The 55252-nt window shown below is 60.1% G+C and carries 65 protein-coding genes and 5 tRNA genes (1 of these 70 only partly in view); 67 read left to right on the top strand and 3 right to left on the bottom strand.

The window, feature by feature from the left end:
- Together glgC and KP001_RS20500 are read right to left on the bottom strand one after the other, a co-directional pair.
- Positions 1-131: the beginning of a glucose-1-phosphate adenylyltransferase gene (gene glgC / locus KP001_RS20495; RefSeq protein ID WP_217287364.1), read on the bottom strand. 1111 nt of this gene lie to the left of the window's left edge; the window shows 131 of its 1242 coding nt (coding positions 1-131); its start codon is at positions 129-131; the stop codon falls past the left edge of the window.
- A 49-nt stretch (positions 132-180) separates the two neighbouring features.
- Complete coding sequence (locus tag KP001_RS20500) at positions 181-1440, bottom strand: ChaN family lipoprotein (protein WP_217287365.1); 1260 nt, start codon at positions 1438-1440, stop codon at positions 181-183.
- A gap of 428 nt (positions 1441-1868) precedes the next feature.
- Here KP001_RS20500 and leuB point away from each other — a divergent pair, with 428 nt between their 5' ends.
- The 9 genes from leuB (at position 1869) to KP001_RS20545 (ending at position 10689) form a co-directional block, all read left to right on the top strand.
- A complete protein-coding gene (gene leuB, locus KP001_RS20505; protein WP_217287366.1) occupies positions 1869-2957 on the top strand; it encodes a 3-isopropylmalate dehydrogenase in 1089 nt (362 codons plus the stop codon).
- Positions 2958-3029: 72 nt separating this feature from the next.
- A complete protein-coding gene (gene asd / locus KP001_RS20510; RefSeq protein WP_217287367.1) occupies positions 3030-4127 on the top strand; it encodes an aspartate-semialdehyde dehydrogenase in 1098 nt (365 codons plus the stop codon).
- A gap of 139 nt (positions 4128-4266) precedes the next feature.
- The gene (locus tag KP001_RS20515; protein WP_217287368.1) at positions 4267-5286 is read left to right on the top strand and encodes an aspartate-semialdehyde dehydrogenase; all 1020 of its coding nucleotides are present in this window, start codon (positions 4267-4269) and stop codon (positions 5284-5286) included.
- 142 nt (positions 5287-5428) lie between these two features.
- Positions 5429-6181 carry a tRNA pseudouridine(38-40) synthase TruA gene (truA, locus tag KP001_RS20520; RefSeq protein WP_217287369.1) on the top strand — a complete coding sequence of 251 codons (753 nt, stop codon included), beginning with the start codon at positions 5429-5431 and terminating at the stop codon, positions 6179-6181.
- A gap of 123 nt (positions 6182-6304) precedes the next feature.
- Positions 6305-6733 (top strand): 50S ribosomal protein L13, encoded by a 429-nt coding sequence (gene rplM / locus KP001_RS20525; RefSeq protein ID WP_216512184.1) that lies wholly within the window; start codon positions 6305-6307, stop codon positions 6731-6733.
- Between the two features lie 22 nt (positions 6734-6755).
- A complete protein-coding gene (rpsI, locus tag KP001_RS20530; RefSeq protein WP_015719162.1) occupies positions 6756-7145 on the top strand; it encodes a 30S ribosomal protein S9 in 390 nt (129 codons plus the stop codon).
- A gap of 275 nt (positions 7146-7420) precedes the next feature.
- On the top strand, positions 7421-8461 hold the full coding sequence (gene argC, locus KP001_RS20535; RefSeq protein ID WP_217287370.1) for an N-acetyl-gamma-glutamyl-phosphate reductase: 1041 nt from the start codon (positions 7421-7423) through the stop codon (positions 8459-8461).
- Between the two features lie 120 nt (positions 8462-8581).
- Positions 8582-10387, top strand: coding sequence for a YgiQ family radical SAM protein (locus tag KP001_RS20540; RefSeq protein WP_217287371.1), 1806 nt, complete (start codon positions 8582-8584; stop codon positions 10385-10387).
- Positions 10388-10389: 2 nt separating this feature from the next.
- Positions 10390-10689 carry a YciI-like protein gene (locus KP001_RS20545; protein WP_217287372.1) on the top strand — a complete coding sequence of 100 codons (300 nt, stop codon included), beginning with the start codon at positions 10390-10392 and terminating at the stop codon, positions 10687-10689.
- Positions 10690-10696: 7 nt separating this feature from the next.
- Here KP001_RS20545 and KP001_RS20550 read toward each other — a convergent pair whose 3' ends face one another.
- Positions 10697-10978 carry a DUF2917 domain-containing protein gene (locus KP001_RS20550; RefSeq protein ID WP_217287373.1) on the bottom strand — a complete coding sequence of 94 codons (282 nt, stop codon included), beginning with the start codon at positions 10976-10978 and terminating at the stop codon, positions 10697-10699.
- Between the two features lie 522 nt (positions 10979-11500).
- Here KP001_RS20550 and KP001_RS20555 point away from each other — a divergent pair.
- The 58 genes from KP001_RS20555 (at position 11501) to tyrS (ending at position 55235) form a co-directional block, all read left to right on the top strand.
- Positions 11501-11576, top strand: a tRNA-Thr gene (locus KP001_RS20555).
- Between the two features lie 31 nt (positions 11577-11607).
- Positions 11608-11692, top strand: a tRNA-Tyr gene (locus tag KP001_RS20560).
- 110 nt (positions 11693-11802) lie between these two features.
- Positions 11803-11879, top strand: a tRNA-Gly gene (locus tag KP001_RS20565).
- Positions 11880-11891: 12 nt separating this feature from the next.
- Positions 11892-11967: transfer RNA gene (locus tag KP001_RS20570), tRNA-Thr, on the top strand.
- Between the two features lie 62 nt (positions 11968-12029).
- Positions 12030-13220, top strand: a complete 1191-nt coding sequence (gene tuf / locus KP001_RS20575; protein WP_217287374.1) for an elongation factor Tu — start codon at positions 12030-12032, stop codon at positions 13218-13220.
- Between the two features lie 67 nt (positions 13221-13287).
- Positions 13288-13440, top strand: a complete 153-nt coding sequence (gene rpmG, locus KP001_RS20580; RefSeq protein WP_183350942.1) for a 50S ribosomal protein L33 — start codon at positions 13288-13290, stop codon at positions 13438-13440.
- A gap of 42 nt (positions 13441-13482) precedes the next feature.
- A tRNA-Trp gene (locus KP001_RS20585) sits at positions 13483-13559 on the top strand.
- A gap of 34 nt (positions 13560-13593) precedes the next feature.
- A complete protein-coding gene (gene secE / locus KP001_RS20590; protein WP_183350944.1) occupies positions 13594-13779 on the top strand; it encodes a preprotein translocase subunit SecE in 186 nt (61 codons plus the stop codon).
- 12 nt (positions 13780-13791) lie between these two features.
- Complete coding sequence (nusG, locus tag KP001_RS20595) at positions 13792-14319, top strand: transcription termination/antitermination protein NusG (protein WP_183350946.1); 528 nt, start codon at positions 13792-13794, stop codon at positions 14317-14319.
- A 64-nt stretch (positions 14320-14383) separates the two neighbouring features.
- The gene (gene rplK, locus KP001_RS20600) at positions 14384-14806 is read left to right on the top strand and encodes a 50S ribosomal protein L11 (RefSeq protein WP_183350948.1); all 423 of its coding nucleotides are present in this window, start codon (positions 14384-14386) and stop codon (positions 14804-14806) included.
- 22 nt (positions 14807-14828) lie between these two features.
- On the top strand, positions 14829-15530 hold the full coding sequence (gene rplA / locus KP001_RS20605) for a 50S ribosomal protein L1 (protein WP_217287375.1): 702 nt from the start codon (positions 14829-14831) through the stop codon (positions 15528-15530).
- Positions 15531-15714: 184 nt separating this feature from the next.
- On the top strand, positions 15715-16236 hold the full coding sequence (gene rplJ, locus KP001_RS20610; RefSeq protein ID WP_199390448.1) for a 50S ribosomal protein L10: 522 nt from the start codon (positions 15715-15717) through the stop codon (positions 16234-16236).
- 60 nt (positions 16237-16296) lie between these two features.
- Positions 16297-16677, top strand: coding sequence for a 50S ribosomal protein L7/L12 (gene rplL, locus KP001_RS20615; protein WP_217287376.1), 381 nt, complete (start codon positions 16297-16299; stop codon positions 16675-16677).
- Positions 16678-16839: 162 nt separating this feature from the next.
- Positions 16840-20955, top strand: a complete 4116-nt coding sequence (gene rpoB / locus KP001_RS20620; protein WP_217287377.1) for a DNA-directed RNA polymerase subunit beta — start codon at positions 16840-16842, stop codon at positions 20953-20955.
- A gap of 119 nt (positions 20956-21074) precedes the next feature.
- Positions 21075-25220 (top strand): DNA-directed RNA polymerase subunit beta', encoded by a 4146-nt coding sequence (gene rpoC, locus KP001_RS20625; RefSeq protein WP_217287378.1) that lies wholly within the window; start codon positions 21075-21077, stop codon positions 25218-25220.
- A 158-nt stretch (positions 25221-25378) separates the two neighbouring features.
- Positions 25379-25750, top strand: a complete 372-nt coding sequence (gene rpsL, locus KP001_RS20630; RefSeq protein WP_015719175.1) for a 30S ribosomal protein S12 — start codon at positions 25379-25381, stop codon at positions 25748-25750.
- 52 nt (positions 25751-25802) lie between these two features.
- Entirely contained in the window at positions 25803-26273 is a 471-nt protein-coding gene (gene rpsG, locus KP001_RS20635; protein ID WP_129128342.1) for a 30S ribosomal protein S7, read from the top strand.
- A 50-nt stretch (positions 26274-26323) separates the two neighbouring features.
- On the top strand, positions 26324-28402 hold the full coding sequence (gene fusA / locus KP001_RS20640; protein WP_217287379.1) for an elongation factor G: 2079 nt from the start codon (positions 26324-26326) through the stop codon (positions 28400-28402).
- A gap of 34 nt (positions 28403-28436) precedes the next feature.
- On the top strand, positions 28437-29627 hold the full coding sequence (gene tuf, locus KP001_RS20645) for an elongation factor Tu (protein WP_217287374.1): 1191 nt from the start codon (positions 28437-28439) through the stop codon (positions 29625-29627).
- Positions 29628-29737: 110 nt separating this feature from the next.
- On the top strand, positions 29738-30046 hold the full coding sequence (rpsJ, locus tag KP001_RS20650; RefSeq protein ID WP_012529365.1) for a 30S ribosomal protein S10: 309 nt from the start codon (positions 29738-29740) through the stop codon (positions 30044-30046).
- 21 nt (positions 30047-30067) lie between these two features.
- Positions 30068-30703: a 50S ribosomal protein L3 gene (gene rplC / locus KP001_RS20655; protein ID WP_217287380.1), complete on the top strand. Its 636-nt coding sequence runs from the start codon at positions 30068-30070 to the stop codon at positions 30701-30703.
- An 18-nt stretch (positions 30704-30721) separates the two neighbouring features.
- The gene (gene rplD, locus KP001_RS20660) at positions 30722-31345 is read left to right on the top strand and encodes a 50S ribosomal protein L4 (RefSeq protein WP_217287381.1); all 624 of its coding nucleotides are present in this window, start codon (positions 30722-30724) and stop codon (positions 31343-31345) included.
- Positions 31342-31626, top strand: a complete 285-nt coding sequence (locus tag KP001_RS20665; RefSeq protein WP_183350967.1) for a 50S ribosomal protein L23 — start codon at positions 31342-31344, stop codon at positions 31624-31626. The genes rplD and KP001_RS20665 overlap by 4 nt, the downstream gene beginning before the upstream one ends.
- Positions 31627-31648: 22 nt before the next feature.
- Entirely contained in the window at positions 31649-32473 is an 825-nt protein-coding gene (rplB, locus tag KP001_RS20670; protein ID WP_217287382.1) for a 50S ribosomal protein L2, read from the top strand.
- Between the two features lie 26 nt (positions 32474-32499).
- The gene (gene rpsS, locus KP001_RS20675) at positions 32500-32781 is read left to right on the top strand and encodes a 30S ribosomal protein S19 (protein ID WP_129128539.1); all 282 of its coding nucleotides are present in this window, start codon (positions 32500-32502) and stop codon (positions 32779-32781) included.
- 20 nt (positions 32782-32801) lie between these two features.
- Positions 32802-33137: a 50S ribosomal protein L22 gene (gene rplV, locus KP001_RS20680; RefSeq protein WP_012529371.1), complete on the top strand. Its 336-nt coding sequence runs from the start codon at positions 32802-32804 to the stop codon at positions 33135-33137.
- Between the two features lie 21 nt (positions 33138-33158).
- On the top strand, positions 33159-33794 hold the full coding sequence (gene rpsC / locus KP001_RS20685) for a 30S ribosomal protein S3 (protein ID WP_012529372.1): 636 nt from the start codon (positions 33159-33161) through the stop codon (positions 33792-33794).
- An 18-nt stretch (positions 33795-33812) separates the two neighbouring features.
- Positions 33813-34235, top strand: a complete 423-nt coding sequence (gene rplP / locus KP001_RS20690) for a 50S ribosomal protein L16 (RefSeq protein WP_183350971.1) — start codon at positions 33813-33815, stop codon at positions 34233-34235.
- Positions 34225-34413 (top strand): 50S ribosomal protein L29, encoded by a 189-nt coding sequence (gene rpmC / locus KP001_RS20695; RefSeq protein ID WP_217287383.1) that lies wholly within the window; start codon positions 34225-34227, stop codon positions 34411-34413. The genes rplP and rpmC overlap by 11 nt, the downstream gene beginning before the upstream one ends.
- A gap of 9 nt (positions 34414-34422) precedes the next feature.
- Complete coding sequence (rpsQ, locus tag KP001_RS20700) at positions 34423-34680, top strand: 30S ribosomal protein S17 (protein WP_136516423.1); 258 nt, start codon at positions 34423-34425, stop codon at positions 34678-34680.
- A gap of 21 nt (positions 34681-34701) precedes the next feature.
- Positions 34702-35070 carry a 50S ribosomal protein L14 gene (rplN, locus tag KP001_RS20705; protein ID WP_012529376.1) on the top strand — a complete coding sequence of 123 codons (369 nt, stop codon included), beginning with the start codon at positions 34702-34704 and terminating at the stop codon, positions 35068-35070.
- A 22-nt stretch (positions 35071-35092) separates the two neighbouring features.
- On the top strand, positions 35093-35419 hold the full coding sequence (gene rplX, locus KP001_RS20710; RefSeq protein WP_183350978.1) for a 50S ribosomal protein L24: 327 nt from the start codon (positions 35093-35095) through the stop codon (positions 35417-35419).
- A 14-nt stretch (positions 35420-35433) separates the two neighbouring features.
- Entirely contained in the window at positions 35434-35973 is a 540-nt protein-coding gene (gene rplE / locus KP001_RS20715) for a 50S ribosomal protein L5 (RefSeq protein WP_216512496.1), read from the top strand.
- 21 nt (positions 35974-35994) lie between these two features.
- The gene (locus tag KP001_RS20720; RefSeq protein ID WP_217287384.1) at positions 35995-36177 is read left to right on the top strand and encodes a type Z 30S ribosomal protein S14; all 183 of its coding nucleotides are present in this window, start codon (positions 35995-35997) and stop codon (positions 36175-36177) included.
- A 35-nt stretch (positions 36178-36212) separates the two neighbouring features.
- The gene (rpsH, locus tag KP001_RS20725; protein WP_217287385.1) at positions 36213-36611 is read left to right on the top strand and encodes a 30S ribosomal protein S8; all 399 of its coding nucleotides are present in this window, start codon (positions 36213-36215) and stop codon (positions 36609-36611) included.
- Positions 36612-36636: 25 nt separating this feature from the next.
- Positions 36637-37179, top strand: coding sequence for a 50S ribosomal protein L6 (gene rplF, locus KP001_RS20730; protein ID WP_217287386.1), 543 nt, complete (start codon positions 36637-36639; stop codon positions 37177-37179).
- A gap of 21 nt (positions 37180-37200) precedes the next feature.
- Positions 37201-37569, top strand: coding sequence for a 50S ribosomal protein L18 (rplR, locus tag KP001_RS20735; protein WP_183350988.1), 369 nt, complete (start codon positions 37201-37203; stop codon positions 37567-37569).
- Between the two features lie 21 nt (positions 37570-37590).
- A complete protein-coding gene (rpsE, locus tag KP001_RS20740) occupies positions 37591-38079 on the top strand; it encodes a 30S ribosomal protein S5 (protein WP_217287387.1) in 489 nt (162 codons plus the stop codon).
- 17 nt (positions 38080-38096) lie between these two features.
- Positions 38097-38273 carry a 50S ribosomal protein L30 gene (rpmD, locus tag KP001_RS20745; RefSeq protein WP_199390454.1) on the top strand — a complete coding sequence of 59 codons (177 nt, stop codon included), beginning with the start codon at positions 38097-38099 and terminating at the stop codon, positions 38271-38273.
- Positions 38274-38294: 21 nt separating this feature from the next.
- On the top strand, positions 38295-38735 hold the full coding sequence (rplO, locus tag KP001_RS20750) for a 50S ribosomal protein L15 (protein ID WP_217287388.1): 441 nt from the start codon (positions 38295-38297) through the stop codon (positions 38733-38735).
- Between the two features lie 2 nt (positions 38736-38737).
- Positions 38738-40045 (top strand): preprotein translocase subunit SecY, encoded by a 1308-nt coding sequence (gene secY, locus KP001_RS20755; protein WP_217287389.1) that lies wholly within the window; start codon positions 38738-38740, stop codon positions 40043-40045.
- 9 nt (positions 40046-40054) lie between these two features.
- Positions 40055-40705: an adenylate kinase gene (locus KP001_RS20760; RefSeq protein ID WP_217287390.1), complete on the top strand. Its 651-nt coding sequence runs from the start codon at positions 40055-40057 to the stop codon at positions 40703-40705.
- The gene (gene map, locus KP001_RS20765) at positions 40702-41448 is read left to right on the top strand and encodes a type I methionyl aminopeptidase (RefSeq protein ID WP_217287391.1); all 747 of its coding nucleotides are present in this window, start codon (positions 40702-40704) and stop codon (positions 41446-41448) included. The genes KP001_RS20760 and map overlap by 4 nt, the downstream gene beginning before the upstream one ends.
- A gap of 32 nt (positions 41449-41480) precedes the next feature.
- Positions 41481-41594: a 50S ribosomal protein L36 gene (gene rpmJ / locus KP001_RS20770; RefSeq protein ID WP_012529389.1), complete on the top strand. Its 114-nt coding sequence runs from the start codon at positions 41481-41483 to the stop codon at positions 41592-41594.
- A gap of 15 nt (positions 41595-41609) precedes the next feature.
- The gene (gene rpsM / locus KP001_RS20775) at positions 41610-41978 is read left to right on the top strand and encodes a 30S ribosomal protein S13 (RefSeq protein WP_217287392.1); all 369 of its coding nucleotides are present in this window, start codon (positions 41610-41612) and stop codon (positions 41976-41978) included.
- 15 nt (positions 41979-41993) lie between these two features.
- Positions 41994-42389, top strand: coding sequence for a 30S ribosomal protein S11 (gene rpsK, locus KP001_RS20780; RefSeq protein WP_183356781.1), 396 nt, complete (start codon positions 41994-41996; stop codon positions 42387-42389).
- Positions 42390-42442: 53 nt separating this feature from the next.
- Positions 42443-43069: a 30S ribosomal protein S4 gene (rpsD, locus tag KP001_RS20785; protein ID WP_217287393.1), complete on the top strand. Its 627-nt coding sequence runs from the start codon at positions 42443-42445 to the stop codon at positions 43067-43069.
- Between the two features lie 33 nt (positions 43070-43102).
- Entirely contained in the window at positions 43103-44122 is a 1020-nt protein-coding gene (locus KP001_RS20790; protein WP_129128519.1) for a DNA-directed RNA polymerase subunit alpha, read from the top strand.
- A gap of 42 nt (positions 44123-44164) precedes the next feature.
- Positions 44165-44686, top strand: a complete 522-nt coding sequence (rplQ, locus tag KP001_RS20795) for a 50S ribosomal protein L17 (RefSeq protein ID WP_217287394.1) — start codon at positions 44165-44167, stop codon at positions 44684-44686.
- 181 nt (positions 44687-44867) lie between these two features.
- A complete protein-coding gene (smc, locus tag KP001_RS20800) occupies positions 44868-48401 on the top strand; it encodes a chromosome segregation protein SMC (RefSeq protein ID WP_217287395.1) in 3534 nt (1177 codons plus the stop codon).
- Between the two features lie 143 nt (positions 48402-48544).
- Positions 48545-48904 carry a roadblock/LC7 domain-containing protein gene (locus KP001_RS20805; protein WP_217287396.1) on the top strand — a complete coding sequence of 120 codons (360 nt, stop codon included), beginning with the start codon at positions 48545-48547 and terminating at the stop codon, positions 48902-48904.
- Entirely contained in the window at positions 48904-50127 is a 1224-nt protein-coding gene (gene ftsY, locus KP001_RS20810; RefSeq protein WP_217287397.1) for a signal recognition particle-docking protein FtsY, read from the top strand. The genes KP001_RS20805 and ftsY overlap by 1 nt, the downstream gene beginning before the upstream one ends.
- 55 nt (positions 50128-50182) lie before the next feature.
- Positions 50183-50359 carry a cell division protein ZapB gene (gene zapB, locus KP001_RS20815; RefSeq protein ID WP_217287398.1) on the top strand — a complete coding sequence of 59 codons (177 nt, stop codon included), beginning with the start codon at positions 50183-50185 and terminating at the stop codon, positions 50357-50359.
- 4 nt (positions 50360-50363) lie between these two features.
- Positions 50364-50645 (top strand): cell division protein ZapA, encoded by a 282-nt coding sequence (locus tag KP001_RS20820; RefSeq protein ID WP_217287399.1) that lies wholly within the window; start codon positions 50364-50366, stop codon positions 50643-50645.
- A gap of 318 nt (positions 50646-50963) precedes the next feature.
- On the top strand, positions 50964-51545 hold the full coding sequence (locus KP001_RS20825) for a 5-formyltetrahydrofolate cyclo-ligase (protein ID WP_217287400.1): 582 nt from the start codon (positions 50964-50966) through the stop codon (positions 51543-51545).
- An 8-nt stretch (positions 51546-51553) separates the two neighbouring features.
- Positions 51554-53143, top strand: coding sequence for a ribonuclease Y (gene rny / locus KP001_RS20830; RefSeq protein WP_404813605.1), 1590 nt, complete (start codon positions 51554-51556; stop codon positions 53141-53143).
- Positions 53133-53921, top strand: a complete 789-nt coding sequence (locus KP001_RS20835; RefSeq protein WP_217287402.1) for a TIGR00282 family metallophosphoesterase — start codon at positions 53133-53135, stop codon at positions 53919-53921. The genes rny and KP001_RS20835 overlap by 11 nt, the downstream gene beginning before the upstream one ends.
- Positions 53922-54023: 102 nt before the next feature.
- Positions 54024-55235, top strand: coding sequence for a tyrosine--tRNA ligase (tyrS, locus tag KP001_RS20840; protein ID WP_217287403.1), 1212 nt, complete (start codon positions 54024-54026; stop codon positions 55233-55235).
- Positions 55236-55252 lie beyond the last annotated feature (17 nt).

Below are 55252 nucleotides of genomic sequence, written 5' to 3' on the forward strand. Positions count from 1 at the left end.
ATGATCTTGTATTTGCCGCCGAACATGACGCTCGGCTTGGCCCTTCTGATGGTGAGGGGGCTGAGGCGCTCCCCCTTGCCGCCGGCAAGCACCATGGCGATGGTGTTTCCTACATTACTCATTGCGTACATGCGGTGTTTTTCCTCCGGTGTGGCGGTCGGGTTCGCTGCCCGGCCGGTGTCAGGGCTTGCCGTGTTTAGGCGCCTCTCCTATCTTGAATAGCACTTCGAGATCCAGAATCTCTCCCTTTCTCTCCAGCTTCAGCGTGGACTTGTCCCCCACATGCTTCTGCTTCACCGCGTAGACCAGGTCGAGGCTCTCTTTCAACTGTTCTTTGTCCAGTGAGAGCAGCAGGTCCCCCTTCTGCACCCCGGCCCGGGCGGCGTTGGACTCGGGGACCACCGTGTTTACCACCAGGCCTCGCCCCTTCGGGTCGGGCTCGAACATGACGCCGAGCAGTACCCCCTGCTTGGGGAGCCCCTCGTAGGCGTAGTTCACCAGGAAATCGAAGGGGACGCTCGGGAAGTCCGGAAGCGTCACGTCCATCATCACCGGCTTTTCGGCGCGCTGCACCGTGAGCTCGCGACCGCCGATGGTGGCGTAGGACGTGGGGAGACGGCGGAAGACGCGGCGCGGGATGCCGAAGCCGTAGCTTATGTGATTGCCGCCGGCGACTACCACGAGATGGCGCTCCTTCCCTTCGGGGCTGGTCAGGTAGCGTACGGCGGATTCCGCCATGGTTTCGTCCCACAGCGTCTGGGCCCTGATGAAGCCGTCGATGGCCATCTTGCCGTGGCTGTTGTGCCCTGAGAAGATGCTTTCGGTCTGGGCGCGCTGGTAGGGGTCGGTGAGGTCCATCTGCGGCAGCTGCGCCTTCTGCTCGGCGGTGAGTTCCTCGAGCGGCTTGGTGCGCACAGCCTGCACCAGCTCCTTCTCGGCGTTGAGCGCGATCACCGGGATGTGCTTCTCCTTGGCGTAGAGGAGCAGGTCCCGGTAGTAGGCGAAGTCCATCTTCCAGTTGTCGTACCAGCGCGACGCCTTAAGAAACGCCTTCTCGTCCAGTTCCCCCGCGATCCAGCGGTCCAGGACCGGCTGCTGCGACTTGACGAACATCTCCATCCCGAGGGCCGCCTTGCCGGGGTAGCGCTGCTCTATCGCCTTCAGGGTGTCGAGCTCAAGGCGGTGGGCTGCCGGGTTGTCGTGGGTCTCGCCGACGTAGACCACGCGGGCATCGGTGACGACGTCGAACATCTGCTGCGGCGTTACCAGGCTCCCGGTGGGGAGGTGGACGATGTCGCCGATCTCCGGCGCCTTCTGCAGGGGGTACGGGTTCTCAGGGTCGCCGAGCACGTGTCTGCCGGCTGCGGGCGTCGAACAGGCGGTCATGGTGAGCAGGGAGAGGGCAGCGGCAAGCTGTCCCAGGCGTGCGATGGATAGCATTTCATCTCCTGAAAATATAATGTTCCCTCTGGGGGGACGGTCATGGTGTTCATGGCTCCATCGAGGGGGTACGGCTTGGTAGATGCGGCAATGATACCTACTCTAATGAACTTGTCCAGTCTCTGCTTCTCGTTAGCGCCTCTTCGCAGGGGAGTGTCCGCGAGGAGGGAACTGGAGCGGGACCAGCTTTGAGCTTGACGAGGAATGTACCACAACACCTCATGAAGATAAACTGAAAGTTTTATTTTTCTCTAATAAAGCGACATTGGTGGCGCTCTTTGCCAGTCATGACTGAACCAGTCGCCAAAGCATTAACTCATAGTCATGGTTTGGCCCGCTAAACGTATGTTTGACGGCCTTTTTTATGTTGACAATATTACTGTCCCGCAAATAGAATCGCTAATTTAATACATATCGGAGGTTGTGCAATGGGACAGCTTTTTAAAGTGGCGGTGCTGCCGGGTGACGGCATCGGCCCGGAGGTTATGGCGGAAGCGCTGAAGGTGCTGGACGCGATCGAGAAACGCCATGAAGTGAAATTCGAGCGTACCCACGCCAATGTCGGCGGCGCGGGGATCGACCTGGAAGGGCGTGCCCTCCCGGAGACTACAGTAAATATATGCAAGGCTGCTGACGCCATCCTGTTCGGCTCGGTGGGCGGTCCCAAGTGGGAAACCCTTCCCCCGGATGAGCAGCCCGAGCGTGGCGCCCTGCTGCCGCTTCGCAAGATCTTCGGCCTGTACGCCAACCTCCGTCCCGCCATCATCTTCCCGTCGCTGACCAGCGCCTCCTCCCTGAAGGAAGAGGTCATCGCGGGAGGTTTCGACATCCTGGTGATCCGCGAGCTGACCGGCGGTATCTACTTCTCGCAGCCCAAGGGGATCGACGGGGCGGGCCGCGACCGCGTCGGCGTGGACACCATGCGCTACAGCGTGCCGGAGATCGAGCGCATCGCGCACGTCGCGTTCCAGGCGGCACAAAAACGCGGCAAGAAGGTCTGCTCCATCGACAAGGCCAACGTCCTCTCCACCTCCGTGCTCTGGCGTGAGATCGTGATCAACATCGCCAAGGAGTACCCGGACGTCGAGCTTTCCCACATGTATGTGGACAACGCCGCGATGCAGCTGGTAAGGTGGCCCAAGCAGTTCGACGTGATCCTGTGCGAGAACATGTTCGGCGACATCCTCTCCGACGAGGCGGCCATGCTGACCGGCTCCCTGGGGATGCTCCCGTCCGCGTCGCTGGCCGAGGGAACCTTCGGCATGTACGAGCCCTCCGGCGGCAGCGCCCCGGACATTGCAGGTCAGGGGATCGCCAACCCGATCGCCCAGATCCTTTCCGCCGGCATGATGCTGCGCTACTCCTTCGGCATGGTCGAGGCGGCCGACGCCATCGACAACGCCGTCGCCAAGGTCCTTGACCAGGGCTACCGCACCCGCGACATCTACCAGGAGAAGGCCGGCGAGAAGCTGGTCAACACGAAAGAGATCGGCGACGCCATCATCGCCAACCTGTAAGAACGACACGATTGAGGCGGGGGAGACCCCGCCGCACATTCACACCTAATAAATTAGAAAGGAAGGTCGCCTATGAAAGTCGGAATGGTCGGTTGGCGTGGCATGGTTGGCTCGGTTCTCATGCAGCGCATGCAGGAAGAGAACGATTTCGCAGGTGTTGAGCCGGTATTCTTCACCACTTCGCAGGTGGGGCAGCCCGCTCCGCTGAACGCGGGGACGCTGAAGGATGCGTCGGACATCAACGAACTGAAGAAGCTGGACGTGATCATCACCTGCCAGGGGGGCGATTACACCAAGGCCATCCGCCCGGAACTGAAGAAGGCCGGCTGGAACGGCTACTGGATCGACGCGGCGAGCACCCTGCGCATGGAAGACGACGCGGTCATCATCCTCGACCCGATCAACCGCAACGTCATCGACGCGGCCCTCTCCAAGGGGATCAAGGACTACATCGGCGGCAACTGCACCGTGAGCCTCATGCTCATGGGGCTGGGCGGGCTCTTCAAGGCCGGCGTGGTTGAGTGGCTCTCCTCCATGACCTATCAGGCGGCCTCCGGCGCCGGGGCTCCCAACATGCGTGAGCTTCTCTCCCAGATGGGCGTCTTGCACGGCTCCGTGGCCGCGCAACTCGCCACCCCGGGCTCCGCGATCCTCGAGATCGACAAGAAGGTCACCGCCACCCTGAGAAGCGCCGAGATGCCGACCAAGGAGTTCGGCTTCCCGCTGGCCGGCAGCGTCCTTCCCTGGATCGACCGCGAGGTCGAGGACGGCCAGAGCCGCGAGGAGTGGAAAGGGTACGCCGAGACCAACAAGATCCTCGGCGCGGTGAACCCGATCCCGGTGGACGGCATCTGCGTCCGCGTGGGGGCGATGCGCTGCCACAGCCAGGCGATCACCATGAAGCTCACCAAGGACATCCCGATCGCCGAGATCGAGGACATGATCAAAAACGACAACCAGTGGGTGAAGTTCATCCCGAACAACAAGGCCGACTCCCTGGCGGGGCTCACCCCGGCAGCCGTTTCCGGGTCGCTGACCGTCCCGGTCGGCCGCGTTCGCAAGATGAAGATGGGGCCGCAGTACCTCTCCGCCTTCACCTGCGGCGATCAGCTCCTGTGGGGCGCCGCCGAGCCGCTGCGCCGCATGCTGCAGATTTTGAAGGAGCGTTAGGCTTCCGTCCCCCCGCCCCTTGGGGGAGGGGGCGTTTTCACCGGTGTTGGTAAAAGGTAGAGCAGCAAGTTGCGGAGCGCGTCGCCCGGCTATAACTGGTGGCGCGCTCCCGTTTTTGTCTTGAGGAGATGTAACGAGTATGAAGAAAACGTGGAATGTGGCAGTGGTGGGCGCGACCGGCGCCGTCGGCACACAGATGATCGAGTGCCTGGAAGAACGGAACTTCCCGGTGGGGAACATAAAATTCCTGGCCAGTGCGAGGAGCGCCGGGCAGGTGCTGGAGTTCAACGGCAAGCCGGTGCCGGTGGAGGAGCTGAAGCACGATTCCTTCGAGGGGATCGACATCGCGCTCTTCTCGGCGGGCGGGGCGCGTTCCGAGGAATTCTGTCCTTCCGCCGCCAAGGCGGGAGCCGTCTGCATCGACAACTCCAGCGCCTGGCGCATGGACCCGGACGTGCCGCTGGTGGTTCCCGAGGTTAACCCGCACGCCATCGCCGGCTACAGGAAGAAGGGGATCATCGCCAACCCGAACTGCTCCACCATTCAGATGGTGGTGGCCCTTAAGCCCCTGCATGACTTCGGCACCATCAAGAGGATCGTGGTCTCCACCTACCAGGCCGTCTCCGGAACGGGGAACAAGGCGATTGACGAGCTGCGCATCCAGACCGGCGAGCTTTTGAACTGCCGTCCGCCCAAGAACGAGGTCTATCCGCACCGCATCGCCTTCAACTGCCTGCCGCAGATCGATTCCTTCTGCGACAACGGTTACACCAAGGAAGAGATGAAGATGGTTAACGAGACCAGGAAGATCATGGAGGCCGACATCGCCACCACTGCGACCTGCGTCCGTGTTCCCGTCTTCTACGGCCACTCCGAGTCCGTCAATATCGAGACCGAGAAGAAGATCACCGTGGCCAAGGCGCGTGAACTCCTGGAGGACGCGCCGGGCGTGGAGCTGGTGGACAACCCGGCTAACGGCGAATATCCCATGCCGATGGACGTGGCGGGCGAGGACCTGACCCTGGTGGGGCGCATCCGCGAGGACGCCACCGTCAAGAACGGTCTGAACCTCTGGGTCGTCGCGGACAACCTGAGAAAGGGCGCCGCAACCAACGCCGTGCAGATCGCCGAGATACTGGTGGAGAAATATTTGAAGTAGGGTCCATCCTCCCTCTCCCTCCGGGTGAGGGTCGGGGTGAGGGCGCTGCACCAGGCGTTTGGTCGGTTCGTGGCGACACCCTCACCCCCAGCCCCTCTCCCGGTGGGCGAGGGGGGAATCGACGGGGCCACTCGAAAGGTATATGCGCAACATCAAGCTGATCATAGAGTACGACGGCACCGCCTACGCCGGCTGGCAGGTGCAGCCCAACGGGCTCACCGTCCAGGAGGTCATGGAAAAGGCGCTGGCCAGGATGCTCGGGGAGCATACCACCCTGCACGCCTCCGGCCGCACCGACGCCGGGGTGCACGCCCGCGGCATGGTGGCCTGCTTCAAGACCGAGCGCACCATGCCGCTGCGCGCCTTCCGCGAGGGGCTGAACACGCTGCTTCCCAGCGACATCGCAGTGCGCGACGCGGCCGAGGTGCCGCTCGACTTCCACCCGCGCTTCGACGCGCAGGGCAAGCACTACCGCTACACCATGCTGCTCGATGACCTCCGCTCGCCGCTGGTGCGCCACACCGCCTGGCGCCTCAAGGGGAAGCTCGATGTCGAGGCGATGCGCGAGGCATGCAGGCTCTTTGTCGGCGAGCACAACTTCGCCGCTTTCCGTGGCGCCAACTGCGCCGCCAAGACCACGGTGCGCCGCATCTACAGCATGGAACTGGTGCAGGAGGGGCGCCTGCTGCACCTGGACATCAACGGCAGCGGTTTCCTGAAGAACATGGTGCGCATCATCACCGGGACGCTCATCGAAGTGGGGCAGGGCAGGATGAGCTTGGCCGACGTAGCGCGCCTGCTCAAGGGGGGCGACAGGCAGAACGCCGGAATGACAGTCCCGCCCCAGGGGCTCTGCCTTATGCAGGTTTTCTACCCGGGGCAGAGCGGGGAATGATGCCACTTTAATAGAGCGTTAATTCTCTCCCCGGTTTTTTGTCTTGACATGGACGGACTAATCGATTAAATTCTCAATCTTCTGTAAGTTAATGTGCTAATTCCAGATAGCTGTGAGGTTTCAATGAAGACGCAAGTTGCCAAAAAAGAAGAAGTTACCAGGGATTGGTACCTGGTTGATGTGGATAGCAAGGTGCTCGGCCGTGTCGCGACTGAAATCGCCAACGTGCTGCGCGGCAAGAACAAGCCGACCTTCACCCCGAGCGTTGACACCGGCGACTTCGTCATTGTCGTGAACGCGGAGAAGATTGCCCTGACCGGCAATAAGTTTGCTAACAAGACCTACTACAGCCACTCTTCGTTCCCGGGCGGGCTGAAAGAGATCACCGCCGCCAAGCTCATCGACAAGAAGCCGGAAGAGCTGATCAAGAAAGCTGTCAAAGGCATGCTGCCCAAAAACAAGCTTGCCCGCCACATGCTGAAGAAGCTGAAGATCTACAGCGGCGGTGCTCACCCGCACGCGGCTCAGAATCCGAAGAATCTGAACATTTAATTCGTTCATCAGGAGATAGAAAATGGCAGTCAGCTTTTACGCAACTGGGAAAAGGAAGTCGTCCATCGCCAGGGTTTGGATCAAGCCGGGCAACGGCGAGATCATTGTAAATACCAAGACTCTTGACAGCTACTTCGGCCGCGAGACCTCCAAGATGGTGGTCATGCAGCCCCTCGAGTTGACCGAGAATGTCGGCAAGTTCGACATCTTCTGCACCGTCAAGGGCGGTGGCGACTCCGGCCAGGCCGGCGCCATCAAGCATGGCATCACCAAGGCCCTCATCGAGGCCGATGCCGACCTGCGCGGTACCCTGAAGAAAGCCGGGTTCATCACCCGCGACTCGCGCATCAAGGAAAGAAAGAAGTACGGCAAGAAGGCGGCACGCGCCAGCTTCCAGTTCTCCAAGCGTTAATCCGCTGCCGGGGACGATTGCTGTCTGTATTGCAAAGGGGGAATCCGTCAGGGTTCCTCCTTTTGCTGTTTCAAAAACCCTTAAACTAAAACCGTTGGCCACGGAGAAAATCTGAGGACATCTGAGAAAACCAAAAACAAAAAGGTTTTGCTTCTCTCAGATTTCCTCCGACGTTCTCCGCGGCTACCGGTTTTGAGGTTTAGGGTGTCAAGTCCGTAGGAGCTGTGCTAACATCAAGCTCCTATTCTTTCAGATGTAAGTAGAGGAGGACCTTCATGATCAAGGTTGCCATCGTCGGTGCCAGCGGCTATACCGGCGTCGAACTTATCCGTATCCTGCATGCCCACCCCGAGGTCGCCGTCACCTGCGTCACCTCCGAGCAGAGCGCCGGGCGCCCGGTGAGCGACGTGTTCCCCACCCTGCGCGGCAGGTGTGATCTCGTCCTGGAGAATCTGGAGCCGGTCGGGATCGCCGGGCAGGTGGACATGGTCTTCACCGCGCTGCCGCACAAGGCGGCCATGGCGGTGGTGCCGACGTTCCTGAAGATGGGCAAGGACGTGGTCGATCTCTCCGCCGACTACCGGCTGCACGATGCGGACGTGTACGGAAGGTGGTACGAAAAGCACCTGACCCCGGAGCTGCTGTCCCAGGCGGTCTACGGTCTTCCCGAGCTGCGCCGCGACAAGATCCGCGAGGCGAGCCTGGTCGCCAATCCCGGCTGCTACCCCACCAGCGTCATCCTCGGTCTGGCCCCGCTGTTGAAGGGGAAGGTGATCGACCCGAAGAGCATCATCGTCGATGCGAAGTCCGGGACCTCCGGCGCCGGGCGTAGCGCCAAGGTGGATAACCTCTTCTGCGAGGTGAACGAGGGGTTCAAGGCTTACGGCGTGGGGGGCGTGCATCGCCACATCCCCGAGATCGAGCAGGAACTCTCGCTTCTGGCCGGCAATCCGCTCACGATCTCGTTTACTCCGCACCTGGTTCCGATGGACCGCGGCATCCTGTCCACCATCTACAGTGTCCCGACCGGAAAGGTGAGCGCGGCGGAACTGATCACCCTGTACCAGGCCTTCTATGAGGGCGAGCCGTTCGTCAGGGTGCTTCCAGAGGGAGTGCTCCCCTCCACGGCGCACGTCAGGGGTTCCAACTTCTGCGACATCGGCGTTGTGGTGGACGACCGTACCGGCAGGATCATCGTGGTTTCCGCCATCGACAACCTGGTGAAAGGTGCCTCCGGGCAGGCGGTTCAGAACATGAACCTCATGTGTGGGCTTCCCGAAACCCTCGGCCTCGATTTCGTGGGGATCTTCCCGTAAAGTCAAAACCATTGGCCACGGAGAAAATCTGAGGACATCTGAGAAAATAAAAAACAGATAAGTTTTGCTTCTCTCAGATTCTCTCCGAAGTTCTCCGTGGCTGACGGTTTTAAGGTTCATATGAAACAGGCACGACCCAAGCAGTCTCCTTCCCGGTTCCTCCCCATCACCCTCTCCGAAGCAAAGGCTCGCGGCTGGAACGAACTCGACGTCATCTTCGTCTCCGGCGACGCCTACGTGGATCATCCATCTTTCGGAATCCCGCTGCTCGCGCGGCTCCTGGAATCGAAGGGGCTCCGGGTCGGCATCATCCCTCAGCCCGACTGGCGCAGCAAAGAGCCTTTCATGGCGCTCGGGCGCCCGCGCATGTTCTTCGCGGTAGCCGCCGGCGCCATGGATTCGATGGTTGCGCACTACACGCCGGCGCGGAAACTGCGCCGCGACGACGCGTACACTCCCGGCAACCGCCACGGTGCGCGCCCCAACCGCGCGACCATCATCTACACCTCCCGCCTCAAGGAAGCCTACCGTGACGTCCCGGTGGTGATCGGCGGCATCGAGGCGAGCCTCAGGCGCTTCGCCCACTACGACTTCTGGGAAGACAAGGTGCGCCGCTCCGCGCTCATCGATGCCAAGGCCGACCTGCTCATCTACGGCATGGGCGAGAGCCCCCTTCTCGAGCTGGTTCAGAGGCTGCAAAAGGGGGAGCCGTTCTCCTCCATACGCGACATTCGTGGCACGGCCTACCCCACGTCGGCCGCGCCGGAAACGGGCCCCGACTTGGTGGAGCTTCCGAGCTACGAGGAGGTGGCCGCCGACAAAGCCGCCTATGCCCGGTCGTTCCGCCTGCTGTCGGGGGAACAGAACCCCGGTTGCGCCAGGACTGTGGTCCAGCGCCACGCCCAGCGTTACCTGGTCTGCAATCCTCCGGCGTTACCGCTTTCCGGGCAGGCGCTGGACGCGCTCTACGCGCTCCCCTTCGTGAAAGCCCCGCACCCGGGCTACAAGGAAACGATCCCGGCTTACGAGCAGATCCGCAACTCGATTACCACGCACCGCGGTTGTTTCGGCGGCTGCGCCTTCTGCGCCATCACTCATCACCAGGGAAAGACGATCCAGTCCCGCAGTGAGCAGAGCGTGTTGCAGGAGTTGGAGCGGTTGGCGGCTCTTCCCTGGTTCCGCGGCAGCGTGAGCGACCTGGGCGGGCCGACCGCCAACATGTTCGGCCTATCCTGCGGCAACCCCGAGGCAGGCGCCAAGTGCCGCCGCGACAGCTGCCTGTTCCCGAAGATATGTAAGAACCTCGTCACCGACGACGCCGGCAGTTCCAGGCTCCTCGCCAAGGCCCGCCGCATCTCCGGCGTGAAGCACGTCGCCGTTTCGTCGGGGGTGCGCTACGACCTGATGGAGCGTCAGCCCCGGTACCTGCGCGAGTTGGTCTCGCACCACGTGAGCGGCCTCTTGAAGGTAGCGCCGGAGCATCTTGCCGATCGCGTCACGTCGGTGATGCGCAAGCCGGGGCACGACTGCTTCGACCGTTTCCGGGATTCATTCCAGAAGGAGAGCGCCAAGGCGGGGAAGAGGCAGTACATCGTGCCGTACTTCATCTCCGGGCATCCCGGCTGCACGCTGTCGGACATGGTGGATCTCGCCCTGATGCTGAAGCGGTGGGGGATGCGGGTGGAGCAGGTGCAGGATTTCACTCCTACCCCGGGGACGCTCTCTACCTGCATCTATCACACGGGTGTGGATCCCTTTACCGGGGAGAAGGTCTACGTGGCGCGGACGGACCGGGAAAAGGGGCTGCAGAAGTCGCTGCTTTTGTACCACGTGCCTGAGGAAAGGAAGAACTGCCTGGCGGCGCTTAAGGAGTGTGGCCGGGAGGATGCCGCGGTTGAATTGTTCGGGCCGAACAACAGGAGGTAGCCATGCATTATCTGTTGCTGTATGAAGTCGCTCCGGATTACCTGGAGCGCAGGGGCGAGTTTCGCGCGGAACACCTGGCCCTGGCCTGGGAGTCGGCGCAGCGTGGAGAGTTGATTCTTGGTGGTGCGCTCACCGATCCGGCCGACGGCGCGGTCCTCCTCTTCACGGCCGACACCCCCGAAGTGCCGGCTGCTTTCGCCAAGGCCGACCCGTACGTCCTGAACGGTTTGGTGGCGAAGTGGACAGTGCGCGGGTGGCATACCGTGGTCGGCGAGCTGGCCCACGCACCGGTTCACCCCTAGCTTTCCCCTAGAGAGGTCGCGGCAGGAAAGGTCCGGCAGGGGCCGCAGCAAGCGCGGCGCCGCGCTGCTCCGCGACGCCAGCTGACCTCATCTGCAATTCCGCTGTTTCGAGAGCCTCCGCCAGCGCCGGTTCCCCTTTGGAGAGCTCGAAGCTGCTTCCTTGGCGCACCAGGTAATCCCTGCCGTCCCCCTTCGTGAGCCAGATGGTCCCGGTGAGGCAGCGCAAGGTGAGGCCGTAGGCCCCTCCGGCGAGGTTCAACAGTTCCCCTTTTCCTAGCAAACACTCCATGGCGTCCTCCCTTTGTTTTAGCTGTGTCCACTATAGCCGTGCTTCATCTATGAGTACAGACACAGGAAAAGCGATTTCATGCCATGACAGTCGCGGGAAACTGTCACTGTATCCGCCGGAAAGGAGGTTGACTGTACCCTCGTTTCCCCGTCTTGTCGTGGGGTGCGTTCACCTCTTTGGATTGGGCCGAACCTTTCTCACTCAAAGGGGCCGATGGTCCCAGATTGAAGAGATATCGAGTCGTGTCCGAGTGCGCCACCGGGGGGGATAAAAGATGGATGGCAACGATAACATTGAAGAAAGCGGTTGCATCGGGGAAAAAGTGCTGGTATAGTCTCGCCTTCTTGCCCGCCCCGGTGGCTGGCAGGGGGAAAAGGTTTCGGCTGTATACGACATGCGGCGGAAAATAATTCGCACCGCGAGAAAAAAGATGTTGACAGTGAGACTCTTTTGCTTTAGAACAGGGATTCGCTTCGCAACACAAGGCGGGAAGCGAAAAGGGTAGCGGATGGTAGCGAATCAGCTGGCGTAGCTCAACTGGTAGAGCAGCTGACTTGTAATCAGCAGGTTGCGGGTTCGAGTCCCATCGTCAGCTCCAGATTGAAAAGTAAATAGCCTCACTTCTGTCTGGAGGGATTCCCGAGCGGCCAAAGGGAACAGACTGTAAATCTGTCGTCATCGACTTCGGAGGTTCGAATCCTCCTCCCTCCACCATACAAACTGCAGATGAGACGAGCATCTGCTCAAATCAGGAGACCTTAGGGTCGCTGGTACTGGTTGAGTGGAGAGCAAGTCGAGTCAAAAAACTTCAGAGCAGGGAATTGGCGGGAATAGCTCAGTTGGCTAGAGCATCAGCCTTCCAAGCTGAGGGTCGCGGGTTCGAGTCCCGTTTCCCGCTCCAAAAACAGAATATGCCCACATAGCTCAGTAGGTAGAGCACTTCCTTGGTAAGGAAGAGGTCACCGGTTCGAATCCGGTTGTGGGCTCCATCCCCTTCTAGAAAAAAGCATTCACATAACAGCTGTAGTAGATACATCAGGGAGGATTCCTCATGGCTAAAGCTAAATTCGAAAGAACTAAACCGCATGTGAACATAGGGACCATCGGTCACGTCGACCACGGCAAGACCACCCTGACCGCAGCTATCACCAAGGTGCTCGCCGGCAAAGGCCAGGCCGAGTTCAAGGCGTTCGACCAGATCGACAACGCTCCGGAAGAGCGTGAGCGCGGCATCACCATCGCCACCGCACACGTCGAGTACGAGACCGACAAGCGTCACTACGCTCATGTCGACTGCCCGGGCCACGCCGACTACGTCAAGAACATGATCACCGGTGCTGCGCAGATGGACGGCGCGATCCTGGTTGTTTCCGCAGCTGACGGCCCGATGCCGCAGACCCGCGAGCACATCCTGCTCGCACGTCAGGTCGGCGTCCCCTACATCGTCGTGTTCCTGAACAAGGCCGACATGGTGGACGACGAGGAGCTCCTCGAGCTGGTCGAGCTGGAAGTTCGCGAACTCCTCTCCTCCTACGACTTCCCGGGCGACGATATCCCGATCATCAAGGGTTCCGCTCTGAAAGGCCTCGAGGGTGACCAGGGCGAGCTGGGCGAGCAGGCCATCATGAAACTGATGGACGCCGTCGACGCCTACATCCCGGAGCCGCAGCGTGCCATCGACAAGCCGTTCCTCATGCCGGTCGAGGACGTGTTCTCCATCTCCGGTCGCGGTACCGTCGCCACCGGTCGTGTCGAGCGCGGCATCGTCAAGGTCGGCGAAGAGGTCGAGATCGTCGGCATCAAGGCAACCACCAAGACCACCGTCACCGGCGTCGAGATGTTCCGTAAGCTCCTCGACGAGGGTCGCGCTGGCGACAACATCGGCGCCCTGCTGCGCGGTGTGAAGCGTGAGGAGATCGAGCGTGGCCAGGTTCTCGCCAAGCCGGGCTCCATCACCCCGCACACCAAGTTCAAGGCAGAAGCCTACATCCTGTCCAAGGAAGAGGGCGGCCGTCACACCCCGTTCTTCAACGGCTACCGTCCGCAGTTCTACTTCAGGACCACCGATGTTACCGGCGTGGTTGACCTCGAGGCCGGTGTCGAGATGGTTATGCCGGGCGACAACGTCTCGGTAACCGTCAACCTGATCACCCCGATCGCAATGGACGAAGGTCTGCGCTTCGCTATCCGCGAAGGCGGCCGTACCGTCGGTGCAGGCGTCGTTGCCTCCATCATCGAGTAAGACTGACGGTTTCTTTGAGTTCCGGAAGGATCGGGACGCGAAAATAGTTTGAAAAGGACGAAAGAAAATGCCTAGAGACATCATCACCCTTGGGTGCACCGAGTGCAAACAGCGTAACTATACCACCACGAAGAACAAGAAGAATACGCCCCAGAAGCTGGAGTTCAACAAGTACTGCCGCTTCTGCCAGAAGCACACGCCGCACAAGGAAACCAAATAGTTCGATTTGGGGTTCCCGGAACTGTCCGGGAACCCCCGCCGCAGGCCAGTAGCTCTAACGGCTAGAGCACCGGTCTCCAAAACCGGGTGTTGGGGGTTCGAATCCCTCCTGGCCTGCCATTTTTTTTTATCTTCACGAAGTGAGGAGTGACAAGTGCTCGCGAAAGCCAAGACTTTTTTTGAGGATGTACAGGCGGAGCTCGCCAAGGTGACTTGGCCGACTCGCAAAGAGACCTTCTCTACTGCTCAGGTAGTTGTCGTCATCATCGTGATCATCTCACTTTACCTTGGCGTCTGCGACGTGGTCCTTACTAAGCTCATCAAGTCGATTATCCGCTAGAGGACTCATCAAATGGCACACAAATGGTACGGCGTACATACCTACTCCGGCTTTGAGAACAAGGTGCGGCTCTCGCTTGCAGAGCGCATCAAGAATCTCGAGATGGAGGAGTTCTTCGGCGAGATCCTGATCCCGTGCGAAACCGTCGTCGAACTTAAGAAGGGGGAGAAGAAGACTTCTTCCAGGAAGTTCTTCCCCGGATACATCCTGGTGAACATGGAACTGAACGACGACACCTGGCACGTGGTCAAGGAGACCGCGAAAGTGACCGGGTTCGTCGGTGGCAATAATCCCTTCCCGATCCCGGACGACGAAGTCAACAAGATCACCAAGAGGATGGAAGAGGGTGCCGAAAAGCCCCGTCCCAAGGTCCTCTTCGAAGTGGGCGAGACGGTCAGGGTCATCGACGGTCCCTTCCTCAACTTCTCGGGTGTGGTCGAGGACGTCAAGCCGGACAAGGGGAAACTCAAGGTCATGGTAAGCATCTTCGGGCGCGCGACCCCGGTCGAGCTCGAATTCATGCAGGTAGAAAAGCAGTAGGGACAACCTCCTGTTACCGATAGAAGCTTCAGGCAGTTCGAAGGAATGAAAAAGGAGTAGGAAAATGGCGAAAAAGATCACCGGTTACATAAAGCTGCAGGTACCCGCAGGGAAGGCAAACCCGTCTCCTCCGATCGGTCCCGCACTCGGTCAGCACGGCGTCAACATCATGGAGTTCTGCAAGGCCTTCAACGCGAAGACCCAGGCGGACGAAGGGACCATCACCCCGGTCGTGATCACTGTCTACGCCGACAGGTCCTTCACCTTCATCACCAAGACTCCGCCGGCTCCGGTTCTCATCAAGAAAGCTCTCGGTCTGCAGAGCGGTTCCGCTACCCCCAACAAGACCAAGGTTGGCAAGCTGACCAAGGAGCAGGTGCGCGAGATCGCAACGAAGAAGATGCCCGACCTCAATGCCGCGAGCCTTGAGGCTGCCATGAAGACCATCGAAGGTACCGCGCGCAGCATGGGCGTTGAAATAGCTTAAGTTAAAGAGAGGGTTATCAGAAATGTCTATGTCAAAGAAGCTTAAAGAGGCTCGCGCCAAGGTCGACAGGACCAAAACCTATCCCCTGACCGACGGCCTTGAGCTCGTCAAGGGCGCGGCTTATGCGAAGTTCGACGAGACTGTCGACCTGGTGGTGAAGCTGGGCGTCGACCCGCGTCACGCCGACCAGATGGTCCGCGGCGCCGTCGTGCTCCCGAACGGCCTGGGCAAGGACGTGCGCGTCCTGGTCTTCGCCAAGGGCGAGAAGGAGAAGGAGGCCCGCGAGGCCGGTGCCGATTTCGTCGGTGCCGACGACCTGGTCGCCAAGATCCAGGAAGGGTGGTTCGAGTTCGACACCGCCATCGCCACACCGGACATGATGGGCGTGGTCGGTAAGATCGGTAAGCTCCTCGGGCCCCGCGGCCTGATGCCGAACCCGAAAGTCGGCACCGTGACCTTCGACCTGGCCCGCGCCATCAAGGAGTCCAAGTCCGGCAAGGTCGAGTTCCGTGTCGAGAAGGCCGGCATCGTGCACGCGCCGGTCGGCAAGGTCTCCTTCAGCGCCGAGACCCTGAGGCAGAACGTGGTCGCCCTGGTGGAAGCCCTCCAGAAGGCGAAGCCGGCTGCAGCAAAGGGCACCTACATGAAGAAGGTTGCCGTGTCCTCCACCATGGGCCCGGGCGTCACCATCGATCTCGCTGACATCAGCGCGATCTTGAAATAAAGAGCAGCAAAAAGCAGTAAAGCCAAAGTCAAAGACAGTGGGTGTGCCAGTAGCATCGTCGGCGCTTAAACGCCTCCGGGCGGCCAACCGAGACTTGCAGATGTTGCGCGAAAATGCATGTTCCGCAACTTCCTGACTTTGGCGGGGTTCCGTACCCGTATACCAAAAGAAAGGAGGAAGGCGCTTGAATAAGGAAAACAAGCAAGAACTTGTTGCCGAAATGCACGACAAGCTCCTCAAGGCCCAGGCGGTATTTCTCGCGGATTTCCGCGGGATGAACGTCGGCCAGGCGACCGAGCTCAGAAACGAGCTCAGGAAAGCCAACGCGGAGTACAAGGTCGTCAAGAACACCCTGCTTGAGATCGCTTCCAAAGGGACCGACAAGGAAGGTCTGTCGCAGTACTACGCAGGCCCCACCGCCATCGCCCTTTGCTACGACGATCCCGTCGCGGCGGCCAAGGTGCTGTCCCGCTTCAACAAGGAAAACACCAACCCGTTTACCTTGAAAGCTGGCGTGCTCACCGGCAAGACCATCAACGTGGCTGAGATCCAGGCTCTGGCAGACCTGCCGAGCCGCGAAGTGCTTATCGCCAAGATGCTGGGCAGCATGCAGGCACCGGCAAGCAACTTCGTACGCGTTCTCGCGGCTGTCCCGGGCGGTTTCGTACGCGCGCTGGAACAGATCAGGATCCAGAAGGCTGCCTAGTCGTAGTCGCCGACAATTTTCGCTTTAAACATCTAACAATATTCTCTGGAGGAATAAGAAATGGCTATCACCAAAGAAGAAGTAATCAGCTTCATCGAAAACATGTCCGTCCTCGAACTTGCCGGCCTCGTGAAAGAGCTCGAAGAGAAGTTCGGCGTTTCCGCAGCAGCTCCGGTTGCTGTGGCTGCTGCTGGCCCGGCTGCTGGCCCGGCTGAAGCTGCTGAAGAGAAGACCGAGTTCGACGTCATCCTGAAGTCCGCTGGCGCCAACAAGATCGGCGTCATCAAGGTCGTCCGCGGCCTGACCTCCCTGGGCCTCAAAGAAGCCAAGGACCTGGTCGACGGCGCTCCGCAGCCGGTCAAGACTGGCATCTCCAAAGAAGAAGCTGCCGACGCACAGAAGCAGCTGGTCGAGGCAGGCGCAGAAGTGGAAGTTAAGTAAGCTGTTCTGCACCGATCTTTACCAAAGCCAAGGTCGCTTTTTGCGGCCTTGGCTGTTCTATTTTAGTTTGAGGCCGCTTCACCCCGCAGCCACGTCCGACCAGAACAGCAGGAAATTCAAGGGGGTGGAGGTCTTCCAAGGCGTTCACCACAAGGAGAAGATATGGCTTATTCAATCGCGAATAACCCCCTGTTGCGCAAGAACTTCGCCAAGATCCACAAGATCATCGACATACCGAACCTCATCGACATCCAGAAAAATTCCTACAAGAGATTCCTCCAGCTCGACACTCCCGTAGACGCACGCAAGAACTCCGGCCTGGAAGCCGTGTTCAGAAGCGTGTTCCCGATCAGGGACTTCAGCGACACCGCTTCGCTTGAGTACGTTTCGTATTCGCTGGGCGCGCCGAAGTACGACGTGGAGGAGTGCCACCAGAGGGGGATGACCTTTGCCGCGCCAATGAAGGTGAAGGTCCGGCTGGTAGTGTGGGATGTGGCGAAGGACCCCGGTACCAGATCGATCCGCGACATCAAGGAGCAGGAGGTTTATTTCGGCGAAATCCCGCTGATGACCGACAACGGGACCTTTATCATAAACGGCACCGAGCGCGTTATCGTGAGCCAGCTGCACCGCTCCCCGGGCGTGTTCTACGACCACGACAAGGGCAAGACCCACTCCAGTGGCAAGGTGCTCTACTCGGCCCGCGTGATCCCGTACCGCGGTTCGTGGCTTGACTTTGAATTTGACCATAAAGACATCCTTTATGTTCGCATAGACAGGCGTCGCAAGATGCCGGCCACAGTCCTTCTGAAGGCCCTTGGCTACTCCAATGACGCGCTGATCAACTACTTCTACAAGTCCGAGGAAGTGAAGGTCGGCGAGAACGGCGCCATGACCAAACTCGTGGATGCCGAGCTCCTCTCCAACCAGAAGGCGACCGCGGACATCGTGGACCCGGGCACCCAGGAGGTCATCCTCAAGGCGAACCGCAAGTTCACGAAGGCCGCCCTGCGCAAGATGGCGGAGCATGGCATCAAGGAGATCCCGATCTCCGAGGAGGAAGTGGTCGGCAAGGTCGCTTCCCACGACATCTACGATCCCGCCACCGGCGAGATCGTGGTCGAGTGCAACGAGGAGATCACCCAGGCGAAGCTCGAGGAGATGACTCAGAAGGGGATCACCTCCTTCCAGGTTCTCTTCATCGACAACCTGCACGTCACCTCCAGCTTCCGCGACACCATCCTGATCGACAAGATCGGCTCCACCGACGAGGCGCTGATCGAGATCTACCGCCGTCTGCGTCCGGGCGATCCGCCGACCCTGAAGAGCGCGCTGGTTCTCTTCGAGAACCTGTTCTTCAACGCGGAGCGCTACGACCTCTCCGCCGTCGGCCGCCTGAAGCTCAACTACAAGCTGGGCGTGGACGTGCCGCTTGACTGCATGACGCTCACCCGCGAGGACATCCTCGAGGTAGTGCGTTACCTGATCGAGCTGAAAAACGGCAAGGGGAACATCGACGACATCGACCACCTGGGCAACCGCCGCGTGCGCGCCGTGGGTGAGCTTCTCGAGAACCAGTACCGCATCGGCCTGGTCAGGATGGAGCGCGCCATCAAGGAGCGCATGAGCCTGCAGGAAGTCGAGAACCTGATGCCGCACGACCTGATCAACTCCAAGCCGGTCTCGGCCGTGGTGAAGGAGTTCTTCGGTTCCTCGCAGCTCTCCCAGTTCATGGACCAGACCAACCCGCTCTCCGAGGTCACCCACAAGCGCCGTCTCTCGGCTCTTGGACCGGGCGGTCTTACCCGCGAGCGCGCCGGCTTCGAGGTCCGCGACGTACACCCGACCCACTACGGCCGCGTCTGCCCGATCGAGACCCCTGAGGGGCCGAACATCGGTCTGATCGCGTCGCTCTCCACCTACGCGCGCATCAACGAGCACGGCTTCGTCGAGACGCCGTACCGCGTGGTCAAGGAAGGGAAGGTGACCGACGAGGTCCGCTTCTTCTCCGCGCTCGAGGAGGAAGGCCACGCCATCGCGCAGGCCAACGCCGAGATGGATGAGACCGGCCGCTTCATGGCCGATTACATCTCCGCCAGGAAGTCCGGCGAGTTCGTGCTGGTCGGCCGCGACGAGCTGGAACTCATGGACGTCGCCCCGATGCAGCTGGTCTCGGTCGCGGCCTCGCTGATCCCGTTCCTCGAGAACGACGACGCGAACCGCGCACTCATGGGTTCCAACATGCAGCGCCAGGCGGTACCTCTGCTGCGCGCAGACTCCCCGCTGGTCGGCACCGGCATGGAGCGCGTCGTGGCCCGCGATTCCGGGGTTTCCGCGGTCGCCCGCCACAACGGCGTGGTCGAGAGCGTCGACGCCTCCAGGATCGTCGTGAAGATCGACGAGGACCAGTACGACGCCACCGGCACCGGTGTCGACATCTACAACCTGATCAAGTTCGCCCGTTCCAACCAGAACACCTGCATCAACCAGAGGCCGGTGGTGAAGGTGGGCGACCATGTCAAGGCCGGCGACATCATTGCTGACGGCCCCTCCACCGACATGGGCGAGCTGGCTCTGGGCCAGAACGTGCTGATCGCGTTCATGCCGTGGGGCGGCTACAACTACGAGGACTCCATCCTCATCTCGGAGCGCCTGGTAAAAGACGACCGCTACACCTCGATCCACATCGAGGAGTTCGAGGCCGTGGCCCGCGACACCAAGCTCGGCAAGGAAGAGATCACCTCCGACATCCCGAACCTCGGCGAGGAGACCCTCAAGGACCTCGACGAGTCGGGCATCATCAGGATCGGCGCCGAGGTTCGTCCGGGCGACATCCTGGTCGGTAAGATCACCCCGAAAGGCGAGACCCAGCTCTCTCCGGAAGAGAAGCTCCTCAGGGCTATCTTCGGCGAGAAGGCCGGCGACGTGCGCGACACTTCGCTTCGCGTTCCGCCGGGGGTCGAGGGCACCGTCATCGGCGCCAAGATCTTCTCCAGGAAGGGTGCCGACAAGGACGCCCGTACCGAGATCATCGAGAAAGCCGAAGAGCAGCGCCTGCGCAAAGACGAGCAGGACGAGATCCGCATCATCCGCGACTCGGCCATCGGCAAGCTGAAAAAACTCCTGGTGGGCAAGACCGCCGCCGTGAAGATAGAGGGTACCGACGGCAAGGTGCTGATCCCGAAAGGGGCAGCCATCACCGAGGAGATGCTGAAGTCGTTCTCCATGGACCGCTGGGACGAGATCTCCATCGCCGATGATGATACCATCGACGAGAAAGTGGCCCAGACCCTGTCCACGCTGAACCAGCAGATCGACATCATCAAGTACGTCTTCGACGACAAGGTGCAGAAGCTGCGTCGCGGCGACGACCTGCCGCCGGGCGTCATCAAGATGGTCAAGGTCTACATCGCCATCAAGCGTAAGCTCCAGGTGGGCGATAAGATGGCAGGCCGTCACGGTAACAAGGGCGTCGTTTCCAGGATCCTCCCGGAAGAGGATATGCCGTACATGGAAGACGGTCGTCCGGTTGAGATCGTGCTCAACCCGCTTGGCGTACCTTCCCGTATGAACGTGGGGCAGATCCTTGAGATGCACCTCGGCTGGGGCGCCAAGGGGCTTGGCTGGAAGATCGAAGAGTTCCTCGAGAAGAACGCCCCACACGACGAGATCAAGAGGTTCCTGAAGGGCGCGTACGACAACCCGGAAATGGACCGCTTCCTCGACACCCTGGAGGGGGAGGAGCTTCTCAACGTAGCACGGCGCCTCAAGCGCGGCATCCCGATGTCGTCGCCGGTCTTCGAGGGGGCGAGCGAGGAGTCGATCCAGTCCATGCTGACCCACGCGGGCTTCAGCACCACCGGCCAGGTCACCCTGTACGACGGCAAGAGCGGCGACAAGTTCATGCACCAGGTAACCGTCGGGATCATGTACTTCCTGAAGCTGCACCACCTGGTCGACGACAAGATCCACGCCAGGAGCATCGGTCCCTACTCCCTGGTCACCCAGCAGCCGCTGGGCGGCAAGGCGCAGTTCGGTGGCCAGCGACTCGGGGAGATGGAGGTCTGGGCGATGGAGGCCTACGGCGCCGCGTACGCGCTGCAGGAGTTCCTTACCGTCAAGTCCGACGACGTGGCCGGGCGCACCAGGATGTACGAGGCCATCGTCAAAGGGAAGCACACCCTGGAGCCGGGCCTGCCCGAGTCGTTCAACGTCCTCATCAAGGAACTGCAGTCCCTTGGTCTCGACGTGGAGCTCCTGGAAGGCGACGAGGACTAGGACATTGTTTTTTCTGACCGGTCCGACTAGTCTGACTAGTCCGGCCGGTCAGAGTCCGACTGCCCGATGCGCCGCTTAACACCGATAACGTAACTCCTACCGCTAAGGAGGAAAATACTTTGGAAGATATTTTCAATTTTTTCGATAAGCCGAAAGATCCGCTCCACTTCTCGTCCATCAAGATCTCGATCTCCTCGCCGGACAAGATCCGCGAGCGCTCCTTCGGGGAAGTGAAGAAGCCGGAAACCATCAACTACCGCACCTTCAAGCCGGAGCGCGATGGCCTCTTCTGCGCCAAGATCTTCGGACCGACCAAGGACTACGAGTGCAACTGCGGCAAGTACAAGCGCATGAAGCACCGCGGTATCGTCTGCGAGAAGTGCGGCGTCGAGGTCATCCCGTCCAAGGTGCGCCGCGAGCGCCTGGGTCACATCGACCTGGCCACCCCGGTGGCGCACATCTGGTTCCTCAAGTCCCTGCCGTCCCGTATCGGCAACCTGATGGACATCACCCTGAAGGACCTCGAGAAGGTACTCTACTTCGAGGCCTACGTGGTGACCGACCCGAAGGAAACCGGCATGCCGTTCGGCACCGTGCTCTCCGAGGACCAGTACCAGAAGGCCCTCGAGGAGTACAACTACGGCTTCGAGGCCGGCATGGGCGCGGCGGCAATCCGCACCTGCCTCACCTCGATGGACCTGGACCAGCTCTCCGAGCAGCTTCGTATCGAGATGCAGGAGGCAACCTCCGAGGCCAAGCGCAAGAAGACCGCCAAGCGCCTCAAGGTCATCGAGGCCTTCAAGAACTCGGGCAACAAGCCGGAGTGGATGATCCTCGAGTGCATACCGGTGCTGCCGCCGGAACTGCGCCCGCTGGTGCCGCTCGACGGCGGCCGCTTCGCTACGAGCGACCTCAACGACCTGTACCGTCGCGTCATCAACCGCAACAACCGCTTGAAGCGCCTGATGGAACTGCAGGCCCCCGAGGTCATCATCAGGAACGAGAAGCGCATGCTGCAGGAGGCGGTCGACGCGCTGTTCGACAACGGCCGCCGCGGACGCGCCATCGCCGGCCCCAACAAGCGTCCGCTCAAGTCGCTCTCCGACATGCTCAAAGGCAAGTCGGGCCGCTTCCGCCAGAACCTTCTCGGTAAGCGTGTCGACTACTCCGGCCGTTCCGTTATCGTCGTCGGTCCGGAGCTGCGCCTGCACCAGTGCGGTCTGCCCAAGAAGATGGCCCTCGAACTCTTCAAGCCGTTCATCTACAACAAGCTCGAGGAGCGCGGCTTCGTCACCACCATCAAGAGCGCCAAGAAGATGGTGGAGAAGGAGAAGCCGGAAGTCTGGGACGTGCTCGAGGAGGTCATCAAGGAGCACCCGGTGCTGCTGAACCGCGCCCCGACCCTGCACCGCCTCGGCATCCAGGCCTTCGAGCCGGTACTCATCGAGGGCAAGGCGATCCAGCTCCACCCGCTGGTCTGCACCGCCTTTAACGCCGACTTCGACGGTGACCAGATGGCAGTCCACCTCCCCCTCTCGGTTGAGAGCCAGGTGGAGGCGCGCGTCCTCATGATGTCGACCAACAACATCCTGTCGCCGGCGCACGGCAAGCCGATCATCGTGCCGAGCCAGGACATGGTCCTCGGCATCTACTACATGACCCGCGAGAAGCACTTCGCGCAGGGCGAAGGGAAGATCTTCGCCTCCCCCGACGAGGTGTCCATCGCCTGGGACGCGGCCGAGGTGCACCTCCAGGCCCGCATCAAGGTCAGGATGAAAAACCTCGTTACCGACGAGAAGCCGGCCATCATCGAGACCACCGTCGGGCGCGTCCTGCTGCGCGAGATCCTGCCCGACCTGGTGCCGTTCTCGGCGGTCAACAAGGTCATGACCAAGAAGGAGCTCTCCAACCTGGTCGACACCTGCTACCGTCTGGCCGGCAACAAGGAAACCGTCATCCTCGCCGACAAGCTGAAGTCGATCGGCTTCCGCTACGCGGCGAAGGCGGGTATCTCCATCTCCATCAACGACATGGTGATCCCGGAAGGTAAACCGGCCATCATCAACCGCGCCACCGAAGAGGTGCAGGAGATCCAGAACCAGTACACCGAGGGCCTCATCACCGACGGCGAGCGCTACAACAAGGTTATCGACATCTGGGCGAAATCGACCGAGGACATCGCGAAAGAGATGCTGGACAACCTCTCCCGCGATACCATCACCGATCCGCAGGGGAACGAAGTGAAGGTGCCGTCCTTCAACGCGATCCACATGATGGCCGACTCCGGCGCAAGGGGTAGCGCCCAGCAGATCCGCCAGCTGGCGGGGATGAGGGGACTCATGGCCAAGCCGTCCGGCGAGATCATCGAGACCCCGATCACCGCGAACTTCCGCGAAGGCCTCACCGTGCTCCAGTACTTCATCTCCACCCACGGTGCACGTAAGGGTCTGGCCGATACCGCGCTCAAGACGGCGAACTCCGGTTACCTCACCCGCCGTCTGGTCGACGTCGCCCAGGACGCCATCATCACCGAGGAGGATTGCGGCACCATCGACGGCCTGACCGTCTCCTCCCTCACCGAGGGTGGCGAGGTCATCGAGCACATCGGCGACCGTATCCTCGGCCGTGTGGCCCTGGACGACATCCTCGACCCGGTCACCGGTGACGTGCTGGTGGCGGCGAACCAGGAGATCGACGAGACCCTGGTGTCCAGGATCGAGGCCGCCGGTCTCGAGAAGGTCAAGATCCGCTCGGTGCTCACCTGCGAGAGCCGTCGCGGCATCTGCGCCAAGTGCTACGGTCGTGACCTGGCGCGCGGCCACCTGGTGAACCGCGGCGAGGCGGTCGGCGTCATCGCCGCCCAGTCCATCGGCGAGCCGGGTACCCAGCTGACCATGCGTACCTTCCACATCGGTGGTACCGCATCCCGTCGCGCCGAGCAGACCTCCATGGATGCCAGGAACGAAGGCTACGCCAAGTTCATCAACCTGCACTACGTAACCAACTCCGAAGGGCACCACATCGTTATGAACCGTAACGGTGAACTGGCCATCGTGGACGAGACCGGGCGCGAGCGCGAGAAGTACGGCATCGTCTACGGCGCCAAGATCAAGGTCAGCCCGGAAGAGAAGGTCACCCAGGGACAGTCGCTGGCCGAGTGGGACCCGTACACCATGCCGATCCTCACCGAGATCTCCGGCCGCATCAAGTTCGGGGACGTCATCGAGGGCGTCACCATGGAGGAGCAGGTCGACGAAGTCACCGGTCTCTCCAGGAAGGTCATCATCGAAACCCGCGACGCCGACAAGCGTCCGCGCATCACCATCAAGGACGAGTCCGGCAAGACCGCCAAGATCGGCGAGAGCATGGCGCGCTACTACCTGCCGGTGGGCTCCAACATCAACGCGATGGAAGACACCGTGGTCGCCGCAGGTGACGTGATCGCCAAGATCCCGCGCGAAACGACCAAGACCAAGGACATCACCGGTGGTCTGCCGCGCGTCGCCGAGCTCTTCGAGGCGAGAAAGCCGAAGGACTTCGCGGTCATCACCGAGATCGACGGCGTGGTCGCCTTCGGCAAGGACGCCAAAGGGAAGCGCAAGGTCATCGTCACCCCCGAGGTGGGCGAGCCCAAGGAATACCTCATCCCCAAAGGGAAGCACATCAGCGTCCACGAAGGGGACCATGTCCGCGCCGGCGAGGCGCTCATGGACGGCTCCTCCAACCCGCACGACATCCTGCGCGTACTGGGCCAGAAGGAACTGGCCAAGTACCTGGTCGACGAGGTCCAGGAGGTCTACCGTCTCCAGGGCGTCAAGATCAACGACAAGCACATCGAGACCATCGTACGTCAGATGCTGCGCCGCGTCAGGGTGAAGGACGTGGGCGATACCAACCTCCTGATCGACGATCAGATCGAGCGTTGGGTCTTTGAGGAAGAAAACGAGAAGGCGATGGACAAAGGCGGGCGTCCTGCCACGGCAGAGTCCCTGCTCCTCGGCATAACCAAGGCGTCGCTCTCGACTGAGTCATTTATTTCTGCTGCTTCCTTCCAGGAAACAACAAAAGTCTTGACACAGGCATCAATAGAAGGTAAGGTCGACAGTCTGCGTGGTCTGAAGGAAAACGTGATCATGGGCCGCCTGATCCCGGCGGGTACGGGATTGGCTCTTTACCGCAACCTGCGCATGGTTGCTGAGGAGCCAGTAATCATTCCGGAGCCAGTTGAGCCGGAAGATGAAGAGATCTACGAAGAAGAAGCCTAGTCCAGTATCCGGCCAGTGAGAGCGGGTTCCCCGCTTCACTGGCCGGCGTCTCACTTTTATCAAATAAAACTTGACAAGCACGTACGTTATTGCTATTTTCGTCGCTTCCGCGCGCGGGGTACGTCTGTGCGTGGAGAAGAAACGCGTGAGAGGAATGTATGCCAACTATTAATCAGCTTATTCGTCACGGTCGGGAGTCAAAGGGTGAAAAATCCACTGCTCCGGCACTCAGGAGCTGCCCGCAGAAGAGGGGCGTTTGCACCAGGGTTTACACCACAACCCCGAAGAAACCGAACTCCGCGCTTCGTAAAGTCGCCAGGGTCAGGCTTACCAACGGCGTCGAGGTGACCTCCTACATTCCGGGTGTTGGTCACAACCTCCAGGAACACTCCGTCGTCCTGATCAGGGGCGGCAGGGTAAAGGACCTTCCGGGTGTTCGTTACCACATCGTCCGTGGCACGCTCGACTCTGTCGGCGTCAAGGGTCGCATGAAGAGCCGTTCCAAGTACGGTGCGAAGAGGCCCAAGTAACCGTACGGTGCAGAAAGACCCAAGTAACCGATTTTAAGTGAGAGGTTAAGACATGCCAAGAAGAAGAGAAGTAGCAAAGCGGGTGATCCTCCCGGATCCGAAATACGGTGACAGGGTGGTTGCCAAGCTGATCAATATAATCATGCTGGACGGCAAGAAGTCCACCGCCGAGAAGGCTCTCTACGGTGCCCTCGAGATCGCGGCCGGCAAGGCCGGCGACGAGCCGGTCAAGGTGCTCAAGAAGTGCCTGGACAACATCAAGCCGATGCTGGAAGTCAAATCCCGCAGGGTCGGCGGCTCCACCTACCAGGTTCCGGTCGAAGTCCGTCCGGAGCGTCGCATGTCCCTGGCCATGCGCTGGCTGGTGAAGTACTCCAACGCCCGCAGCGAGAAGACCGTCACCGACAAGCTTGCGGGCGAGATCCTCGACGCCTACAACAACCGTGGTTCCGCGGTCAAGAAGCGTGAGGACACCCACAAGATGGCAGAGGCCAACCGCGCCTTCGCCCATTACCGCTGGTAGTCCGCGGCGGCACCCTTTAAGGCTTAGAAAGCAACTCGGAGGAACAGTAAGTGGCACGTCAGGTTTCGTTGGAAATGACCCGTAATATCGGGATCATGGCTCACATAGATGCAGGGAAGACCACCACCACGGAGCGTATTCTCTATTACACCGGTGTTTCCCACAAGATCGGCGAGGTCCATGACGGCGCCGCTACTATGGACTGGATGGCTCAGGAGCAGGAGCGTGGTATCACCATCACCTCCGCCGCTACCACCTGTAACTGGAAAGACCACCGTATCAACATCATCGACACCCCGGGTCACGTCGACTTCACCATCGAGGTCGAGCGTTCCCTGCGTGTTCTCGACGGCGCAGTCGCCGTTTTCTGTTCGGTGGGTGGCGTCGAGCCGCAGTCCGAGACCGTATGGCGTCAGGCCGACAAGTACCGCGTTCCGCGTATCGCGTTCATCAACAAGATGGACCGTATCGGCGCAGACTTCTTCCGCGGCATCGCCATGATCAAGGACCGTCTCAAGGCCAACCCGGTTGCCCTGCAGATCCCGATCGGTTCCGAGGAGAACTACAAGGGTCTCGTCGACCTGATCGAGATGAAAGGGATGGTCTTCAACGATGAGACCATGGGCGCCGTGTACGATGTCGTCGACATCCCGGCCGACCTCGTAGACCAGGCCAACGAGTACCGCGAGCTCCTGATCGAGGAAGTATCTTCCCACGACGACGCGCTGATGGAGAAATACCTGGGCGGCGAGGAGATCTCCAACGCCGAGCTGAAAGCGGCCATCCGCCAGGCGACCCTCGACATCAAGATCTGCCCGGTCATCTGCGGCTCCGCCTTCAAGAACAAGGGCGTGCAGCACCTGCTCGACGCGGTGCTCGACTACATGCCGGCCCCGACCGACATCCCGGCTATCCAGGGCGTCGACGCCAACACCGAGGCACCGATCGAGCGTCATGCTTCCGATACCGAGCCGTTCTCGGCCCTGGGCTTCAAGATCATGACCGACCCGTTCGTGGGGCAGCTCTGCTTCTTCCGCGTCTACTCCGGCGTGATCCAGTCCGGCTCCTACGTGTACAACGCCACCAAGGGCAAGCGCGAGAGGATCGGCCGTATTCTCAAGATGCACGCCAACAAGCGTGAAGAGATCAAGGAAGTCTACGCCGGCGACATCGCCGCCGCGGTAGGCCTCAAATACACCACCACCGGCGACACCCTGTGCGACGAGGACCACGCGGTCATCCTCGAGTCCATCGAGTTCCCGGAGCCGGTTATCTCCATCGCCATCGAGCCGAAAACCAAGGCCGACCAGGAGAAGCTGGGCCTGTCCCTCGGCAAGCTCGCTTCCGAGGACCCCTCCTTCCGCGTCAAGACCGACGAGGAAACCGGCCAGACCATCATCTCCGGCATGGGCGAATTGCACCTCGAGATCATCGTGGACCGTCTCTTCCGCGAGTTCAAGGTCGAGGCGAACGTCGGCAAGCCGCAGGTTGCTTACCGCGAGACCATCACCAAGAAGGTCAAGGCCGAAGGGAAGTTCGTACGTCAGTCCGGCGGCCGCGGTCAGTTCGGTCACGTCTGGCTCGAGATCGAGCCGCAGGAGGCCGGCAAGGGCTACGAGTTCGTCGACGCCATCAAGGGCGGCGTCGTTCCCCGCGAGTACATCCCGGCGGTCGACAAGGGTATCAAAGAGTCGCTGGACAACGGCGTTATGGCCGGCTTCCCGGTGGTTGACGTCAAGGTCACCCTGGTCGACGGTTCCTACCACGAGGTCGACTCCTCGGAGATGGCATTCAAGATCGCAGGTTCCATGGGCTTCAAAGAGGGTTGCGCAAAGGCGTCCCCGATCATCCTGGAGCCGATCATGTCGGTTGAAGTCGTGGTTCCCGAAGAGTACATGGGCGACGTCATCGGCGACCTGAACTCCCGCCGTGGCCGCATCATGGGCATGGAAGGGCGCGCAGGCGCACAGGTCGTCACCGCGATGGTGCCGCTGGCCCAGATGTTCGGTTACTCCACCGACCTGCGCTCCGCCACCCAGGGTCGTGCGACCTACTCCATGACCTTCGATCATTACGAGCCGGTACCGAAGTCGGTTGCCGAGGAAATAGTAGCGAAGGCCAAAGGCTAAATAATTCAATTTCCCTACTGAGGAGGATTCCGAAATGGCAAAAGCTAAATTTGAAAGAACTAAGCCGCACGTAAACATCGGCACCATCGGCCACGTCGACCACGGCAAGACCACCCTGACCGCAGCTATCACCAAGGTGCTCGCCGGCAAAGGCCAGGCCGAGTTCAAGGCGTTCGACCAGATCGACAACGCTCCGGAAGAGCGTGAGCGCGGCATCACCATCGCCACCGCACACGTCGAGTACGAGACCGACAAGCGTCACTACGCTCACGTCGACTGCCCGGGCCACGCCGACTACGTCAAGAACATGATCACCGGTGCTGCGCAGATGGACGGCGCGATCCTGGTTGTTTCCGCAGCTGACGGCCCGATGCCGCAGACCCGCGAGCACATCCTGCTCGCACGTCAGGTCGGCGTCCCCTACATCGTCGTGTTCCTGAACAAGGCCGACATGGTGGACGACGAGGAGCTCCTCGAGCTGGTCGAGCTGGAAGTTCGCGAACTCCTCTCCTCCTACGACTTCCCGGGCGACGATATCCCGATCATCAAGGGTTCCGCTCTGAAGGGCCTCGAGGGTGACCAGGGCGAGCTGGGCGAGCAGGCCATCATGAAGCTGATGGACGCCGTCGACGCCTACATCCCGGAGCCGCAGCGCGCCATCGACAAGCCGTTCCTCATGCCGGTCGAGGACGTGTTCTCCATCTCCGGTCGTGGTACCGTCGCCACCGGTCGTGTCGAGCGCGGCATCGTCAAGGTCGGCGAAGAGGTCGAGATCGTCGGCATCAAGGCAACCACCAAGACCACCGTTACCGGCGTCGAGATGTTCCGTAAGCTCCTCGACGAGGGTCGCGCTGGCGACAACATCGGCGCCCTGCTGCGCGGTGTGAAGCGTGAGGAGATCGAGCGTGGCCAGGTTCTCGCCAAGCCGGGCTCCATCACCCCGCACACCAAGTTCAAGGCAGAAGCCTACATCCTGTCCAAGGAAGAGGGCGGCCGTCACACCCCGTTCTTCAACGGCTACCGTCCGCAGTTCTACTTCAGGACCACCGACGTTACCGGCGTGGTTGACCTCGAGGCCGGTGTCGAGATGGTTATGCCGGGCGACAACGTCTCGGTAACCGTCAACCTGATCACCCCGATCGCAATGGACGAAGGTCTGCGCTTCGCAATCCGCGAAGGCGGCCGTACCGTCGGTGCAGGGGTCGTCGCCTCCATCATCGAATAAGAATAGAAAAACTACGGTTTTCAGGTCCGGGTTTCCGGGCGGGCACGCGAGTGTCCCTCCCGGAAATCTCCGGCTGTAAACTGAAAAACTTGTTTCATCACGAGGAAGAGATGCCTAGTCAGAAAATTAGAATTCGCTTGAAAGCATACGACCACAAGCTCCTTGATACTTCCGTTGGCGAGATCGTCGACACCGCCAAGAGGACCGGCGCACGCGTTGCCGGCCCGATTCCGCTGCCGACCGTCATCAACAAGTACTGCGTGCTGCGTGGACCGCACGTCGACAAGAAGTCGCGCGAGCAGTTCGAGATCAGGACCCACAAGCGCCTGATCGATATCCTCGAGCCGACTCAGCAGACTGTCGACGCTCTGATGAAACTCGACCTCTCCGCCGGTGTGGACGTCGAGATCAAGCTTTAATACAAGGATAGGAAGTCGACCATGAATAAGGGATTGATTGGGAAAAAGCTGGGCATGACCCAGATATTTGCCGAGGACGGCCGGCGCATCGCCGTCACCGTCGTAGAGGCTGGGCCGTGCGTCGTCCTCCAGAAGAAGACCGTTGAGAAGGACGGCTACAGCGCCATCCAGGTCGGTTACGGTGCGAAGGAGGCCTCCAGGGCCAACGCGGCCCAGGTGGGTCACTGCAAGAGCGCCGGCGCCGGCGTGTTCACTCACTACCGCGAGCTGCGCATGGACAACACCGAAGCCTACAACGTGGGCGACGTGATCGAGGCCGGCGTGTTCGCCGAGGGCGACCTGGTCGACGTGACCGGCACCTCCATCGGTAAGGGCTTTGCCGGCGTCATCAAGCGCTGGGGCTTCAAAGGCGGCCGGTCGAGCCACGGCTCCCGTTTCCACCGCGCCCCGGGCTCCATCGGCTGCTCCGCGACCCCGTCCAGGGTGTTCAAGAACAAGAAGATGCCGGGCCAGCTCGGTAACGAGAAGGTGACCGTGCAGCGCCTGAAGGTAGTGCGCGTGGACGCTGCTGACAATCTGATTCTGCTCGGTGGAGCGATCCCCGGTTCCGCTAACGGCGTGGTCCTGATCAAGGACTCCGTCAAGGCGACGAGATAACGGGGGCTGGAGATAGACATGGCAAAGTTAGACGTATTTGACATCAAAAAAGCAAAGGTCGGTGAGATCGAAGTCTCCGACGCCGTCTTCAACGACGACGTGCGCGAGTACCTGATCCACGAGGCCGTCAAGATCCAGCTCGCTAACCGCAGGCAGGGCACCGTCGCCGTGAAGAACCGCTCTGCGGTTTCCGGCTCCGGCAAGAAGCCCTTCAAGCAGAAGGGTACCGGTCAGGCCCGTCAGGGTTGCAGCCGCGCTCCCCAGTACCCGGGCGGCGGTGTTGCCTTCGGTCCGCAGCCGAAGACCTACAACCTCTCCATGAACAAGAAGGCGAGGAAGGCCGCTCTCAGAAGCGCACTCTCCATGCTCTATAAGAAAGAGGCGATCACTGTACTGAATAGCTTTGAGCTTCCTTCGATCAAGACAAAGGCATTTGTAGAGGTACTAAATGCTTTTAACCTTGACAAGACGCTCGTTATCACAGATACTGCGAATCTTGTTTTGGAGCTTTCCGCCCGCAATGTGAAAAACGTCAAAGTGCTGGGTCCCGAAGGTCTCAACATTTTCGACATCATGAAATACCAGAGCGTCGTCTTTACCGAGGCCGCCGTTCGTCGTGTTGAAGGAGCATTACAGTCATGAACATCTATGACGTCATAAAGAAACCGCTCATCACTGAGAAGACCACGGTAGAGAAGGACGACAAGAACGTCATCGCTTTCGTGGTGAACGGCGCCGCCAACAAGATCGAGATCAAGGCCGCCGTCGAGCAGCTCTTCAACGCGCAGGTTGCAGCCGTTAACACCGTCAACGTGGCCGGCAAGACCAAGCGCACCGCGAGGGGCATCGGCAAGCGTTCTAACTGGAAGAAAGCGTACGTGACCCTGAAAGAGGGCTCCAACGTCGACTTCTTCGAAGCATAAAAATTCTGTGGGGATTTAGATAATGGCTATCAAAACTTACAAACCTACTTCTCCGGGTAGAAGGGCGCAGACCTGCTCGACCTTCGAGGAGATCACTGCCTGCAAACCTGAGAAATCTCTTGTTGAGAACCTCAAGAAGAGCGGCGGCAGGAACTCGAACGGCCGCGTTACTTCCAGGAACGTCGGTGGCGGCCACAAGCAGAAGTACAGGATCATCGACTTCCGCCGCGACAAGACCGACATCCCGGCCAGGGTTGCCACCATCGAGTACGATCCGTGCCGCAGCGCGCGCATCGCGCTCCTCAACTACGCCGACGGCGAGAAGCGCTACATCCTGGCTCCGCTCTCCCTGAAAGTGGGCGACACCGTTATCTCCAGCGAGCAGGCTGACATCAAGCCGGGCAACGCGCTCCCCATCAGGTGCATCCCGCTGGGTACCATCATCCACAACATCGAGCTGAAGATCGGCAAGGGGGCCCAGTTGGCCCGTTCCGCCGGCACCTTCGCCCAGCTCATGTCCAAGGAAGGTAAGTACGCCCAGGTGAAGCTCCCCTCCTCGGAAGTCCGCATGATCCTTATGGACTGCAAGGCTACCATCGGCCAGGTGGGCAACGTGGATCACGAGAACGTCTCCATCGGCAAGGCTGGCCGCTCCCGCTGGCTCGGCGTGCGCCCCCACGTGAGGGGTGTTGCGATGAACCCGGTCGACCACCCGCACGGCGGTGGCGAGGGCAGGACCTCCGGTGGCCGTCACCCGGTAACCCCGTGGGGTATCCCGACCAAGGGCTACAAGACGCGCACCAACAAGCGGTCCACCGCCTTCATCGTGAAGAAGCGCAGCAAATAACTCATCTGGATAGAGGATTTTAAAAGATGGCAAGATCTATAAAGAAGGGGCCTTTCGTTGACGCACATCTGGAAGCGAAAGCCCAGGCAGAACAGGCCGGCAGCAAGAAGGTGATCAAGACCTGGTCGCGTCGTTCGACCATCACCCCGGACTTCATCGGGCTCACCTTCGCGGTGCACAACGGCAAGAAGTTCATCCCTGTGTTCGTCACTGAGAACATGGTCGGCCACAAGATGGGCGAGTTCTCACCTACCAGAACCTTCTACGGCCACGCTGCTGACAAGAAGAGCAAGCTCAAGAAGAAGTAAGGTCCTAAAGGAGTTTTGTAATGGAATCATCCGCTAAATTATCCTCTGTCCGCCTCTCCCCGAGGAAAACACGCCTGGTCGTGGACCTCGTCAGGGGCAAGGGCATTCAGACTGCGCTGAACACCCTGCGTTTCTCGCCGCAACCGTCGGCGAAGCTTATCTCGAAGCTCCTTTCCTCGGCCGTTGCCAACGCCGAGCAGAAGGGGTGCTCCGATGTGGACAAGCTCTTCGTCAAGACGATTTTCGTCGACGGCGGCGCAGTGCTTAAGCGCTTCACCCCCCGCGCCATGGGCCGGGCTAGCAAGATCAGAAAACCGACGAGCCACATTACCGTGGTCCTTGCGGAAAAGAAATAAGAACGGGTCGGAGGTGATGTTTTGGGTCAGAAAGTAAATCCTATAGGTTTCAGGCTCGGGGTTATTAAAACCTGGGATTCCAAATGGTACGCGGAAAAAGATTATGCGAAGCTTCTTCACGAAGACTTGAAGCTGCGCAATTTCCTTAAAAAAAGGCTGTATCATTCCGGCGTCTCCAAGATCGAGATCGAGCGCGCTGCGGGCAAGGCGAAGATCAACATCTTCACCGCTCGTCCGGGCCTCATCATCGGTAAGAAGGGCTCCGAGGTCGAGACCTTGAAGAAGGAGCTGGCCAAGCTCACCGACAAAGAGGTCTACCTTAACATACAGGAAGTCAGGAAGCCGGAGCTGGACGCGCAGCTCGTAGCCGAGAACGTGGCCATGCAGCTCGAGCGCCGCATCGCTTTCAGGCGCGCCATGAAGAAGAGCGTCACCTCGACGCTCAAGTTCGGCGCCAAGGGGATCAGGATCACCTGCTCCGGCCGCCTGGGTGGGGCAGAGATGTCGAGGACCGAATGGTACCGCGAAGGTCGGGTGCCGCTGCACACGCTGCGCGCCGACATCGACTACGGTTTCGCCGAGGCGAAGACCACCTACGGTATCATCGGCGTAAAAGTGCTCCTCTTCAAGGGTGAAGTGCTCTCCGCTAAAAAATAGGAACAGGAGTTTTTTGCGATGTTAATGCCCAAGAAAGTTAAGCATAGAAAACAGATGAAAGGGCGCATGACCGGCACCCCGGAGCGCGGCGTATCGCTCGCTTTCGGTGACTTCGGTCTGCAGGCAACCGAGTGCGGCTGGCTGGATTCCCGCCAGATCGAGGCCGCCCGTATCGCCATGACCCGCTATATCAAGAGGGGCGGCAAGATCTGGATCCGCATCTTCCCCGACAAGCCGCTCACCGCTAAACCCGCCGAGACTCGTATGGGTAAGGGGAAAGGCTCCCCGGACTCCTGGGTCTGCGTCATCAAGCCTGGCCGCGTCCTTTATGAAATGGAAGGGGTCACCGAGGAAGTGGCGCGCGAGGCATTCCGGCTTGCGGCGCACAAGCTCCCCGTAGCCACCAAGTACATCACGAGGGCGGAAATCAATGAAGGCTAACGAACTTAAAAACGCGACGGCAGCAGAGCTTGAGACCAAGGGCGCCGAGCTTACCAAGGAACTCTTCAACGTGAAGTTTCAGCTTCACACCGGGCGTCTTGAGAACACCGCCAAGGTGGCCAACCTCAGAAAAGACATCGCCCGCGTGAAGACCATACTCCGCGAAAAGAGAGGCTAAGAGATAGATATGAGCGAAAGAGGCAACAGGAAAACTCAGATCGGCGTGGTCGTCTCGGACAAGATGGACAAGACCGCAGTGGTTAAGGTCGACCGCCTGGTGAAGCACCCCGTCTACAACAAATACATCAAGCGCTCCGCCAAGTACAAGGCGCACGACATCGACAACTCCGCCAAGATCGGCGACCGTGTTGTTATCGTGGAAACCCGTCCCCTTTCCAAGGACAAGCGCTGGAAGATCAGACAGATTATCGAGTCCAAGGCTTAAGGGCTCGCCGGGAGTTAAACAATGATTCAGATGCAGACACTATTGGACGTGGCGGACAACTCCGGCGCGAAGAAGCTCTTTTGCATTAAAGTGCTCGGCGGCTCCAAGCGCCGTTACGCCGGGATTGGCGACATCATCGTCGCTTCCGTCAAGGAAGCTCTCCCCAATTCGAAGGTGAAGAAGGGCGACGTGGTGAAGGCTGTCGTGGTGCGTACCGCCAAGGCTGTGGGGCGTCCGGACGGCTCCTACATCCGTTTCGACACCAACTCCGGCGTGGTCATCAACAACGCCAAGGAGCCGGTCGGCACTCGTATCTTCGGGCCGGTCGCCAGGGAACTTCGCGCCAAGAAGTTCATGAAGATCATATCCCTCGCCCCCGAGGTACTTTAAGACTAGATCCTGGAGAATAGAGATGCTGGGCAAAAAATTACATGTAAAGAAAAACGATACCGTCGTTATCACCACGGGTAAGGATCGTTCCAAGAGCGGCAAGGTGCTCTCCATCCATCCGAAGAAGGACGGCGTGATCGTCGAGGGGATCAACGTGGTGAAGCGCCACGTGAAGCCCCGCGGTTCCGAGCAGGGGGGCATCCTGGAGAAGGAGGCACCGGTGCACATTTCCAACGTGATGCTGCTCTGCGGGAAGTGCAACAAGCCTGTTAGGACCAGGACCACCGTTCTGGAAGACGGAAAAAAGGCGCGCTGCTGTGTCAAATGCGGCGAGTCCTTTGACAAATAGTTTTGGAGGATTCAATGGCACGGCTGGCTGAGCTTTACAATAAAGACATGGTCCCGCAACTGATGAAGGACCATAACTACAAGAACATCATGGAAGTCCCCAAGCTCGTGAAAATCGTGCTGAACATGGGTCTTGGCGAGGCGATCCAGAACGTCAAGATCCTGGATTCGGCCGCCGAGGAACTGGGCGCCATCGCGGGGCAGAAACCCGTGATCACCAAGGCGAAGAAGTCCATCGCGGGCTTCAAGCTGCGCCAGGGCATGCCTATCGGCTGCTCCGTTACCCTGCGTCGCGAGAAGATGTACGAGTTCCTCGACCGCCTGATCAGCGTCTCGCTGCCGCGCGTGCGTGACTTCAAGGGGATCAACGGCAAGGGCTTCGACGGCAAGGGTAACTACTCCCTGGGCATCAAGGAGCAGCTGATCTTCCCCGAGATCGACTACGACAAGGTCGACAAGATCAAGGGACTCAACATCACGATCGTGACCACGGCAAAGACCGACGCTGAGGGCAAGGCGCTTCTCAAGCTCATGGGCCTGCCGTTCAGGAACTAATACAGGGTTTGGAGGAATTCCGTGGCTAAGACATCTATGATCATAAAAGCTCAGAGGGCCAAGTACAAGGTACGTGAGCGTAACCGCTGCAACGTCTGCGGTCGCCCGAGAGCATACTACCGGAAATTTGAAATGTGCAGGATCTGCCTGAGGAAGTTCGCTAACTCCGGCCAGATTCCCGGTGTGATAAAGTCCAGTTGGTAAAAAGATTCCGATTTAGGAAAGAGGAGTAGTTTCATATGTGCATGACAGATCCAGTTGCCGACATGCTGACCAGAATCAGGAACGCTGGTATGGCAAAACACCAGAAAGTTGACATCCCTTCGTCGAACCTCAAGGTGAGCCTCGCCACGGTGCTGCGCACCGAGGGCTTCATCAAGAACTTCAAGGTTATCGCCGACGACAAGCAGGGGATTCTGCGGGTATACCTCAAGTTCATCGATGAGAAGGAGCCGGTCATCAACGAGATCAAGAGGATCAGCAAGCCGGGCGGCCGGGTCTATGTCCACTCCGACAAGATCAAGCAGGTGAAAAACGGACTGGGCGTCGCCATCCTCTCGACTTCCAAGGGGCTGGTAACCGACAAGACCGCGCGCGAGCTGGGCATCGGCGGCGAAGTCCTTTGCACGGTCTGGTAGTCATTTTCGCTTTAAGGAGCTTTGCATGTCTAGAATAGGAAAACTTCCCATCGCGATCCCTGCGGGGGTGAAAGTCATATACAGCGCGCCCGAGATCAAGGTGGAGGGTCCGAAAGGGAAACTCTCCCGCGTTCTCGTCGGCGACGCCGTCGCCATCGACGTGACCGGCGAGGCCATTACCGTGACCCGCAAGGATGACACCATCAAGTCCCGTGCGGCCCATGGCCTGACCAGGACCCTGATCAACAACATGGTCATCGGTGTCTCCAAGGGGTTCGAGACCCTGCTCGAGATCAACGGCGTCGGTTACCGCGCCGAGGTGAAAGGCAACGTGCTGAACCTGGCCCTTGGTTATTCCCACCCGATCAACTTCGAACTTCCGGCCGGGATCACGGTCGAGGTGGACAAGATGACCAAGCTGAAGGTGCTGGGGATCGACAAGGAGCTGGTGGGGCAGACCGCCGCCAAGATCCGCGATTTCCGTGGTCCGGAGCCCTACAAGGGCAAGGGTATCAAGTACGCTGACGAAACCATTCTGAGAAAAGCCGGCAAAACCGGCAAAAAATAGCAATTGCTAAGGAGAAGTGCCTTGAGTTCTTTAGCCCAAAAACAGGTAGCTCGTCTTAAGAGACAGACCAGGGTCAGGAAGAAAATCACCGGTTCGCCGGCACGCCCGAGACTGAACGTCTTCAAGAGTGCTCGTCACATATACGCTCAGCTGATCGACGATACCACTGGTGCGACGCTCGCCTCCGCCTCCACCCTGGTGGGCGAGGTAGCCGAAGGGCTTTCGTACACCGGCAACATCGAGGCAGCCGCCAAGGTTGGCGCCGCCATCGCCAAGAAGGCCCTGGAGAAGGACATCAAAGCGGTCGTCTTCGACCGTAACGGTTTCCTCTACCACGGTAGGATCAAAGCTCTGGCTGAAGCCGCACGCGAAAACGGTCTGTCCTTCTAGGGCAGGTAAGGAGGAATTAGTTTGCTTAAGATCAATGCCAGTGAAATGAATCTTACCGATAGGGTCGTCCATATCAGCCGCGTCGCCAAGGTGGTCAAGGGCGGGCGCAGGTTCAGCTTCTCCGCCCTCGTGGTGGTCGGCGACGGTAACGGCGTGGTAGGCTACGGCCTGGGCAAGGCCAACGAGGTTCCCGAGGCGATCCGCAAGGGCGTCGAGCAGGCGAAGAAGAACCTGATCAGGGTTCCCATCGTTGCCGGCCAGACCATCCCGTTCGAGATCCTCGGCCACTTCGGCGCAGGCAAGGTGCTCATGATGCCCGCCTCCGCCGGTACCGGCGTCATCGCCGGCGGTGCCGCCCGCGCGGTATTCGAGTCCGCGGGCCTGCACAACATCCTCGCCAAATGCCTGGGCTCCAACAACCCGCACAACGTGGTCAAGGCCGCATTCGCCGGGCTTGCCCAGCTGAAGACTGCGGAAGAGCTGATGGCGCGCCGCGGCATCACCGAATAGTACTTAAGGAGCTGAATATGTCTGAACTGAAGGTTACGCTCGTCAAGAGCTCCATCGGTCAATGCGAGAAAATGAAGGGGCGCCTGCTCGGCATGGGGCTCACCAAGCGTGAGAAGACCGTGGTCCTGAAGGATACCCCGGAAGTCCGTGGGATGATCGCCAAGGTCGCCCACCTGGTACGCGTCGAAGAGTAATTCCCCCTAAAGGTGACAATCATGCAATTGAATACCATCAAACCGGCCATCGGGTCGACCAAGAATAGAAAGCGCATCGGCAGGGGCACGGGCTCCGGTCACGGCAAGACCGCGACCAAGGGTCACAAGGGCCAGAAGGCACGCTCCGGCGGCTCCGTGAAGCCCGGCTTTGAAGGCGGCCAGATGCCGATGCACAGAAGGCTTCCCAAGCGCGGCTTCACCCCGCTCACCAAGAAGGAGTACGCACTGGTCAACCTGTGCCAGCTCGAGATCTTCGAGGCGGGCAGCGTGGTGGACGCTGAGGCGCTCCTGAAGAGCGGCCTGATCTCCGGCATCCGCGACGGCATCAAGGTGCTGGGCACCGGCGAACTGACCCGCGCCCTGACCATCAAGGCTCACAAATTCAGCGCCTCCGCCCGCGAAAAAGTCACTGCGGCAGGTGGGTCCATCGAGGAGATCTAGTCTTGATAGAAGCCTTCCAGAACATTTTCAAGATCCCCGAGCTTAAAAAGAAGGTTCTCTTTTCGCTGGCCATGCTGGCCGTCTACCGGGTAGGGTGTCACATCCCTACACCGGGTATCGACGCCCAGGCCCTCTCGCAGTTCTTCAAGGCTGCGCAGGGCACGCTGCTCGGTATGTTCGACATGTTCTCTGGTGGGGCTCTCGAGAAGCTCACCGTCTTCGCCCTCGGCATCATGCCGTATATCTCCTCCTCCATCATCTTCCAGCTCCTGACCGTGGTGGTTCCGGCCATCGAGAAACTCTCCAAGGAGGGTGACGCCGGCAGGAAGAAGATCATCCAGTACACCCGCTACGGCACGGTGGTCCTGTCGGTGGTGCAGTCCTTCGGCATCTCCATCGGCCTCGAGGCGATGCGCGGACCGGCAGGCGAGCTGGTGGTGCCAAACCCCGGCTGGTCCTTCCGCCTTATGACGGTGATCACGCTGACCGCGGGTACCGCCTTCATCATGTGGCTGGGTGAGCAGATGTCAGAGAAGGGGATCGGCAACGGCATCTCCCTGATCATCTTCGCGGGGATCGTGGCGCGCATCCCGAACGCCATCGGAAACAGCTTCCGCCTGATCAAGACCGGCGAACTTTCCCTGTTCGTGCTGCTGCTGGTGATCGCCGTGATGTTCCTGGTCATCGCAGCCGTGGTCTTCATGGAGCGCGGCCAGCGCAGGATCCCGATCCACTACGCCAAGAGGGTGGTGGGGCTGAAGACGGTAGGCGCGCAGAGTTCGCACCTGCCGCTCAAAGTGAACATGGCCGGGGTCATCCCGCCGATCTTCGCTTCGTCGATCATCATGTTCCCGGCCACGGTCGGCAACTTCATCGACGTCCCCTGGGTGCAGGCGGCCTCCAAGCAGCTGGCTCCCGGAAAGTTGCTCTACGAGATTTTATTTGTTGCCTTTATCGTCTTTTTTTGCTATTTCTACACGGCTGTGACTTTCAACCCGGTTGATGTCGCCGACAACGTCAAGAAGCAGGGCGGTTACGTGCCCGGGATCCGTCCCGGCAAGGAGACCTCCGACTTCCTCGACGCGGTGCTCACCAAGCTGACCTTCGCGGGTGCGATCTACATCTCCGCGGTCTGTGTGCTTCCTTCGATCCTGATCGGGAAATTCAACCTTCCCTTCTACTTCGGTGGTACGTCGCTCCTGATCGCCGTCGGCGTCGGCATGGACACCCTGGCCCAGATCGAGGCGCACCTGATCACGCGCAGCTACGAAGGGTTCATGAAAGGCGTTCGCATCCAGGGTAGAAAATAGGAGACCCCGATGAACCTCATCCTCCTTGGACCCCCGGGCGTAGGCAAGGGGACCCAGGCGAAACTCCTCATAGACAGGTTTGGTATCCCGCAGATATCGACAGGCGATATACTGCGGGCTGCCGTTAAAGAGCTCACCCCGATGGGGATCAAGGCGAAGGGGTTCATGGACTCCGGTGCACTGGTACCCGACGAGGTCGTAATAGGGATCGTCGAAGAGCGTCTGGCGCAGCCGGACTGCCAGAAGGGTTTCATCCTGGACGGCTTCCCGCGCACCGTGCCCCAGGCCGACGCGCTCTCCCTGGTCCTCTCCGGCATAGGCAAGAAGATCGACCACGTGGTCTCTCTTTCCGTGGACAAGGGCGAGCTTCTGAAGCGTCTCACCGGCAGGCGTGCCTGCTCCAAGTGCGGCGCCGGCTACCATGTCGACTTCGCTCCGTCCAAGGTTGCAGGGATCTGCGATGCCTGCGGCGGTGAGCTGTTCCAGCGCGAGGACGACAAGGAAGAAACCATCCTGAACCGGCTCGCGGTGTACGAGGCGCAGACCTCTCCGCTGATCTCCTACTACCAGACCGCGGGGCTCCTCCGCTCGGTCAACGGTCTCGGGAGCGTGGAAGGGATCCAGACCGAGATCGTCGCCGTCCTGCAGGGCGCACGGTGATAGTACTCAAATCCCGGGCCGAGATCGAGAAGATGGCGGCCGCCGGCAGGATGGTCGCCGAGATACTCGCCGGCCTGAGAGGGATGGTGGCTCCGGGGGTAACCCTGGCACAGCTGGATGCATATGCCGAGAGGGAAACGCTGAAGAGGAAGGCGAAGCCAGCCTTCAAGGGTTACAGCGGCTTCCCCTTTTCGCTTTGTTGCTCGGTCAACGAGCAGGTGGTACACGGTTTCGCCACGCAGCGCGCCCTGGTCGAGGGAGACATAGTAAGCCTCGATTTCGGAGTCCTGCACAACGGCTTCTACGGCGATTCCGCCATCACGGTCCCGGTAGGCCAAGTCTCCGAGGTGGCGACCCGGCTGATCAAGGCAACCGAGGAGTCGCTGTACCGGGCGATAGAGGTTGCCGACACCGCGCACCGCCTTTCGGACCTCGCCCACGCGGTACAGTCCCACGTCGAGGCGCGAGGGTTTTCCGTGGTACGCGATTTCGTGGGGCACGGCATCGGCAAGGAGTTGCACGAGGGGCCGCAGATCCCCAACTTCGGCGCCGCCGGCAAGGGGCCCAGGCTGAAAGCCGGCATGGTGCTCGCCATCGAGCCGATGATCAACGAGAAGGGGTACGACGTGAAGGTGCTGGAGGACGGCTGGACGGCGGTTACCGTTGACGGCGGACTCTCGGCGCATTTCGAGCACACGGTGGCAATAACGGACAACGGTCCGCTGATACTTACGAAAATCTAGATTGGCAAAACGTCTTCAAAAGGAAGTGAACTATGAAGGTTCGGGCATCGGTTAAGAAGATCTGTGTAAAGTGCAAGATTGTCAAGCGCAAGGGCATAGTCCGCGTCATCTGCGAGACCCCCAAGCATTCACAGAGACAGGGCTAATAGGAGGAGCTGGCATTGGCACGTATCGCAGGGGTAGATTTACCCAGGAATAAGAGAATAGAGATCGCACTGACCTACATCTACGGCATCGGCAGGTCTCTCTCCCAGGAAATTCTTACGGCAACCGGTGTGGACATCAACACCCGTTGCGACAACCTGACCGAGGCGGAAGTCTCGAAAATCAGGGAGTATATCGATAAGAACGTGAAGGTCGAAGGCGACCTGCGCCGCGACATTTCCATGAGCATCAAGCGCCTCATGGATCTCGGTTGCTACCGTGGTCTTCGTCACAGGAAAGGTCTTCCCTGCCGCGGGCAGCGTACCAAGACCAATGCACGCACCAGGAAAGGGCCGGCTCGTACGGTCGCTGGCAAGAAGAAATAAGATTCTGGAGGGATAATGGCGAGCCCGGCTAAGAAGGTCGTTAAGAAGAAAAAAGAGAAAAAGAATATTCCCACAGGCGTGGCGCACATCCAGGCTACGTTCAACAATACCATGATCACCATCACCGACCCGGTCGGTAACGTGGTTGCCTGGTGCACCTCCGGTGCCAAGGGCTTCAAGGGCTCCAGGAAGAGCACCCCGTTCGCGGCCCAGATGGCCGCCGAGGATGCCGCCAAGAAGGCCCAGGAGCATGGCATGCGCACCATCGAAGTGTACGTGAAGGGCCCCGGCTCCGGCCGCGAGTCCGCGCTGCGCGCGCTGCAGGCCGCCGGCTTCGCCGTCAGCTTCATACGCGACGTAACGCCGATTCCGCACAACGGCTGCCGTCCCCCGAAGAGAAGAAGAGTCTAGGACCGTTTTTACGGACCAACGGAACTATCAGTTAGGATCATAGGAGGTCTTCATTGGCTAGGTATACAGGGCCCTCATGCAGGCTGTGCAGGCGCGAAGGATCGGAACTTTTTCTTAAAGGCGAGCGTTGCTACACCGACAAATGCGCCATCAAGAGAAGGAGCTATCCGCCGGGACAGCACGGACAGGGTCGCATAAAAGTTTCTGATTACGGTGTTCAGCTGCGTGAAAAACAGAAGGTGCGTCGTATCTACGGCATCCTCGAGAACCAGTTCCGCGGGTACTTCGAGACCGCCGACCGGATGAAAGGTGTGACCGGCGAAAACCTCCTCTTCCTCCTGGAGAGAAGGCTCGACAACGTCGTCTACCGTCTCGGTTTCGCCACCTCGCGCGACGAGGCACGCCAGCTGGTGCGTCACAGCCACTTCACCCTCAACGGGCGTAAGGCGAACATCCCCTCCATCCAGGTGAAGGCGGGCGATGTGATCCAGCTGCGCGAGAAGAGCCGCAAGGTCGCTGTCATCACCGAGTCCCTCGAGGCCGTGGTACGCCGCGGTATCCCGCAGTGGCTCGAACTTGACAAAGATGCCTTCAAGGGCACCGTGAAGACCAGCCCGGTGCGTGAAGACATCACCATGCCGATTCAGGAGCAGTTGATCGTCGAGCTCTACTCCAAGTAAAGGCTGACCAACAACCGATACAGGGGGATCTAAATGTATAGAAATTGGCGCGATCTGATCAGGCCGAAGAAGCTTCAGGTTGAGACAGAATCGCTGACTAATACATACGGCAAGTTCTACGCCGAGCCTTTCGAAAGGGGGTTCGGTACCACCCTGGGAACGGGGCTGCGTAGGGTCCTCATCTCCAGCCTGCAGGGGGCGGCCATCGTCTCCGTCAAGGCCAAGGGCGTGCTGCACGAATTCTCCGCTGTCCCGGGCGTCACCGAGGACATGACGGATATCATCCTCAACCTGAAAGGGGTGCGCCTCAAGGTGCACGGCAACGAGTCCCGGATGATCCGGATCGTGCAGAAGGGTGAAGGGGTGGTCAAGGCGAAGGATATCATCACCGACAACAACGTCGAGATCCTGAACCCGGAACATCACATCGCAACCTGCTCCAAGGACGCCAACCTGGAGATGGACCTCATGGTGAAAGTCGGCAAGGGTTACGTCCCGGCTGACCGCAACCGTGACGAGAAGGCACCGGTCGGGACCATCCCGATCGACGCGATCTTCTCCCCGATTCACAAGGTGAACTTCACCGTCACCAACGCTCGCGTAGGCCAGATCACCGACTACGACAAGCTTACTATCGAAGTCTGGACCGACGGCAGCGTGAAACCGCAGGACGCGGTGGCCTACGCTTCCAAGATCCTCAAGGACCAGCTCTCCATCTTCATCAACTTCGACGAGGACGTGGAGCCCCAGGAGGAGGCGGAGCCGGAAGAGGAGCGCGAGCGCTTCAACGAGAACCTCTACCGCTCGGTCGACGAGCTGGAGCTCTCGGTTCGCTCCGCCAACTGCCTGAAGAACGCCGGCATCAAGCTTATCGGCGAGCTGGTTTCGAGGACCGAGGCAGAGATGCTGAAGACTCAGAACTTCGGCAGGAAATCGCTGAACGAAATCAAGGACATCCTGGTCGACATGGGCCTCACCCTCGGCATGAAACTGGAGAACTTCCCGGATCCCGAGATCATGAGGCGCCTGCGCGGCGAGCAGAAAGAAGAATAGTCCATACGACTTCATTTATAGATCGAAAGGAAGTGAAAAGATATGCGTCACAACAGCGCGGGTAGAAGATTAGGTAGGACCACAAGCCACAGGATCGCTATGTTCAGGAACATGGTGACATCCTTTCTCCAGCACGAAAAGATCACCACGACTGATGCCAAGGCAAAAGAGCTCCGCTCCATCGCCGAGAAGATGATTACCCTCGGCAAGAAGGGCGACCTCCACGCCACCAGGCAGGCAGCGGCCTACATCCGCGACAAGAAAGTCGTGACCAAGCTTTTCACCGAGATTGCACCGCGTTACGCAGAGCGTCCCGGCGGCTACACCAGGATCATCAAGCTCGGCATCCGCCCGGGCGACACCGCTCCGGTGTCCGTGATCGAGCTGGTGGAAGCTGAAATGACTCCGAAGAAAGCCGCCAAGCCGGCTGCCAAGGCTCCCAAAGCCAAGGCTCCCAAGGCTGCTCCGGCAGTCGAGGCGGCTCCGGTGGAAGAAGCTCCGGTGGCCGAGGCAGCACCGGCCGTCGAAGAGGCTCCGGTAGCTGAGGAGAAAACCGAGGCGTAAGGCGTCCGGTTGCAAAGAGTAATGAAAGGGACACGGGAAACCGTGTCCCTTTTTTCGTTGGTGCCTCCCCGCGACAACTACCGTTGCCCTACGTCGCCTCCTTTCCCCGCCTCCAAGCCCCCGGTCCCGCCCGCCTTTCCCCTTTACATTAAAACCACCTCTCTGATAAGATGCGCTGCTCATGAAAATCAAAAGACTCGAAATCCACGGATTCAAATCCTTTCAAGATAAGGCCGTTCTGGACTTCAACCAGCCCATCACCGGCGTGGTCGGTCCCAACGGCTGCGGCAAGTCCAACGTCGTCGACGCGATCCGTTGGGTCATGGGGGAGCAGTCCGCCAAGAACCTGCGCGGCAAGTCGATGGAAGACATCATCTTCAACGGCACCGAGTTCCGCAAACCGCTCGGCATGGCCGAGGTCTCCCTCTTCTTCTCCACCGAGGACGGCCGCGTACCCGCAAAGTACCTCAATTTCTCGGAGATCCAGGTCACCCGCCGCCTCTACCGCGACGGCGAGAGCGATTACCTCTTGAACAAGACCCCCTGCCGCCTGCTCGACATCGCCGAGCTGTTCATGGATACCGGCATCGGCGCCAAGGCGTACTCGATCATCGAACAGGGCAAGATCGGCATGATCCTGCACGCCAAGCCCGAGGAGCGCCGCTTCCTGATCGAGGAGGCCGCAGGCGTCACCAAGTTCAAGGCGCGCAAGGTCGTCGCCATGAAGAAGATGGAGGCGACCCGCCAGAATCTCCTGCGCATCGGCGACATCATCTCCGAGATCAAGCGTCAGATGAACGGCCTGCAGCGCCAGGCCAAGAAGGCGGAGCGTTTCCGCGAGGTCAGGCAGGAGCTCAAGGAGATTGAACTCCTGTTCGCCGCCAAGGGGTACGCAGGGGTAGAGAAGGAGCGCAACGGGCTGGGGCGGGAGATCGCCGACCTCGAGTCGAAACTCGTGGACGTGACCGCCAAGCTCAACGATGCCGAACTCTCCGTCGAGGAGAAGCGGCTCTCCCTGTTGGAGACCGAACGGCAGCTGACCGCGGCCCAGGAGGAGATCTTCCGCTGGAAGAGCGAACTGCAGGGGGGAGAAAACCGCCTCGAATTCCAGCGCAAGGAGTTGGTGAACCTGGAGCGCCACGGCGCCCGCTTCGAAGAGGAACTCCAGGGACTGCGCGACCAGCTTGCCAGTTCCGAGAAGGAGATAGGGACCCTGCAGGCGCAGCGGGTCTCACTGCAGGAAGAACTGGTCCGTGAGAACGAGTCGCTCGAGTACCGGGAGTCCCTTCTCGAGGAGATGGCAGCCGGCGAGGCGGGTGTCACCCGGGAGCTCGACGAGACCCGGCGCGCCATGTTCGCCGCCCTCTCGGAGGGGGCGCAGGCCGCCAACCAGCACGCAGCCGCACACAAGCGCCTGGCCGCCCTCGCTGACCGCCTGCAGGCCAGCAAGCGGGAGCGCGTGCTGCTCGGGGAGCGGCTCTTCGAGGCCAACGCCAAGGTCGATGCCCTGAAGCAGGAGCGCGAGCAGCTTGCCCGGGACAAGGCGCTGGCGGACGAAGAATTGACCATGGCGGGTAGCCGGGAAGCCGAGCTGAAGCAGGCGCAGGAGGGGGGAGACAAACTGCTGCAGCAAAGCCGCGACCAGCTCTCCGCCGCCGCATCCCGTCTGAAATCGCTCCAGGAGTTGGAGGCACAGTTTGCCGGGTACGGCCAGGGGGTGCGCAACCTGCTCCTCGCCGAGCCCTTCAAGAACGCCTCACTCACCATGATCGCCGACGCGCTGGAGGTGGAGGAAGAATTCGAGGTGGCCCTCGAGGCTGTTCTCGGTGACCGCCTGCAGTATCTTCTGTGCGAATCCTCCGCCACCGCGCTGGACGCCGTTGCCCACCTCAAGGGGAGCTCTGGAGGTCGCTGCAGCTTCGTGACCGCGCCCCCCTGGCGTCAGCAAACCAGGGAGACACCGCCGGGCGCATCACCGCTTTGGGAGCGGGTCACCGTGCCCGCACAGCACGCGCCTCTGGTCGAGCCGCTTCTTACCGGCGCCTTCCTCGCTCGCGACCTCAGCCACGCCCTCGAGCTGGCCGCCTCCTTCCCGGCTTCGACCTTCGTCACCCTCGAAGGCGACCTGGCCCACGGCGGTGGCATCGTCAACGGTGGCTCTCCCGAGCCGGCGCAGCAGGGGATCATCCACAAGAAGAGGGAGATCAAGGCCCTGGTCGCAGAAGTCGAGCGCCTCGAGGCCGAGGTGCAGGAGCTGGCTGCGGCGCGCGAAAAGAGGAGAGGGGAGATCGCCGAGGCCGAGGCGCATCGCGTTGAATTGCGCCAGACTCTGCATCGACTCGATATCAGGATCGTGAACGCGGAGAAGGACCTGCAGACCGCGCTGTCCGAGTGCCGCCGCATCGAGGAAACCGGCGCGGTGCGCGAGGCGGAGGAAGAGCAGTTGGCCGAGGAGCAGGCCCTCATCTCTGGAGAAATGGCTCAGGCCGATGCCAGGAGGACGCAGGCCGAGGAGCGCAAGGTGGCCCTGGAAAAGTCCGTCGAGGCTCTGCAGGGGCGCCTGGAGGGATCCCGCTTCGAGATGGAAGAGGCCCGCGAGATGGTGACCTCCATGAAGGTGCGTGTCGCCGCGCTCCGGGAGAAAGGGGACTCTACCGAGCGGGCGCTGCGCCGCGTCGAGGGCCTTTGTACCGACCTCGCCAACCGTATCGCCTCCCGCACCAGGGAGCTCGAAGGTTCGGGCGACGAGCGTACCCGTCTCTTGGCCGCGATTGCGGAAGGGGAGGAGGCGCTGCGCGGCGTCGTCAAGCAGCAACTCGCCAGCGAGCAGGCGCTGCTGCAGGTGAAGGACCGGTACGAGGCCGAAGCCGCCAAGGTCCAGGAGGAAGAGGCGCTCCTGAAAGGGATGCGTGCCGATGCCGTCGCCGTGAGGGAGCAGCTGAACGCAAAAAGTCTTCGGCTGACCGAGGTGAGCATGCGGCTCGCCCACCTGGAGGAAACCCTCAAGGAAAAGCACCGCATGGAGATCGCCGACGCGTTGCTCAACTATTCCAAGGTGGAGTGGGACGAGGTTGAAAGCACCAAGCGCCAGGCTGAGCTGCAAAAGACCATCAATGAAATGGGTGAAGTGAACCTCATGGCCATCGAGGAGTTCAAGGAGATGGAGGAACGTTTCTCCTTCCTCTCCAGTCAAAAGGACGATCTCGAGGAGTCGATGAACGCGTTGCAGAAGGCGATCCAGCGCATCAACCGCACCACGAGGAAGCGGTTCCTGGAGACCTTCCAGATGGTGAACGAGAAGTTCCAGCAGATCTTCCCGAGGCTTTTTTGCGGCGGTCACGCCGAGCTGCGCCTGACCGACGAAGAGGATCTCCTCAATACCGGTCTGGAGATCGTAGTGCAACCTCCGGGCAAGAAGCTGCAGAACGTGTCGCTTCTGTCCGGTGGCGAGAAGGCGCTTACTGCAGTGGCGCTCATCTTCTCGATCTTTCTGATCAAGCCTTCGCCGTTCTGCCTGCTGGACGAGGTCGATGCGCCGCTCGACGACGCCAATATCGGCCGGTTCAACGACATGGTGCGTGAGATGAGCGCCAACTCGCAGTTCATCATCATCACCCACAACCGTGCCACCATGGCCGTTGCCGACACCCTGTATGGCGTCACCATGGAGGAGCCCGGCGTTTCCAGGCTGGTCTCGGTCCGCCTGAACCGCTAGGAAATGCTCCCCTCGCTCCCCGGGAGAGGGGCGGGGGTGAGGGCGTTGCCGTAATTTGCAATGCTGAAGCCGTGGGTGAGGGCGCCGCGCTGAGGACGCTGCCATCGCTTGCCCAGTTCAAATTTTCGCCGTAGGAGCTTGACGTGCCCTTCAAGAGACTGTTGACTACACTGGTTGAATCCGTGCCCGGTGGCAATGGCGCCATCCTGGCTGATTGGGAAGGTGAGGCTGTCGAGCAGTTTTCCCATGGCGACCCTTTCGAGATGAAGGTGACGGCGGCCCATTGGGGGATCCTGCTCACCCAGCTCAAAGCGGTGCACGACAAGTTCACCACCGGCGCCGTGCGGGAAACGGTGATCAGCACTGACGAGCAGTACGTCATCGTGGGGGCCGTCGGCGATGACTACGCACTGGTGATGACTTTGGACCGCAACGCCCTGCCGCTCCTGGCCCTGAAGAGGTTCCGGGACACCGCGCTGCTTTTGCATAAGGAGATTTATTAATGGCCGAGGAAAACAAGGGATTTTTCAAAGGTCTTTTCAAAAAACTCGGCATCGCAGGCGCCGAGGAACCTGCCGGGACTGACCGCGAGCAATCGGCTGAAGAACTGGAGCAGCAGGAGGAACAGCAGCAGGGGGGCGCGGCCCCTCAGCATCCCCACGTTCCCGCCCCTGCGGCACAGGAGCAGGCTGCCCAGCCTGTCGCACCCCCGGTCTCCGTCCCCGAACCTGCCGCCCCGGCCCCGCGCCAGGTCTGGGTTGAGCCTGCCGCTCCGACACCCGCCCCGGTCTCGGAGCCTGTCGAGCAGGCGAAGCCGAGCTTCTTCGACCGCCTCAAACGCAGTCTCAGCAAGACCCATGAAACCATTATTGGCCGGGTAGACACCCTGCTGCTGGGCAAGAAGCAGATCGACACCGACACCCTCGAGGAACTGGAGGAGATCCTGATCACCGCGGACCTGGGCGTGAAGACCACGGTCGACCTGGTCCGGACCCTGGAGCAGCGCCTAAAGCGCGACGAATTGCAGGACGGGGCGGCGCTGAAGAGGGCTCTGAAGGAAGAGATCCAGCTGCGTCTTCTGGAGCATCACGCGCCACTTGTCGTGACCGACAAGAAGCCTTTCGTCATCATGGTCATCGGCGTCAACGGCGTCGGCAAGACTACCACCATCGGCAAACTGGCCGCACGCTACATAGGTGAAGGGAAGAAGGTTCTGTTGGGCGCGGCTGACACATTCCGTGCCGCAGCCGCTGAACAGCTGGAAACCTGGGCTAACCGCGTCGGCGCCGACATCGTGCGTCACAAGGAAGGGGCGGATCCCTCCGCGGTCGTCTTCGATGCCTGCAAGGCGGCCATCGCCCGCGGGACGGACGTATTGATCATCGACACCGCAGGCCGTATGCACACCAAGGTAAACCTGATGGAGGAGATGAAGAAGATCCGCCGCGTATTGACGAGGGAAATCCCGGATGGCCCGCACGAAACACTCCTCGTCTTAGATGCGGCGACTGGGCAGAACGCCTTGTCCCAGGCGAAGCTCTTTAAGGAAGCGGCCGATGTCACCGGCGTGGTTCTCACCAAGTTGGACGGGAGCGCCAAGGGGGGGATTGTTGTGGCGGTAAGTCATGAATACGCCCTCCCTGTCAGATTCATTGGCGTAGGTGAGTCCGTGGAAGACCTGCGGGCCTTTGATCCGGTCCAGTTTGTCGAGGCACTTTTCCAATGATAGCCTTGACTTTTGCGTACTTATCGCATATGATTTTGCCGCAAAAGGTGAAATAATGAGTGTCGAGCTGTTTAATGAGCTGGAGCGGCGGATAAATTCTCTAATTAATGTTGTCGACGAGTTGAAGCTCGAGAACGGCAGGCTCAAGAGTGAGAACGATCGGCTCAACCAGGAACGTGCCGGCCTTAAGTCCCGGATCGACTCTATATTGAAAAAGTTGGAAGGGGTCTGACAGTTTGATCGCCACGCACAGCATCAGGGTCCTGGGGCGAGAGCTTCAGGTGAAGAGTGTTGCGACACCTGAGCATGTGGCGCAAGTCGAGGCTCTGGTCAACGAAAAGCTGGCGGAGGCGGAAGCCAAGGTCAGTGGTGGTGATACCCAACTGGTAGTGATTCTGGCGTTGATGAATTTGGCCGAAGCCTGTCTGGACGCCCGGAAGCAGTTGGTTGAAGAGCAGCGCACCTGCAGCGAGCGGGTCGCGGGGCTCATTGAACGGCTTGACCGGCAGCAGTTTTAGAGTTTCAGGTCTCTTGCGGGAGATTCAACATATAGCTGATCGGTTGTACGGTTGCAAAGCTTTGCCAGAACCTGCGTGGAGAGGTGAATTCTCCGCGTTTGCTGATAGTAGCCTAAAGACGTTAAGCAGCATGTCCAGGGGTTAATGGCTGCATTTACATAAAGTTCAAATTTGGCGCTTCATTTGAACGCGGCCCACTCTATCAAAACCTGTCAACGCAACACCCGTCACACCCATCAGCACTCCCCCACCAGAGCACCTGTCTCGACGGGCGGCCCCTGCCGTCCACCTTCTGACAAAACACGGAACTAAAGCGTTATGCCCAAGCGTGCCCATAGAGCCGCTACCCTTGCCCGGCGCCGCGAGCTGTCCAAGCCGCAGGTTGCGTCGTTAAGCTTGGCCCTGCAACAGCGTTTCCTCGATCTGCCCGAGTACCAGGCGGCCAGGACGCTGGTGCTGTATGCGCCGATCCACCACGAAGTGGATACTGCAGCGGTGGCCGTCGCGGCCCTGGCGTCCGGCAAGACACTGCTCTACCCGGCCGTTGCGGGGCACGACTTGAAGTTTTGCCGGGTGGCTGCTCTCGCCGAGTTGGCCCCGGGCAAGTACGGCATACCCGAGCCCGAAGGCGAGGGGTGTGATCCGGCGGAGGCGGACCTCATCGTGGTCCCCGGAGTTGCTTTCGACCTGTGCGGGCGCCGCATCGGTTACGGCAAGGGGTACTATGACCGGTCGCTGCACCGTCTGGAGGGAAGCGGGAAGCTGGTGGCGTTTTGCTACGACTTTCAACTGCTTCAGGAGATAGCCGGCGAACCGCACGATGTGACGATGGACTTGATCGTCACCGAGAGTCGGGTGGTTCGCGTTAATAAACATATATGTGAGGGGGAGCAACAGTGAAAGTCGACATAACTATTGCCATATTGCTGGTCCTTGTCGCGGCCGCCATCGGTTACGCGATAGGCAACATCCTGCGCAAGAAACTCTCCGATTCCTTGGTGACCAACGCAGAGACGCTTGCCGCCAAGATGATCGAGGATGCCAAACGACAGGCAGAAGTCGTGGCCATGGAGGCAGCAGTCCAGGCCAAGGACGTGGTGTACCAGGCAAAGGAAGAGCTGGAAAGGCAATTTGAACAAGAGAGCCGCGAGAAGCGTCGCGACCTGCAGGCCCTCGAGAAGAGGCTGCAGCAAAAAGAAGAAAACCTCGACAAAAAGACCAACCTCTTCGACCAGCGCGATGCCGACTTCCTGAAAAGGGAGCAGGGGCTCGCGCAGCGCGAACAGTCTTTGTCGAACAAGGAACAGGGACTCACCCAGAAGGAAGAGAAGCTTGACGCCCTGGTGGGCGAGCAGAAGGCGAAGCTGGAGCAGATCGCCGGAATGACCGCCGCCGAGGCCAAGAAGTTCCTGATGGACTCGATGGAAGATGAGGCGAAGCTTGACGTCGCCAAGCTGATCAAGGCGATGGAGGAAGAGGCCAGGGAGACCGCCGACAAGAAGGCCAAGGAAGTGCTGGCCCTGGCGATGCAGCGTTACGCGGGCGAGTATGTCGCGGAACGCAGCGTCTCCGTCGTCACCCTCCCCTCCGACGAAATGAAGGGGCGCATCATCGGCCGTGAAGGGCGCAACATCAGGGCCCTTGAGGCAGCCACCGGAATCGACCTGATCATCGACGACACCCCGGAGGCGGTCATCCTTTCCGGTTTCAACCCGGTCCGCAGGGAAGTGGCCAAGCTGTCGCTGCAAAAGCTCATCGCCGACGGCAGGATCCACCCCGGCCGCATCGAGGAAGTGGTGGCCAAGTCCCAGGAGGAGATCGAGCAGGCCATGAAGGAGGCCGGTGAGCAGGCGGCCTTCGACCTCGGCGTGCACGGGATCCACCCGGAGATCCTGAAACTCATCGGTCGCCTGAAGTACCGCACCTCCTACAGCCAGAACGTGTACCAGCACTCGCTGGAAGTCGCCTTCCTCTGCGGCATCATGGCGGCCGAACTCGGCATCAACGTGAAGCAGGCGAAAAGGGCGGGTCTGCTCCACGACCTCGGCAAGGCAGTGGACCACGAGATCGAGGGCTCCCATGCGGTCATCGGCGCGGACATCGCCAAGAAGTACGGTGAATCGCCGAAGATCGTGCACGCCATAATGGCCCATCATGAGGACGAGAAGCCGGCGACCGTTCTGGCCGTGCTGGTTCAGGCCGCCGATGCACTTTCCGGCGCACGCCCGGGTGCGCGCCGCGAGATGATGGAAACCTACGTGAAGCGCCTGGACGATCTGGAGAGGATCGCCACCTCCTTCGACGGCGTCCTGACTTCCTTCGCCATCCAGGCCGGCCGCGAAATCCGCGTCATGGTATCGAGCGAGCAGGTGACCGACGATCGCGCCCTGGTTCTGGCCAAGGACATCGCCAAGAAGATCGAGACCGAGATGACCTATCCCGGCCAGATCAAGGTCAACGTGATCAGGGAAACCAGGGCAACCGAATATGCCCGTTAAGCTTCTCTTCATAGGGGACGTGATTGGAAAGCCCGGCCGTGAAGCTCTCTCCCGCGAGCTGCACCGGATCGTGGACCGGCACATGGTTGATCTTGTCATAGCCAACGGCGAGAACGCCGCTGGCGGCTTCGGCCTGACCGAGGAGACTGCGCAGGACCTCTTCAAGTGCGGCGTCCAGATGATCACCTCCGGCAACCATATCTGGGATAAGAAGGACGCACTGGAGTATATCAAGCGCGAGGACCGCATCGTACGGCCGGCGAACTATCCGGAAGGAACCCCCGGCAAGGGGACGACCATCATCAAGACCCCGGGCGGGGTCAAGGTCGGCATCCTCAACCTTGAAGGACGGGTCTTCATGAACAACCTGGACTGCCCGTTCCGTTGCGCGGACAAGGAGATCGCGAAGTTAAAGGAAGAGACGCCGATCGTTTTTGTGGACTTCCATGCGGAGGCGACCAGCGAGAAGGTTTCGCTGGGATGGTATCTGGACGGGAGGGTAGCCGCAGTAATAGGCACCCACACCCACGTGCAGACCGCCGACGAACGCATCCTCACCGCCGGCACCGCCTACATGACCGATGCCGGTATGACCGGATCTTTCGATTCCGTCATCGGCGTCAAGAAGGAAGAAGCTATCCAGAAGTTCGTGACCCAGCGTCCCTCGAAGTTCGAGGTCGCAAAAAAGGACATCAGGATCAACGCCGTCGTAATTGAAGTGGACGAGATGACTGGACTCGCCTTGAACATCGAGAGACTTAATATCGCCTGCGGGTAAGTGTAGTGAAATGACTCCCCCACGGAAGCCTTCTGCCTACGTGGAGCTTGGCCACTGCAGCCTCGTGCGGAGGTGGCTGAAATACAATCTGGAGGGAAAGTGATGACCGTTGCAGAGCAGATGGAAATTATCAAGAGGGGCGCCGTAGAAATCCTGGTGGAGAAAGAGCTGGTAGAGAAGCTCGAGAAATCCGTCAAGACGGGCGTGCCTCTCAAGATCAAGGCCGGTTTCGATCCGACCGCGCCGGACCTGCATCTGGGGCACACCGTGCTGCTGCATAAGATGCGTCAATTCCAAAAGCTCGGTCACGAGGTTTACTTTCTCATCGGCGACTTCACCGGCATGATCGGTGACCCCACCGGCAAGTCCGAGACCCGCAAGGTACTCACCCGCGAAGACGTTCTCAAGAACGCAGAGACCTACAAGGAGCAGGTGTTCAAGGTTCTCGATCCACAACTCACCAAGGTGGTATTCAACTCGGAGTGGCTCGGGAAAATGTCGGCATCTGACATGATTGGTCTCGCCTCCAAGTACACCGTTGCCCGGATGCTCGAGCGCGAAGACTTCAGCAACCGCTTCTCCAACCAGCTGCCGATCAGCATCCACGAGTTCATGTACCCGCTGGTGCAGGGATATGATTCAGTTGCCCTCAAGGCCGACGTCGAACTGGGCGGCACCGACCAGAAATTCAATCTTCTCGTGGGGCGTGAGCTGCAGCGGGAGTGGGGGCAGGCGCCGCAGTGTGTCATTACCGTGCCGCTGCTCGAAGGTCTCGACGGCGTCAACAAGATGAGCAAGTCCCTTGGCAACTACATCGGCATCAATGAGCCGGCTGACGAGATCTATGGCAAGGTGATGTCCATCTCCGACGAATTGATGATTCGTTATTACGAGTTGTTGAGCGACCTCACTATGGCCGAGTTCGAGCAGTTGAAGGCCGACTTGAAGAGTGGTGCGGTGCATCCGATGGAAGCCAAGAAGCAGTTGGCCCGCGAAATGGTTGCCCGTTATCATGGCTCAGAGGCTGCGGTTCTGGCAGGCGAGAACTTCGTCAAGCGCTTCAAAAACAACGAGACTCCCGATGAGATGCCTGGGTTTACCCTCAAAGCAGAGGGGGAGAAAGTTCTGCTTTGCAAGGTTCTGGCTGAGGCACAGCTCGTGAAGTCCAACAGTGAAGGTCGCCGCTCCATCCAGGGCGGGGGTGTCAAAATCAACGGTGAGAAGGTCTCTGATGAGAATCTGGAGATAACATGCAGCGGTGAGTACATTATCCAGGTAGGCAAGCGTCGCTTTGCCAAGGTTCTTTTCTCTTAAGTTTCTGACACACGTGC

This window comes from Geomonas subterranea (assembly GCF_019063845.1).
GTDB classification, from domain to species: Bacteria; Desulfobacterota; Desulfuromonadia; order Geobacterales; family Geobacteraceae; genus Geomonas; species Geomonas subterranea.

Excerpts from the sequence above, each read along its gene's own strand:
- KP001_RS20500 (WP_217287365.1), bottom strand. The coding sequence starts at position 1,440 with ATGCTATCCATCGCACGCCTGGGACAGCTTGCCGCTGCCCTCTCCCTG.
- leuB (WP_217287366.1), top strand. The coding sequence starts at position 1,869 with ATGGGACAGCTTTTTAAAGTGGCGGTGCTGCCGGGTGACGGCATCGGC.
- asd (WP_217287367.1), top strand. The coding sequence starts at position 3,030 with ATGAAAGTCGGAATGGTCGGTTGGCGTGGCATGGTTGGCTCGGTTCTC.
- KP001_RS20515 (WP_217287368.1), top strand. The coding sequence starts at position 4,267 with ATGAAGAAAACGTGGAATGTGGCAGTGGTGGGCGCGACCGGCGCCGTC.
- truA (WP_217287369.1), top strand. The coding sequence starts at position 5,429 with ATGCGCAACATCAAGCTGATCATAGAGTACGACGGCACCGCCTACGCC.
- rplM (WP_216512184.1), top strand. The coding sequence starts at position 6,305 with ATGAAGACGCAAGTTGCCAAAAAAGAAGAAGTTACCAGGGATTGGTAC.
- rpsI (WP_015719162.1), top strand. The coding sequence starts at position 6,756 with ATGGCAGTCAGCTTTTACGCAACTGGGAAAAGGAAGTCGTCCATCGCC.
- argC (WP_217287370.1), top strand. The coding sequence starts at position 7,421 with ATGATCAAGGTTGCCATCGTCGGTGCCAGCGGCTATACCGGCGTCGAA.
- KP001_RS20540 (WP_217287371.1), top strand. The coding sequence starts at position 8,582 with ATGAAACAGGCACGACCCAAGCAGTCTCCTTCCCGGTTCCTCCCCATC.
- KP001_RS20545 (WP_217287372.1), top strand. The coding sequence starts at position 10,390 with ATGCATTATCTGTTGCTGTATGAAGTCGCTCCGGATTACCTGGAGCGC.
- KP001_RS20550 (WP_217287373.1), bottom strand. The coding sequence starts at position 10,978 with ATGGAGTGTTTGCTAGGAAAAGGGGAACTGTTGAACCTCGCCGGAGGG.
- tuf (WP_217287374.1), top strand. The coding sequence starts at position 12,030 with ATGGCTAAAGCTAAATTCGAAAGAACTAAACCGCATGTGAACATAGGG.
- rpmG (WP_183350942.1), top strand. The coding sequence starts at position 13,288 with ATGCCTAGAGACATCATCACCCTTGGGTGCACCGAGTGCAAACAGCGT.
- nusG (WP_183350946.1), top strand. The coding sequence starts at position 13,792 with ATGGCACACAAATGGTACGGCGTACATACCTACTCCGGCTTTGAGAAC.
- rplK (WP_183350948.1), top strand. The coding sequence starts at position 14,384 with ATGGCGAAAAAGATCACCGGTTACATAAAGCTGCAGGTACCCGCAGGG.
- rplA (WP_217287375.1), top strand. The coding sequence starts at position 14,829 with ATGTCTATGTCAAAGAAGCTTAAAGAGGCTCGCGCCAAGGTCGACAGG.
- rplL (WP_217287376.1), top strand. The coding sequence starts at position 16,297 with ATGGCTATCACCAAAGAAGAAGTAATCAGCTTCATCGAAAACATGTCC.
- rpoB (WP_217287377.1), top strand. The coding sequence starts at position 16,840 with ATGGCTTATTCAATCGCGAATAACCCCCTGTTGCGCAAGAACTTCGCC.
- rpsL (WP_015719175.1), top strand. The coding sequence starts at position 25,379 with ATGCCAACTATTAATCAGCTTATTCGTCACGGTCGGGAGTCAAAGGGT.
- rpsG (WP_129128342.1), top strand. The coding sequence starts at position 25,803 with ATGCCAAGAAGAAGAGAAGTAGCAAAGCGGGTGATCCTCCCGGATCCG.
- tuf (WP_217287374.1), top strand. The coding sequence starts at position 28,437 with ATGGCAAAAGCTAAATTTGAAAGAACTAAGCCGCACGTAAACATCGGC.
- rpsJ (WP_012529365.1), top strand. The coding sequence starts at position 29,738 with ATGCCTAGTCAGAAAATTAGAATTCGCTTGAAAGCATACGACCACAAG.
- rplC (WP_217287380.1), top strand. The coding sequence starts at position 30,068 with ATGAATAAGGGATTGATTGGGAAAAAGCTGGGCATGACCCAGATATTT.
- rplD (WP_217287381.1), top strand. The coding sequence starts at position 30,722 with ATGGCAAAGTTAGACGTATTTGACATCAAAAAAGCAAAGGTCGGTGAG.
- KP001_RS20665 (WP_183350967.1), top strand. The coding sequence starts at position 31,342 with ATGAACATCTATGACGTCATAAAGAAACCGCTCATCACTGAGAAGACC.
- rplB (WP_217287382.1), top strand. The coding sequence starts at position 31,649 with ATGGCTATCAAAACTTACAAACCTACTTCTCCGGGTAGAAGGGCGCAG.
- rpsS (WP_129128539.1), top strand. The coding sequence starts at position 32,500 with ATGGCAAGATCTATAAAGAAGGGGCCTTTCGTTGACGCACATCTGGAA.
- rplV (WP_012529371.1), top strand. The coding sequence starts at position 32,802 with ATGGAATCATCCGCTAAATTATCCTCTGTCCGCCTCTCCCCGAGGAAA.
- rplP (WP_183350971.1), top strand. The coding sequence starts at position 33,813 with ATGTTAATGCCCAAGAAAGTTAAGCATAGAAAACAGATGAAAGGGCGC.
- rpmC (WP_217287383.1), top strand. The coding sequence starts at position 34,225 with ATGAAGGCTAACGAACTTAAAAACGCGACGGCAGCAGAGCTTGAGACC.
- rpsQ (WP_136516423.1), top strand. The coding sequence starts at position 34,423 with ATGAGCGAAAGAGGCAACAGGAAAACTCAGATCGGCGTGGTCGTCTCG.
- rplN (WP_012529376.1), top strand. The coding sequence starts at position 34,702 with ATGATTCAGATGCAGACACTATTGGACGTGGCGGACAACTCCGGCGCG.
- rplX (WP_183350978.1), top strand. The coding sequence starts at position 35,093 with ATGCTGGGCAAAAAATTACATGTAAAGAAAAACGATACCGTCGTTATC.
- rplE (WP_216512496.1), top strand. The coding sequence starts at position 35,434 with ATGGCACGGCTGGCTGAGCTTTACAATAAAGACATGGTCCCGCAACTG.
- rpsH (WP_217287385.1), top strand. The coding sequence starts at position 36,213 with ATGTGCATGACAGATCCAGTTGCCGACATGCTGACCAGAATCAGGAAC.
- rplF (WP_217287386.1), top strand. The coding sequence starts at position 36,637 with ATGTCTAGAATAGGAAAACTTCCCATCGCGATCCCTGCGGGGGTGAAA.
- rpmD (WP_199390454.1), top strand. The coding sequence starts at position 38,097 with ATGTCTGAACTGAAGGTTACGCTCGTCAAGAGCTCCATCGGTCAATGC.
- rplO (WP_217287388.1), top strand. The coding sequence starts at position 38,295 with ATGCAATTGAATACCATCAAACCGGCCATCGGGTCGACCAAGAATAGA.
- KP001_RS20760 (WP_217287390.1), top strand. The coding sequence starts at position 40,055 with ATGAACCTCATCCTCCTTGGACCCCCGGGCGTAGGCAAGGGGACCCAG.
- rpmJ (WP_012529389.1), top strand. The coding sequence starts at position 41,481 with ATGAAGGTTCGGGCATCGGTTAAGAAGATCTGTGTAAAGTGCAAGATT.
- rpsK (WP_183356781.1), top strand. The coding sequence starts at position 41,994 with ATGGCGAGCCCGGCTAAGAAGGTCGTTAAGAAGAAAAAAGAGAAAAAG.
- KP001_RS20790 (WP_129128519.1), top strand. The coding sequence starts at position 43,103 with ATGTATAGAAATTGGCGCGATCTGATCAGGCCGAAGAAGCTTCAGGTT.
- rplQ (WP_217287394.1), top strand. The coding sequence starts at position 44,165 with ATGCGTCACAACAGCGCGGGTAGAAGATTAGGTAGGACCACAAGCCAC.
- smc (WP_217287395.1), top strand. The coding sequence starts at position 44,868 with ATGAAAATCAAAAGACTCGAAATCCACGGATTCAAATCCTTTCAAGAT.
- ftsY (WP_217287397.1), top strand. The coding sequence starts at position 48,904 with ATGGCCGAGGAAAACAAGGGATTTTTCAAAGGTCTTTTCAAAAAACTC.
- zapB (WP_217287398.1), top strand. The coding sequence starts at position 50,183 with ATGAGTGTCGAGCTGTTTAATGAGCTGGAGCGGCGGATAAATTCTCTA.
- KP001_RS20825 (WP_217287400.1), top strand. The coding sequence starts at position 50,964 with ATGCCCAAGCGTGCCCATAGAGCCGCTACCCTTGCCCGGCGCCGCGAG.
- KP001_RS20835 (WP_217287402.1), top strand. The coding sequence starts at position 53,133 with ATGCCCGTTAAGCTTCTCTTCATAGGGGACGTGATTGGAAAGCCCGGC.
- tyrS (WP_217287403.1), top strand. The coding sequence starts at position 54,024 with ATGACCGTTGCAGAGCAGATGGAAATTATCAAGAGGGGCGCCGTAGAA.